This is a genomic window from Pontibacter arcticus (genome assembly GCF_003284895.1).
Classification (GTDB): domain Bacteria; phylum Bacteroidota; class Bacteroidia; order Cytophagales; family Hymenobacteraceae; genus Pontibacter; species Pontibacter arcticus.
The window spans coordinates 693,952-740,602 of record NZ_QMDV01000003.1; the positions used below are offsets into that span (position 1 = coordinate 693,952).

A 46,651-nucleotide genomic window follows, 5' to 3' on the forward strand; every position below is an offset into this window, starting at 1 on the left:
GGTGTGGGCGTGTGTGGGGGCCCAGTCTGCCAGTTCCAACAGCTGTTTTACCTGCTCATCGGGTATTTCTTGCCCGTTCATTTTAGGCGGTTTGGTTGTTCTGCGATGGCGTATTACCTGGCTTATCTGCGAAAAAAGATTATTCATAGGATAAAAATCAAAAGTATAAAGAGCAGTTTTGAAGTATAAATTTTAAGTATAAAAAATGGCTAAACCGCCGAATTATAGTTTCAGCAATTTAGCCATTTTACGAAGTATAAATAAAGCCTATTTCAGTTTCAGATCAACCAGGATCTGCTCTATCTTCTGATTCAGCTTTTGCTCGGTAGCATCAAAATCAGCTTTGGAAGCCAGTGGCTCGTTTACGCTGATGTAGAACTTGATCTTTGGCTCGGTGCCAGATGGGCGCGCTGAAATTTTGCTACCATCTTCGGTTAAATACTGCAGTACGTTGGAGCTTTCCAGGCCTAGTTTGGTTTCTTCGCCTGAAATCAGGTTTTTGCAGGTGCTCAGTTTGAAGTCGCTCACTTCTATAACCGGAGAGCCAGCTATACTTTGTGGCGGGTTGGCACGCATCTCGGCCATCATCTGCTGAATTTCTTCGGCACCGCGCTGTCCTTTTTTCGTGAACGATACCAGTTCTTCTTTGTAGAAGTTATACTTGGTGTACATCTCGGTCATCATCTCGAACAAGCTCTGGCCGTTATCCTTCGCAACAGCTGCCATTTCCGCGATCAGGGCGCAGGCAGAAATGCCGTCTTTGTCGCGCACGAAATCACCGATCATATAACCGTAGCTTTCTTCGCCGCCGCCAATGTATACTTCCTGGCCTTCCAGCTCACGTATCTTCTCAGCGATGTACTTAAAGCCGGTCAGGGTTTCGTAGTGCTTTACACCGTAGCTTTCAGCAATTTCCTTGATAAGGTCGGTGGTAACGATGGTTTTGACGATAAACTCTTTGCCTGTTAGCTTACCGGCTTTTTGCCAGGCCTGCAGCAGGTAGTTTATAAGTATGGCACCCGTCTGGTTACCGTTCAAAAGTATAAATTCGCCTTTCAGGTTTTTTACAGCGATGCCCACACGGTCAGAATCCGGGTCGGTGGCAAGTATAAGATCGGCATCCAGTTCAGCGGCTTTTTTAAGGGCCAGCGTCATGGCTTCTTTTTCTTCGGGGTTCGGGTAAACTACTGTCGGGAAGTTGCCATCCGGTTTTGCCTGCTCTTCCACTACGTGCACGTTGGTAAAGCCAAAACGCGCCAGTACTTCCGGTACCAGCGTTATGCCCGTGCCATGCAGCGGCGTGTACACAATTTTCAGGTCGTGCTGGTTTTTAATAGCCTCCTGCGAGATCGACAGTTTCAGCACTTCGTCCATGTACGCTTCGTCGAGTTCAGCGCCAACCATCGCTACGTTATCGTTGTTAGCTTCAAACTTCACCTCATCAATAGAAGTAATTTTGTTTACTTCCGCGATGATGTTTTTGTCGTGGGGAGCAGTTACCTGCGCGCCATCGTTCCAGTATACTTTGTAGCCGTTATAATCTTTCGGGTTATGCGATGCCGTCACGACCACGCCGCTCTGGCATCCCAAATGGCGGATCGCAAACGAAAGTTGCGGTGTCGGGCGAAGTGCCTCAAACAAGTATACTTTAATGCCGTTGGCCGAGAAAATATCAGCAGAGATGCGGGCAAAAAGATCGGAGTTATTGCGGCTGTCGTGGGCAATGGCCACTTTTACCTGCTCACCGGGAAAGTTCTGCTTCAGGTAATTGCATAAGCCTTGCGTGGCCATTCCTAAAGTATAACGGTTCATGCGGTTGCTGCCTGCGCCCATAATACCGCGCAAACCGCCTGTGCCAAATTCAAGGTTCTTGTAAAAAGCATCAGAAAGGGTTTCGTGTTCGCCGCGTTCCTGCATGCCTGCTATTTCGGCTTTGGTTTCTTCGTCGAAGTTACCGTTCAGCCATACATTTATTTTTTCCTGTATCGTAGGGTCAATCATTGTTTCCATCAAAATTAAAATGGGGTGGAAGTATAAGTCTGTAAAGCGATTAAGTTATTGCCGCTTAAGATGCTCTTAAATAAATCACACCAGCCTTTTCTGTACGCGGGGCACAGTGTAAGAGCTGGTGTGATGAAATTTTATATCAAAATAAAGCTGGTTTGGCTACAATTACGAGCCGCTATACTTTATTTTTGGTTTAAAGGTTACCGCGAAGTGCCTGTTCCCGCTCAATTGCTTCGAATAAAGCCTTGAAATTGCCTTTGCCAAACGATTTGGCGCCTTTACGCTGGATAATTTCATAGAACACAGTTGGTCTGTCTTCCACTGGCTTCGTGAAGATCTGCAGCAAATAACCTTCGTCGTCGCAGTCTACAAGGATGTTCAGTTTTTTGAGGTCTTCCATATCTTCGTCGATGTGGCCGATGCGCCCGATCAGATCCGTATAATACGTTTCCGGCACATGCAGGAACTCCACACCACGGCGGCGCAACTCTGCTACAGTTGATAAAATATCATACGTAGCCACGGCAATGTGCTGCACACCAGCACCACGGTAAAACTCGAGGTACTCATCGATCTGCGATTTTTTCTTGCCTTCGGCCGGCTCATTTATCGGGAATTTAATGTAGCCGTTTCCGTTCGATACTACTTTAGACATCAGGGCAGTATACTCGGTGCTGATGTCTTCGTCATCAAAGGTAAGCAGCAGTTTAAAGCCCATCACGTCTTCGTAAAACTTCACCCATTCATTCATCAGGCCAAGCTCCACGTTACCAACGCAATGGTCTACATACTTCAGGCCAACCGGCTCTGTTACCAACTCGGAAGTACGTGCCACATAACCAGGCATAAACACACCAGAATAGTTATGGCGCTCTACAAATGTATGGATGGTATCACCGTACGTTCTGATGGACGCTGTTTTTACTTCACCAAATTCGTCGGTTAGGGTTTGCGGTTCGATGGCAGGCTGGGCACCGCGCGCTACAGTTTCACGGAAAGACTTTTCGGCATCGTCTACCCAAAGCGCCAACACCTTTACACCATCGCCGTGCAGGTGCACATGCTGTGCAATTTCAGATTCAGGGCTGATACCGGTAGTAAGTACCAGGCGTATTTTTTCCTGCTGCAGCACATAAGATGCCCGGTCGCGCACACCAGTTTCGGGGCCGGCATAGGCTACCAGCTTAAAGCCGAAGGCTGTCTGGTAAAAGTGTGCTGCCTGCTTGGCGTTGCCTACATAGAACTCAATGTAATCGGTGCCGTTTAGAGGTAAAATATCTGTAACTATTGTTTCGGAAGGTAAGGTGTTGGTATTCATAGTCAGATGAATTTTATTAAGTGTTACGTAAAAATACACCTTTTAATTGTTTATCAAAAGCGATCCGGTTTCCTGTAAATTAACAACCCGAATGCTTGCAATTGCTGCAGCATGTTTTCAACTTTGTAAAAAAAGCAAGATAAGATGAACGCAAACGACCTGAATAAAGCTATAGTTGCCATCCTCGAGAAAAAGCAACAACTGAACGGCATGGATTATAACGACGAACGTTATGATGACCTGGAAGAAGCGTTGCACGACCTGGAAGATGATTTTAACGAAACGTACGGCGACGAAATGGAAGATGTACTGGAAGATGTGCACGCCAAATTAAAGTCTGATGCGGAGTTGTTACTGCCAACTGCTTACCTGGCCAGCGCGCTCGATGTAGAAGAAATTGACCTGGATGAAGATGTGCGCGAAGGTGTTTGGGTAGAGTCTGATTCGTTCCCGGGTGTGGAGATGCGTTTGGTGCTGGTGGCTAACCCGCCTCGTTTTCTGCTGGTGCTAGCCGACCAGGAACGCGTACTCTGGACTGCCGAATAAGTATAACCAAGTATAAAGTATAAAAAGAAAGGCCGCTGTTACTTACAGCGGCCTTTCTTTTTATACTTGGAACTGTTTAGAGTTTTAAACAAATAAATTACTGCTGCCCTTGCTGCGTGTTTTCACCAGCAAGCGCCTGTTGGTGAACGTATAGTTGTTGATGAAAACACGCAACAACGGCAGGTTCAGATACTATAATTGAAAACCCTAAACAGCTTCTTAGTAACCGATCTTTTCGCGTACTCTTTTTAACACCTGGCTGCCAATGGCCTTTGCTTTTTCTGCGCCTTCGTGTAGTTTCTTGTCTATTTCGGGCAGGTTGGTGATGTAGTAATTAAACAGTTCGCGCTCTTTTGCATACTTGGTTATGATAAGCTCGTAAAGGGCTTGCTTGGCGTGGCCGTAACCGTAGCCGCCATTTTCGTAGTTGCGGCGCATGGCTTCAATTTCTTCAGCTGAGGCCAGTAAACTATACAGTTTAAAAGTAGTATCGTCGTCCGGGTTCTTCGGTTCTTCCAGCGGCGTGCTGTCGGTAACGATGCTCATGATGGTTTTGCGCAACGGTTTATCCGCCTCAAAAATATCGATGATGTTACCATACGATTTGCTCATTTTCTCGCCGTTAATGCCGGGCACGGTCATCACAGCTTCGTCGGTTTTTGCTTCCGGTAATACAAACGTCTCGCCGTAGATGTGGTTAAACGAGCTGGCAATATCACGCGTGATTTCGAGATGCTGCACCTGGTCTTTGCCTACGGGTACTAAATTGGCATCATACAAAAGTATATCCGCCGCCATTAAAACCGGGTAAGTAAACAAGCCGGCATTTACATCGGCCAGTCCGCGCCGACTCGATTTATCTTTAAACGAGTGTGCGTTTGCCAGCATCGGGAAAGGAGCGAAGCAGCTCAGGTACCAGCTCAGTTCGGTTACCATCGGCACATCCGACTGGCGGTAAAATATATGGCGATCGGTATCGAAGCCAAAGGCCAGCCAGGCAGCCGCAACTGCGTAGGTGTTATTGCGCAACAATGCTGCATCGCGCACGGTGGTAAGCGAGTGCATGTCTGCGATGAAGTATAAAGATTCCTGATCAGATGTTCTGGAAAGCTCCACCGCTGGAATTATAGCGCCCAACAGGTTGCCTAAGTGTGGTCGGCCGGTGCTTTGGATGCCGGTAAGGTATCGTGCCATAGGATAGAAAGATACTAGGTTGAGGTCGCAATTTAAGTAAAAACAGGAGAAAAACGGCTGCAGCCCATAATTAAGCTGTTACGCTATTGGGATGCGGTTGCGGCTTAAGGGCTTTCAGGTTAGAAAGTATAATAGCTGCCAGAATAAGGGCAACGCCCAGCCATTGCACCGCCCATACTTCTTCGCCCAGCACCAGGCTCGACATCAGCACGGCAACAGGCAACTCAGCAGCACTCAGGATAGCGCTCAGGCCCAAACCTGTTTTAGGAATGCCATACGCATAGCACAACGGCGGAATAACTGTTCCAAAAACCGACAGCACCATTCCCCATTTAAACAGCCCGGATGTTAAAGCACCATTCACCAGAAAGACCGGCGGGAAAATCGTGAAAATCAGGATGCAGGCACCCGTTAATAGCAGCGCACTTTTAGTTACCGGGTGCAGGTTATTGCCGGCAGACCCGTTAATCATCAAAAAGAAAGTATAAGAGAGTGCGGCCAGTAGGCCAAATCCGATTCCGGCCAGGTCGAAGTCAGGTAACTCACCAGAAAAGAGCCTCCCGGCCAGGCAGGTGCCGAACAGAATTAGGGCTACGGTGGCAAGCTGCAGCGGTTTCGGGGCTTTGCGTTTTATGATCGCTTCCAGGAGCAAACTCATCCAGGTAAACTGCATCAGCAAAAGTATGGCAATAGAGGCCGGTACGGTTTGCACGCATTTGTAATAAAATATACTTACCAGGCCGGTTGAGATACCCATAGCGGCCAGTTTTACTTTTTCCTGTAAGGTGGCACCGCTTCTTTTAGCTCCGGCCAGGTAACGCACCAGCACGATCAGCCAAAGTATAACAAACCCGAAAAATACCTGGCTGCCGGTTACATCGCCCAGCGTAAAGCCTTCTTTGTAGGCCAGTTTAACAAACGTAGAAAGTATCCCGAAGCTGGAAGCTCCCAGAAATACCAAAGCAATACCTCTGAACATGATGTTCTGTTAAAAATTAAATAAAAAAGGAAAAGGATGCTGGCCCCGCAATAGGGCATAAGGCGTTATTATAGGTCGTGGAGAACGTACCCGGTTATAAATATTTGTGTATGAGCTAAATGGTTGGCCATAACTGATAAGGTGCCGCAAAGGTACAAAATTTACAGTGTAAAACTTGCCCGGTTTATACTTTAAAAACCACCTTCCGGGTTTTGCCGCTTACTTGCTCAGGCACAGTAGGTAACAAAGCAGAAGTAAATTTCTGTAAAAAAGGATAGATGTGGCAGTAAAAGTATATTCTTTATTTTGTGCTACGGAAAGGGTTATAAGTATAAAACTTTAGGCTGCTAACTAAGTATATTGCAATATTGTTTTTAGGCCGTATGGCTAGATCTCTGGGGCAAGGCTTGTTTTGTTCAGTTTAAAAAATTTCCAGTACACCTAAATATATGTAACTTTGCTTGCCTATAACACTACAAACGCAATGGAGGCCATACAAGAAACTAATTTCTCCTTTCCAGCCCAGACAGGCTTTTACAGAGGTAAAGTGCGTGACGTATACTTTTTCGAGGATAAGATCGCGATTGTAGCTACCGACCGTATTTCCGCTTTTGATGTGGTGCTGCCCCGCCCGATTCCTTACAAAGGACAGGTGCTGAACCAGATCGCGGGCCTGAACCTGAAGGCGACCGCTGATATTGTGCCGAACTGGGTACTTGCCACGCCGGATGCAAATGTTACGATTGGTTACCATTGCGAGCCTTACAAAGTGGAAATGGTGATCCGGGGATACCTGGCCGGCCATGCCTGGCGCGAGTATAAAGCCGGAAAACGTACGGTTTGCGGCGTTAGCTTACCGGAAGGTTTACAGGAAAACGATAAATTACCTTCGCCTATTATTACGCCCACTACGAAAGCCGACGAAGGCCACGACGAAGACATTTCGCGGGAAAACATTATCGCAAACGGTATTGTTTCCGAAAAAGAATATGAACAACTGGAGGCGTACACCAGAGCACTTTTTGAGCGTGGCACTCAATTTGCAAAAGAGCGTGGACTGATACTGGTAGATACCAAGTATGAATTCGGGCAGTACAAAGGTGAGATTTATTTGATCGATGAAATCCATACACCGGACTCGTCTCGTTATTTTTACCTCGAAGGGTATCAGGAGCGCCAGAATTCAGGGGAGCCACAGAAGCAGTTATCAAAGGAATTTGTGCGCCAGTGGCTGATAGAAGGAGGCTTTCAGGGCAAGGAAGGACAGGCAATACCTGAAATGTCCGATGAAGTAGTAGCCGGAATTTCAGACCGTTATATTGAGCTTTATGAAGCTTTTACAGGCCAAGCCTTTGTAAAAGAAGACTATACAGAAGTGCAGGAACGCATTAAGCGTTGTGTGGAAGAAAACATTTTTAGCGCCAAAGATTACCATAATTAAAGTATAATTTGGTAGATTCGCATTATAAATCCTTATTGGTAGATCTATGAAGTACACGATTGATAAGAAAGAAAACTATACAATTATCACGATTGATGAAAAGAAGCTTGACACTTCTATCGCACCGGACCTGAAATCGGAATTCGTGAAATTGAATGCTGAAGGGATCACCAACCTGATTCTTGACCTGAATAACGTTAAATATACTGATTCATCAGGGCTTAGCTCTATCCTGATCGCAAACCGTTTGTGCAATTCTTCTGGTGGCTTGCTTATACTTACCGGCCTGCAGGACCACGTAATGAAACTGATCACGATCTCTAAATTAGAGTCTGTTCTGAACATTCTGCCATCCGTAGAAGAAGCGATTGACCGTGTGTTTTTGCACGAGATCGAGCAGGACTTAACTAACAAAGAAGACTAAGTTTACCGCCTGCCGTGGATTTCGAACTCAGAATTTTGGGTAGTTCGTCGGCCACGCCATCGGCAAACAGACACCATACCGCGCAAATTTTAACGATCGGAAACCAGTACCATCTGATCGATTGCGGGGAAGGAACGCAGATGCAGTTGATGCTATACAAGATAAAGCATCAGCGCATCTGCAATATCTATATCAGCCACCTGCACGGCGACCACTATTTTGGGTTAGTGGGTTTGCTCTCTACCATGCACCTGCAGGGCCGCCAATTACCACTCCGCCTGTTCGGGCCGCCCGGCCTATCCGAAATCCTGACTTTGCAACTACGCTACTCCGGTACTAACCTGAGTTTCCCGATCCACTTTCAGGAACTGGATACGACCCAATACTTCAAAATTTATGAAGACAAGCAGCTAACGGTACATACCATTCCGATGGAGCACCGCGTGCCTTGCTGCGGTTTTTTGTTCCGGGAAAAGCCAAAGCCACGCCCGCTTATCAAAGAAAAATTACCCAAGTCCCTAACGCCACCACAATTGGTCAGGTTGAAATGGGGAGAAGATATTAAAGACGAACAGGGCGCTATACTTGTAGCTAACAAAGAAGTAACAAACGAGCCGAAACGGAGCCGCAGTTACGCCTATTGCTCAGATAGCAGGTATAAACCTGCCATTCTCCCTTACCTGCACCACATAGACCTGCTCTACCACGAAGCCACCTTTGCAAATGACTTGTGCGAGCGGGCAGAATATACATTTCATAGCACGGCGCGGCAAGCCGCACAAATTGCGTTGGCAGCAAACGTAAGGCAACTCATTATTGGTCATTTCTCGGTACGCTACAAAGACCTGAACCCTTTGCTGGAGGAAGCCCAGGCGGTGTTCCCCAAAACAGACCTGGCCATCGAAGGCAGTATTTTCTGTATCCGGGAATAAGCATAAGGCTTGGTATAAAGTTGTGCTGCCATAATAGCTATATTTGATAGTTATAGCTATTTACTTATTAAAACGATCAACATGACGTTTCCGAAGGAGCAGGAACAAAAACGGGCAAACCTTTTTCTGATCTTAAGTGGTATTTTTATCGCCAATGCCTTGCTGGCAGAACTGATCGGCGTTAAAATATTTTCAGGAGAAGCTTTGTTTAATTTGCCTGGCGCGCAACTGCCCTTGCTGGGAAACTCAAAACTGGATTTTAACCTGACTGCCGGTGTTATTATCTGGCCAGCCGTTTTCATCACCACAGATATCATAAATGAATACTTTGGGAAGGCTGGTGTAAAGCGGGTAAGTATACTTACAGTGGTGCTCATCCTGTATGCTTTTGTCGTGATTACAGCTGTTAGCGGTTTGCCGCCAGCGCCTTTCTGGGTGGAGCTTAACAGCACCGATGCCCAAGGCCGCCCATTCGATATTGATTTTGCTTTTAATTCGATTTACCGCCAGGGCCTGGGTATTATCATTGGCTCTGTGGTTGCTTTTCTGGTCGGGCAATTTTTAGATGCCTATGTTTTCCATTGGCTGCGAAAGTATACAGGTAGTAAAAAGATATGGCTACGGGCCACCGGCTCTACCTTGGTGTCACAGCTGGTCGATAGCTTTGTAGTACTTTTTGTTGCTTTTTTCCTGTTTGGCAACTGGCCGATTGAATTGGTGTTATCCGTGGCGGTAATAAATTACCTGTACAAGTTTGTAGTGGCGGTGCTGTTAACGCCTTTGCTCTATGTAGCACATTACCTGATCGATAAGTACCTGGGTCACCACGCAGCAGAACAACTCACAGAAGCCGCCGCTCAGAATTCTGAGACTGAGTAAGACCTTTAGCGCCTTTTGTACCTGCTTTTTAGCTGCTTCCTGATTTATGTTGCAAATTGTACTTTACTTATAGTGACTTTTGCTGACAGGAGGGGTTTATTTATACTTTAAAGCACGTGGATTTCGCATTTTGCAGTTTTCAGAACACACAAGTTTCAGTTATTTGTAGCTGTGTTTTTGGTGTACTGAAAACCGCAGTATGATTTTTTTATTTAAAATTTGTAGCTTTTAAAAAAGCTGCCCGTATATTTGCATCATCAAGTCATCAACCCTTATCGGGTCATGATTTATAAAGAAGCGTGAAGAGACAGGCTCTGTGAAGCGCTAGCAACCTAACCAAAGCGGTTAAGGTGCTAATTCCTGATTCCGGAAATAAACCGGAAGAATATAAACTGATACGAGCATGATCAAGGGAACAAATTCACCAACGTACAACCGTATTTATACTTTTCCGGCAGTTAACGCACTGCCTCAGGAAACGTGCTTTAAGTTTGCTGCAATTACCGGCAGGTACACCCCAATGTGCCAAATGCTGTGCTGTTGTTGCTAATTCTGTAGTTACCCCTCTTTTTTAATTCAGGCTCATTTTCAGATCAACGTCTGAGGGCAAGGTATAAGCTGCCTTTGCTGTTTTGCCTGCATTTATATGGCCGATTTATACTTTTCCACTTCATAATATACAATCATCATGTCACAAAAACTTCATTTTGAAACGCTGCAATTGCATGCAGGCCAGGACATTGACCCGACTACACGCTCCAGAACAGTTCCTATTTACCAGACGTCCTCTTATGTTTTTAAAGATGCTGAACATGGCGCCAACCTCTTCGCCCTGAAAGAATTCGGGAATATTTATACCCGCATCATGAACCCCACGACCGATGTATTTGAAAAACGCGTGGCAGCCCTGGAAGGCGGCGTAGCAGCCGTGGCAGTTGCATCAGGTATGGCGGCACAATTTATCGCGCTGAACAATATACTGGAGGCCGGCGATAATTTTATTTCAACCAGTTTCCTGTATGGCGGTACTTATAATCAGTTTAAAGTATCCTTTAAAAAACTGGGAATAGAAGCCCGCTTTGCCGAAAACGACGAAGTACAGAGCTATGAAAAGCTGATTGACGACCGAACAAAAGCCATTTATGTAGAAACGATCGGCAACCCGCGTTTTAATATTCCTGATTTTGAGGCCATCGCTGCGCTTGCTGCCAGGTATGAAATTCCGTTGGTAGTGGATAATACGTTTGGTGCGGGAGGTTACCTGTTCAGGCCACTGGAGCATGGGGCAAATGTAGTGGTAGCTTCTGCCACCAAATGGATTGGCGGGCACGGAACCAGCATTGGCGGTATAATTGTAGACGGTGGTAATTTTAACTGGGGCAACGGTAAATTTCAGCAGTTCTCAGAACCATCCGAAGGGTATCATGGCCTGAATTTCTGGGAAGTTTTTGGTGCTGATGGTCCGTTCGGGAATATTGCTTTTGCTATCCGGGCGCGTGTAGAGGGCCTCCGTGATTTTGGTCCGGCACTTAGTCCGTTTAACGCTTTCCAGTTAATTCAGGGCTTGGAAACGCTTTCGCTTCGGGTAGACCGTACGGTGCAAAATGCATTGGAGTTGGCACAGTGGCTGGAACAACACGAGCAGGTAGAAGCAGTAAATTACCCAGGGCTGGCATCAAGCAAGTATCATCAATTGGCTGCTAAATACCTGAAGCGTGGCTATGGTGGCGTTCTGTCTTTCAAACTGAAAGGAGACAGAAAGCAGACAGAACAGTTTGTAAACAGCCTCGAACTGATCAGCCATGTGGCTAACGTAGGCGATGCCAAAACATTGATCATACATCCGGCGTCAACCACCCACCAACAGTTAAGCGATGCCGAGCAATTAAGTGCCGGTGTTGAACCAACGCTGTTACGACTGTCGGCTGGTATCGAACATATAGCAGATATAAAAGCTGACCTGGAACAGGCGTTTGCAAAAGTACGTGAACTGGAGGCCGAACTCACACTACAAAATTAAGAATCGTAATGCCTGAACATTTTGTGTTTCATTACCAGCAAGCACTGCAACTGGAATCGGGAGAGCAATTACCCGGTTTCCAGCTGGCCTATACTACTTATGGTACCCCAAACCAAGATAACAGCAATGTAATCTGGGTGTGCCATGCCTTAACAGGTAGCTCCGATTTTACAGAGTGGTGGGGCGGGTTATTCGGGGAAGGGAAGCTCTTTGACCCGGAAAACTGGTTTATAGTTTGCGCGAACACGCTGGGCGGCTGTTACGGATCTACCGGACCTTTATCGATTAACCCGAATACCCTGAAACCATACTTTCATACTTTTCCGCAACTCACAAACCGCGATGTAGTGGCTGCTTTTGATCTGCTGCGTGTGCACCTGGGTATCGGGCAGATTCATACCTTAATTGGTGGTTCACTAGGCGGGCAGCAGGCGCTGGAGTGGGCGATATACCGACCGGAAGTAATGCAGCGACTGGTGCATGTAGCATCTAATGCGCGCCATTCTGCCTGGGGAATTGCTTTCAACGAAACGCAGCGGATGGCGATTCGGCAGGACCCCAGCTGGGAATTGCCGACAGCAGATGCCGGGATGCAAGGTCTGAAAACGGCCCGCGCCATTGCCATGTTATCGTACCGGCACTACAAAAGCTACGATGCAACACAACAGGAGCCAGGGTGCGACAAAACCGATAACTACAACGCATCCTCTTACCAGGTATACCAGGGCGAGAAATTAAGCGGACGTTTCAATGCTTACACCTACTGGTTGTTATCAAAGGCCATGGATTCGCACCACATAGGGCGAGGCAGAGGGAGTGTAGCCATAGCGCTGCAAAAATTAAAAGCCCGGACACTTTTTGTAGGTGTAGATACGGACCTCCTCTTTCCGGTGCAGGAACAGCGTGCACTCCATGAGCAAGTGTCCGGTTCAGCTTTCAGCCTCCTGCATTCCGATTATGGTCACGATGGTTTTTTAGTTGAGGAAGCACAACTGGCAGCAGCCATTCAGAAATTTTACGAACAAGAACTCAAACCGGCCTTCACCTATGAGCGACAAGTATAATAAAAAAAGAATCGGAATATGGGGGTTTGGCTGTGTGGGGCAAGGCCTTTATGATGTGCTGCAACATAACCGGCATACAGCGCTGGAGGTGGCCAGCATTTGTGTAAAGCATCCTGAAAAGAAGAGGACGTTGCCAGCTTCAATGTTCACCTTTAACCCACAGCAGCTGCTCGAAGATGCAAGTATAGATCTGCTGACTGAGCTAATAAGTGATCCGGAAGAAGCTTACTTACTTGTAAAGCAGGCATTGTTAGCGGGCAAATCGGTTATTTCGGCCAACAAAAAAATGATCGCGCAACACTTGCCCGAGTTGATAGAACTCCAGCAAAAGTATGGCGGCCGTTTGTTATACGAGGCAGCTGTAGGAGGCAGTATTCCCATTTTAAGAACACTGGAAGCTTATTACGGAAACGAACCCTTGCAGGAAGTATGCGGTATTCTGAATGGCTCTTCCAATTATATTCTGAGCAAATTACATGAGGAAGAAATCAGCTACCAGGATGCGCTGCAGGAAGCACAGGAATTGGGCTTTGCTGAGACAGATCCCAGGCTTGATGTGGGCGGGCACGATGCACTGCACAAGATATGTATCATTGCTGCCCATGGTTTCGGTGCTTTAGTAGATCCTGCAAAGGTAGTCCGGCTGGGTATTGAGCATATAAACACAAATGATGTAAAACTCGCGCAGGCCTTAGGAACCAGAATAAAACTGGTTGCAACAGCCAGGCTTACAGCGAGCGGTAAATTAGCTGTGCAGGTACTACCAGCTTTCGTAAAACCGACCAGCGAATTATACTTTGTTGAGGCTGAATTTAATGGGGTACTGCTGGAAGCAAAGTTTGCCGGAACCCAATTCCTGAAAGGCAGGGGAGCCGGCAGCCACCCGACAGGCTCGGCTGTTTGGGCCGATGTGTCTGCTGCACTGGGCGGTTACAAGTATAACTATGCTAAAATAAAACAACAGCACTTATCAATTGATACAGAAGGGCTCATAACAATATACCTCCGTACCGCTTTGGAGGGAGAATTACCAAAATTACCATGGCTTGAGGTGACATCCTTTGGAGTAAATAGTAAAGTGATTCAGTTGGTAGGCACGCTTCGGTATACAGATTTACTCCTGCATCAAAGAGATTTAGAAAAAGCTGGTGCCTTTATCGTAGAGGTGCCGCAATCGCTTGATAGCAATGATTTTATACGCGCTTCTAAGTTACAGGAACTGGAAATTGTTAACTGAAATGGTATTTAGATATAAAATAATTTCAATATAATTTATGATTATATAAATTAAAAGTGGCTAAAAATAGGTTAGTGCTGAAAATTGTTCTTTTCTGTGGTAAACAGCATTTACTTTTAAGTTAGTGTGCACGTACAAGTAGTATCCTCAGAAGATTTAACTGTACTGCCATGAGAAATATTCTACACTTACTGCCTATACTTTTTCTCTTTACCCTACTATCCTGCCGCGACGAATCTGTTACACCTATCCGTAACGTACGCTTCGACCCTAATCTGCTAAACAAAATAACGGATGGTACACCTTGTGAGAGTTATACTTATAATACAGCCGAAGGGAAACGTATGTTAGGGAATGTCCATACGCAGCAGCTACTCGTGGTTTTTACTGAAACTACATCCGAAAAGCAAAAAGAACAGGCGTTGTTAAAGTATGAATTTGTAAAGCAGCCCGAAGGCAGGCTTGGCCGGGAAGCAGGTTTGGTGCATACCGTAAACTTAAAACCGGGGTTAGGTTGCAAGCAGGTAGAGCAGGCCATTCAACTTCTTGCTGCCGATAGCCGGATTGCCTATGCAGCGCCTTACTTTATTTCAGGATCTGATGTGATCGGGCTGTCTAATGAAGCGATGGTTACTGTTACGCCTGGCAACTCTGATCTTCTGAAAAGTTATGTTGCCGGTTTTAATGCAAAAATAACACAGCCACTTGCCGATAATCTATACCTTGTTCAGGTAGATAAGAACTCTAAAGGGAATACGCTGGCTTTAGTTGCATACTTGCAGGGCAAAGCAGGTATAGCGCTGGCAGAACCCGATTTTATACTTTCGTTGCCTGGCGCTGATAAGCCAATACCCCCGCGCAGAGTAGCCGGGTCACAACAAAGACGCTAAAATCATACTTTATAAAAAAGCGGGGCTGCATGATTTTGCAGCCCCGCTTTCTGTTTTAAAATAAGCTATACGTTAGTAATAAATAACTTCAGCTTTTTCGCGGAGGTTATAACCGGAGGCCATTACCTCGCCGTAAGCGCCAGCGGTTCTGATCGCGATCAGGTCGCCACGATTTGTTTCAGGCAGCATCAGCGCTTTTCCAAAGCAATCCGAAGATTCGCAGATCGGCCCTACCACATCGTAGCGTTCTTCGGGCAAGTTGCTGCTCAGGTTTTCTATTTTATGATATGATTGATAAAGCGCAGGACGGATAAGCTCGGTCATGCCGGCATCTAGTATGGCAAAGTTTGTAGAAATGCCTTTTTTGATGTACAACACCTTGGAAACCAGTGTGCCGCATTGTGCAACCAGCGCGCGGCCTAACTCAAAATGTACCTGCTGGCCCGGGCGTAATTTTAAAAACTGGTTGAACAAGCCGAAATACGCAGCAAAGTCAGGTACCAGGTTTTGGTCCGGGTTATAGTAATCTACGCCCAGTCCGCCGCCCACGTTGATGTGCTCCAGCACAATTTTTCTGGCCTCAAACCAATCCTGAAACTCATTTACGCGTGTACACAAATTGCTGAAAACAGACAGATCCGTTATCTGAGAGCCGATATGGAAGTGGATGCCGATCAGTTGTATAGCCGGAAGTTTTTGCAGTAATTCCAACACACTTTCCAGTTCCCAGGCATTAATTCCAAACTTATTTTCTTCAAGGCCGGTGGTAATGTATTTGTGTGTGTTCGCGTTTACGTTCGGGTTAATTCGGAGTGCAATGCGGGCAGTCTTGTTTTGGGCAGAAGCCAGTTCGTTTAACACTTCCAGCTCGTGGCTCGACTCGCAATTAAAACAGAAAATATCCTGCTCCAGGGCATAATTTATTTCTGCATCAGATTTACCTACGCCCGCAAAAACCACATGGTGCGCCGGAAAACCGTTCTCGATAGCTCGCTTTACTTCGTTGCCACTCACGCAATCGGCACCAAAGCCAGCGCTGCGCATAGCATCCAGAACGGGCGCATTGGCATTGGCTTTTAAAGCGTAATGTACGTGGAAATTATACTTGCCGGCTTCGTGGCGGGCGGCTTCCAAGGTTTGGTGTAATACAGTAAGATCGTAAGCGTAAAAAGGAGTAGCCTGGTTTTGCAGTTCCTCTACTTTAAGATTAAGCATGTGCCGTATTCCTTTCAAAAATTCCGTCGTTCAGTTTAGTTAGTGCGGTTACTTTGTCTGATGCATTGATGAGCATGCTCATGTTATTTTCGCTTCCGCCATACGAGATCATGCGCAGCGGAATATCCTTCAGGGCATCAAATATCTTAAGCGAAGCACCAGTTCTCTCGGCCATAAAATCACCCACCACGCAGATAATGGTTTGGTTATGATCTACTTCTACCTGGCCAAATGTCTTTAATTCAGAAACAATGGCCTCCAGGTTTTTAGGGTTATCGATGGTAAGCGATACCGCAACTTCGGAAGTCGTGATCATATCGATAGGCGTTTTGTAACGCTCAAAAACTTCGAAAACGCTGCGCAGAAAACCGTAGGCCAATAACATTCTGCCCGATTTTATCTTGATTGCTGTAATACCGTCTTTTGCCGCTACTGCCTTTATAGAACCTCCCTGGCTTTCCGCAGAAATAAGGGTCCCTTTTGCCTCGGGCTGCATGGTATTGAGCAGGCGAACCGGCACATTTTTTTGCTTGGCTGGCAACACGCTGCTCGGGTGCAGAATTTTAGCTCCGAAGTAAGCCAGCTCAGCTGCCTCATCAAAAGACAATTGGGCAATCGGGTAGGTATTTTTAACGATGCGGGGATCGTTGTTGTGCATCCCATCAATATCTGTCCAGATCTGGATTTCGGAAGCATTGGCTGCCGCCCCGATCAGGGACGCAGAATAATCAGACCCGCCGCGTTTCAGGTTATCGATATCACCGAAAGCATTGTGGCAAATATAGCCCTGCGTAATAAACAGGTTGGTGCCGGTATACTTTTCCAGTTCAGCGGCCAGGTTTTTTTCGATGTAAGTTACATCCGGTTCCTCGTTTTCATCAATCTTCATGAAATTGAGCGCCGGCAACAACACCGAATTTATACTTTGCTCTTCCAGGAAAAACTGAAATAAAGCGGTAGAAAGCAGCTCACCCTGTGCTAATACAGCACGCTCTTCGTGTACTGTAAAAAGATCCTGGGTGAAGGCGCGCAGGTACTCAAAATGGTGGTTAAGGAGTTCGTTTGCCTGTTTCTGTTTATTTTCGGAGGTGTAGAGCTGTGCTACCACCTGTTTATAGGTATCATGGAGCGCATCAATCTGCGCATTCGCTTCTTCATTCAGGTTCAGGTATAGCTTCTCAGCTATCTGAACCAAGGCGTTTGTAGTACCCGACATAGCGGACAGTACCACAATTTTAGGTTCGTCGTTGTGAATCAGGTTCGCAACTTCACGCATTCTCTCAGCAGACCCTACGGAGGTGCCGCCAAACTTCAGGATTTTCATTAAGTATAATTAAAAGAGCTACGTACTAAGCTGCGAAATTAATAAAAACTGTAGAGTATCAGGTGTTAAACATCTTGTTAGCTGCTGATAATTTAAAATAAAAGAGACGTGGATCTATCAAGTAAAACCCAGAAAGAGTATCTGGTATAGTATCAAACAGCTCGGGCCGGTTATATAACCCGCCCGAGCTGTTTGATACTTATTATTTTAATTAGCGATTCTTTATAATTTTTGTAGCTGCTTTTATACTTCCGCTCACTACTTTCAGCATATACATGCCATTGGCTAATTTTTGCAGCGGCAGTTCCAATTGGTTTTCCCCTTTTTCCAGTTCAATTGTTTTGCGTATTACCTCCCGGCCCTGTAAGTCGAGGAGGATCAGTTGTGCGCTTTCCTGTTGCTGTGCTACAAGGGATATGGAAATTTGGCTGATAAATGGGTTTGGATATACCTTCATTACCAGGTCAGAGGCCGTATTGCCTTCAGTTTCCAAAGTAATGACATTACTGTATGCGATGCTCCCATCTGAGTCTACCTGTTTAAGTCTGTAATAAGCTGTGCCTACGAGTGGTGATTTATCTGTGAAGCTGTATTTGTTAGATACGTTGCTATTGCCTTTACCTGCAACAGTCCCGAGCTTTTCAAATGCTTTACTGTCGCTGCTGCGTTCTACTTCAAATCTGTCGTTGTCCTTCTCGGATGCGGTCAGCCACTGCAGTTCTACTTTACCTTTTCCTGCACTGGCTCTGAAGTAAACTAACTCTACAGGAAGAGGAGTAATTGTAGGGGAATTACCACGAATGCGTATTAAAATATTTACTGTGCTAATGCCACCTGACCTATCTGTCAGGCTAATTGTAAGTGGATATATGCCTTCGACTAATGTTGTACTGTTACTGACAGTAATAGTACCGTTCTGTGCTAAAAATGTGCCTGATGGCATGATGCCCTGCGTGTTGGTTGCAGCTACAATACCTCCATCAGAATCAGTAGCTTCGGCAAGTATATTACCGTTTACATACTCATTTTTATATTTAGGCACAGTAATAGTGTAAGCGGCCGGGCAGTTTATAATAACCGTAACTTCAGATTGTGTAGAAGCAGAATTACCACCACAAGTGGATTGTGCCGTCCAGCGCAATACGTAGGTTCCTGTTACAAGTCCCTGAACAGTTGCATTAGGATTGCTTACAGAGCTAAACGTAACTGTAGAAGGGCCACTAACCTGGCTCCAAGTCCCATTATCAGGTGCTACATTATTGCCCTGCAGAACAGCAGTGCTGCCACATGATGTAAAATTTGGACCTGCATTAGCTGTTATCGGTGCGTTGGTTACTGTTACTGTAGCTGTATTCAATAGTGTAAGCGTCCCGCAAACGTTGCCTGTCAGCCTACGCACAGTTGCATAAAATATTGCCGTTCCTGCTGTGGTCAGATTACCTGTAGTTAATCCTATAGTAGCACCTGATCCACGGAATGAGCCAAGCAGAGCATCAGTAGCCGGACTATTGGTTGTTCCTAATCTGCGATATATACTATACTCAAAATCATTATTTGGTTCTGTCGCAACATTGATAGTAGTAGCCCCGCCAACACAAGCTTTGTTATTGGTAGGGAAAACTGCATTGGTGATAGAAGGACTTGATATAGTAGTAGAAACCTGAGATGGCAAAGTTAAACTGCAAGGAGAAGTTCCTGTTCTGAACGTTACCCGTAGTCCATAAGTAGAGTTGGTTGTTACAGTACCAGTTGTTAACAAGATAGCATTGGTTGCACCTTGTACAGCACTACCCACCAACTGATTGGTTGCTTGGTCTACCAACTGATAATTATAACTGGAGTTGGTTCCATTCAGTGAAAAGCTCGCTGCTGTATTAGCGCAAACAGCCTGGCTGATAGATACAAAGCTAAGTCCCGTAGTAATAGGCTGTGGCCTCACAGTTATATTTGACGTGCTGGTTGATACAGCATCACAATTAATGCCACTGATTCTCCTTGCTCTGTAAGTTATAGTTTGGTTCTGGTCGGTAGTGGTTGTGTTAACTAAGGGGCCAGAAATCAATGTAATTGGCCCTCCGGTTCCTATGACCGAGCTTCCAGATTCCGTACCGTTAACTAAAACTCTGTAAGAAACGCCATACTCTGATCCTGACAAATTAAAGCTGATACTGTTGCTACCGCAAATTGTAGTTGCTGAAATTGCAGATATAGTATATGAGACTATAGGTGCAAGACAAGATACAAGGACCGGCGTTATTTTATCACTTTCACATGTGTTTCCTGAGATCTTAAAGTTAGCTGTTACAGAAGCTCCTGCAAAAATTTCCAGAGATGAAAACCCACTTGCTGTCCAGATGCCGTTTGATGCTGTCAGTACAGGAGAGAAAGGAGTACCTTCGATGTAAACAGTTATCAAGGAGCCAACCGGTGCGGTTCCGGAAATGGTGGTTTGGCCTTCGTTAATAGGAGAGGTTATGGTTAATACACCCGTTGGGCCTGGAGCTGATGTAACAGGAAAAGAGTTTACACTTCGGACTTTACCCACAGCTTTTGCTCTTGCTGTAACTTGTGTTCCTGCGGTGATACCGCCTCCCGCAGCTGAAGTTAAATTAACTAACCAAGTCCCTGTAGCTGATACTATTGCTGTCAGAGCGGTACTGGTGCCACTCTGAGTGATAAGTGTGCCATTACGTTCACCAACAGTACCGCCTGTATAAAACTGAATTACTGTTCCTGCAGGCTCAGTTGATGTGCCGGATAAGCTGGTAATTCTGCCACAGCCGGCTGGGTTAATTGTAGGAGATAGAGTTGTTTGCTGTACTGTTAAAAAGTTAGATGGAGAAGAGTATGTATTTGTACATGAAGAACTTCCTCCACCAGTTAATGTAAGACTAGTTCTCACATTGAGCACTTCACCTGGTTTCAGGTCAGCCACAAAAGTAGGTGAAAGATTAATAGTCCATGAATTAGTAGTTGAGGTAAAAGCTACTCCTTCAGTAGTGGCAACTCCATTTTTGAAAAGTATAATTGAACCTGTAGTTGTTGTGCCATTTAAACTTAAAGTACCTGTAATGCTTACTGTATTAGTAGGCACTTCATATAGTACGGTTCCACTTGTAATATTCTGTGAGACATTGTTATAAGTTACATTAGTGATAGAAATAAGTTGGTTGTTAGCAGCGCCTGCCTGCCCATTGTTGTAGCATAATTGATTTGATCTTAAAGATGTACAACCTTGAGGAATGGAGAAGTTTGAATTATAGGGTGTTGTGATAGCATAAAAATTTGTTTCTGGTAAACTGGCTGAGGCAACATAATTTGAGGTCCATGTAAAAGTGCCATCAGCATTTGCAGTACCTGGTGTGAAATCTACAGTTGCAATTGGGGAGGTACCAGATATAGGAAAAATCTGTATTCTTTGTGGTAAATTACTTGTTGTAGTGCCTTGGAAAGCCCGAGTATTTCCAGAAGATACAGTACGTTGTAATCTAAGAGCTGAAGTAGAAGTACAAATACCGGAAGTAACTGTTACTACGTTCGAAGCTGCCGAGACAGACTTCCCTACAGGGGTAACTCTGGCTGTTATTACATCACCAGCTACTAATAATGTACTTGATATGCCACTTATTGTCCAAGCGCCGGTGCTGCTAACGGTTGGGCAGGTAGGCTGGCCTGTGCCACCACAAATAGCTATCCCATTACGCAAAACCGTAACAACGGAACCTACTGCCTCTACAGAAGTTCCGGAAATGGAAGTGCTGCTGGCAGTAATCGGGCCACTTACCACAGGCGCTGTTGCTCCTATGGCAGCAAACCCTGTTGTTTGTATGTTGGTAAGGCTCGTTGGCGGGAAGCCATTGATAAGTGCCCGCCAAGCGCTTGGTGCGTCATAATTATAAGCCTGAAAGTTAACGCCTCCTACATCGGAAACAGTACCTGTAAAGCCACTTTGGGCACTGGTAATTGTAATTCCACTCATCCGCAAAGGCGTAGCTTCAGTTATACCTCCCTGAAAAGCTGAAAGCGGAACATAGAAATCATAAAAATAATCTGTATTGTTACCGTTAAGAGATCCGGCAATAGCTCTTTGTGAATATTGATCTACAGAGCCATTAAAGATAGTTGTACTACTTGTAGATGTATGTTTTAAAATCTGAACTGCTGTGTTAGAAGCTAATAACACCTCAAATTCGAAGCCAGGGTTGAAGCCTGTTCCATTAAACGTATTATCCGAATCTATTAGTACACTGTAGCCTTTCGAGGCTGATGAGGCACCTCCCAACCTGATCCGGAAAAGAAAGTTGATGCCATCAAAATAAGCAGAGATAGGCGAACCAGTGGAGGGGGAAGTTACAGGTGAAATCGGAGCAGCCAGATCCGTATGGCCGCCTGTTGAGCCTGTATTAAGATCACCTATTGGCTCTGTAGTTAAAGCTGGAAATTGGCGGTATGGGATTTCGCTAATACCGATGCCTTCGTCTTTTCCGGCAGAAAATCCATTTCTTGAAGCAGAAACGTAGCCATCCAGGTTAGGGTCCAGCACCTTGTTTCCTCCTGCAGTGGCTGTTTTATAAATTAAACCGGGAGTTTGAGCACTCACCTGTAGTAAACCAGCAGTGGTTGTAAAGAAGATAATCAGTAACGTGATAATGTAGTAATAATTTATTTTCATAGGGTTATGCTAAAAGTAATTGTTCATTTTCAGGAGAAGTTCCTTTCATACTTTTTACTTTCATTAATAGTGTACTTAAGCGATAGTATTGTATAAGTTTAATTCAGTGGTAATTACTATTGTTGAGAACGATATAACTAAACTGTAAGCTGGTACTAGGGTTTTAATGTAAAAGTTTAATTCTATAATGGCTTTTTGATAAATGGTTAAGAAAATGCACAAAGTTGCTACTTATGTCAAGCGTGGTATGGAGATAAGGAGTGACTAATAATTGTTCCGGCTAAATTGGCTGTTACAGCTAAAGTGTAGTTATTACCACTGCCTAAGTACTATACTTGCAGCATTCCCTCCAAAGCCGGCAGCATTAACCAGCACCCGGTTTATACTTGCAGGTGCGGTAGCCTGAATGGAAGTCGGGTAGGAAGGCGCCGGGAATTTTTGATGTCGTAGAATATGAAGCGCAAATTCTACACTTAGGCCACCGGAAGCGCCTAATGTATGGCCAGTCAGCCATTTATTTGTCGTTATAGCTGGTGCTTCAGCTCCGAAAACGGCTGCTAAAGCAGCTAGTTCAGCGCTATCGCCGGCGTAGGTTCCGGGCGTATGGGTAATTATCAGCTCTATACCTGGATCTTTTTCTGAAAGCTGGGAAAGCGCGTGCCGCATCGATTTTTGAAAATTTAGCCCTTCTTTCGAGATGCCGGTTTTGCTGCCAATCTGCTCAAAGCCAAGCCCTATCGCTTCCAGAATAACATCTCCTTTTTTCAGTTCGGTTTCTGCAACCAACTCCAGTGCAAAAACAGCGGCTCCTTCGCCTAAAACAAAGGTATTCTGCTTAGCCACGGCGTAGGGCTGGCACGGGAAAGTATGGCTGTCGCGTTTGGAATAAATACCGATGGCTTTCATTTGGGCGATGGTAAAATCGGTGAGCGGAGCTTCGGTGCCGCCAGCCAGAAAGCGGGTTGCCATACCGGCTTTTAACCAGGCCATGCCGTTGGCAAGTGCCATTAAGGCCGTACTGCACGTAATAGAATGGCTGATCTGTGCGCCGCCGGCATTAACGGCATGGGCCACCCAGCTCGACAAATTGCCTAAGGTAGTAGTAGGGGAGGCCGCTGCCGAAAGGTCGTTTTGCTGAAATGCTTCGAAATGTTGCTCAAACAAACCGGCTGCCCCGCGCGAAGAACCAATGTTTACGCCCAGGTCATCGTGCAGTACATGATCTGATCTTAGCCAGCCAGCCTCCTCAGCCGCTTGCCTGGCTGCATAAATGGCCAGGTGCACAGAGCGGTCCAGATTTTTGTAAGCCGGATTAGCCTTTATTAATTGCTGTAAAGTATTCTCTGCATCAACAGAAAGCGCAGCAACCGGCGTTGGCTGGTTCTGGTGAAGTATGGTTTTAAATGCGGGTTGCCCGGAAGTATAACTTTGCGCAGTTGTAACTTCATTAAAGCCCAAAGGCGAAATAGCACCACAGCCTCTTAGTACGATATATTCTTTTCCCATCTCCAAACAGCGGCAAAACTAGCGACAAACGCAGTAGGAACAAGCACTTTCCGGCAAAGACTTTAATCTGAATTTATACTTCGTTGCAGAAGATAAGAAATACTTACTTCAGTGCTGAGATCAGTTGCTGCATACCCAAAATGGTCTGGTATACTTGATCAAGCTGTTCGTTGGTAATACAATAAGGCGGAATGATGTAGATGATATTGCCCAGCGGACGAAGGATAACACCTTGCTCCATCGCAAAATTATAAAGCGTATCGCGCAGGTTGCTGAAGTAAGAAGTAGCGGTGTCTTCAAACTCAATGGCTAAGATGGTGCCTTGCTGGCGTACCTGCTGTACTTTCGGGAGCTGTTTTATACTTGCTGCGAAGGTTGCATGGCGTTGGCTGATGCGGTTTATACTTTCCTGTGTTTCGGGTTGAAGAAGTAAATCCATACTTGCCAGGCCGGCGGCGCAGGCTACCGGGTTTGCGGTATAGCTGTGCCCGTGGAAAAACGTCTTACTCTTATCATCGTGCAGGAAGGCGTCGTAAATCTTTTCGTTGCACGATGTTACACCTAAAGCCATCGTGCCGCCTGTCAATCCTTTTGATAAGCAAACCATGTCGGGTTTTACTTCTACAAAATCGCTGGCAAAGGTACTGCCGGTGCGCCCGAAACCGGTCATCACTTCGTCTGCTATTAAAAGGATGTTATGCTGCTGGCAAACCCGGAGTAAGTTGTTTAGTGCGTCAGGCGTGTACATCACCATACCTGCGGTGCCCAGTACCAATGGTTCGTAAATAAAAGCGGCTATTTCACCGGTTTGGGCAAGCGTTTCGAGTTGATTTATACTTTCATTTTCACGGCCAGGTACTGGTACATCAATAAAATCCACCTCAAACAAGTAGGACCAGAACGGTGCCGTAAAGGTGCTGCGGCTGCTCACAGCCATGGCGCCAAAAGTATCGCCGTGGTAACTATCCCTGAAGGCAACGATCTTCTTTTTAGGCGTGGCTGTGTTTTGCCAGTACTGGATCGCCATTTTAAGTGTCACTTCCACTGCCGTAGAGCCGTTATCCGAATAAAAAATGCGGCTTTGCCCTTCCGGAAGAATGCCAATCAGGCGCTCGGCAAACGTAACTGCCGCCGGGTGTGTGAAACCTGCAAAAATAACATGCTCCAGTGTTCGCAGTTGCTCCGCTACTTTTTCAGCGATATACGGATGGGAATGCCCGTGCAGGTTAACCCACCACGATGACACGGCATCCAGGTAAACCTTGTCCGCTTCATCGAACAATAAAGCGCCTTCGCCCCGAACAATCGGAACCGGGAGCGGAGCGGTTTTCATTTGCGTGTACGGGTGCCAGATTACGTTTTGGTCGCGTTGTGCTAACGATGGGTTTTCAGGGAGCATAGTTATTGGTTGTATTTCCCTGCAAAGAAAAGCTTTTTAAAAGAAAAAAGACAAGCTTATACTTTAAGGCTACTATTTACAGAGCTGTTTCAGGATTTTACGTCCACGACTTTGCATAGCCGGTGAACCTTCGCGCAGATAATATTCGGTTTGTGCCTGCAATTCTTCTTTCACCCAACTAAAAGTATCAGAAAAGAAAAGTAATAGTTCGAGGCAGTTAACGCGGACAGCAACAGGCGTTTTCGGAAAGATCAGCCACTCAAAAATGCTTTCTATAAGTATGGACTGGTCTGGTACAGCGGCCAGGGCGCATTTATGTAACGGAGTTGCCTTGGGTTTGCAGAACTGCAGCACGATGTTTGTGAAATGGCGCTGGCAACTCTGGTTTTTTTGGGTAGGCAAGCGCTTTATAAAAGTATGAAAATAGGGGATAAAAGCCTCCGGGTAACTTAACGAAACGTTCTCCAGCACCCAGGCCGCTCTGAACGCAATGGCCGGTTTTTGCTGCAGAAAGCATAGTTCAACCAGCTCAGGAACAGCATTTTGCTTTCCCACTTTTTGGGAAAGCGCCAGGATGTCTTTTTTTGTTAGCGGCGAAGCAAAAGCATTTACCAGTTCATCTTTAGGCATACTTTAGCAAGTAAATAAGTTGAGATGATACAGCGCCCGCCAGACGTAAAATCGTGAAGTATAAGTTTAAATCAAATGGTAATGTTTAGGTATAAACTACAAATGGCCTTCGAACTGCCTGGCATATTCCAGCACAGCTTCCTGACAGAAATCAGCTTCCTGCCGGATAGAGGGTAACTTACGCAGCCCGGTGTATTTGATAATAAAATCTTCGGAGGTCGGGTTTTCTTCGCCGTTAAAAATGATGCCGGCCACCGGTACTTTGCGGTAACGCAGCACTTCAGCTGTAAGTAAAGTATGGTTTATACTTCCGAGGTAGTTTCTGGAGATCAACACTACTTCCAGGCCCAGTTGTTGCACCAGGTCCAGTACCAGGTAACGCTTGTTCAAAGGCACCATCAAACCCCCGGCACCTTCTACAATCAGGTTGTTGTCGGTTTCGGGTAATGTCAGGCCGTGTACATCAATTTCAATGCCTTCGGCAGCCGCAGCCTTATGAGGCGACGAGGCTTTTTTCAGGCGGTATGCTTCCGGATGGAACACAGATTTGGTATTGGATATCAGGCTTTTAACCGTGTCTGTATCCGTGAAATCGAGTCCGCCTGCCTGCACAGGTTTCCAATAATCAGCTTGCAGTGCTTCGGTAAGTATGGCTGCGGCAACAGTTTTGCCTACGTCCGTTCCGATGCCTGTTACAAAATAACGTTTCATGTACTTCTTGCTATGGCCTGCACGAGGCCGTCTATTTCTTCTTCTGTATTATAAGCATGCACAATGATCCGGAGCCTGCCCGTACCAGTTGGCACAGTGGGCGGAAGCACCGGTCGTGCGTCAAAACCTTCTTTTTGCAAGTCAGCTGCCAGCGATGTCAATTGCTGCTGCTCCTTCGGGAAAACAGAGAGAATGACGCTGTTTTCGGGGGAGCAGGTAACATTGCTTAAGTTATTTAATTTCTGGTACAGTTTATATGCCAGGGCTTTAGTTTTTTTTCTTTCTGCTGAGAAATCCGGCAGCAACTGGTACGCGCACTTTAAACTAACGAGCGCGTGTGTTGGCAAACCTGTTGTATAAATAAATGCCCTGCTATAGTTTATCAAAAAATCGCGTAGCACAGCAGGCCCTACCACAGCAGCACCGTGGCAACCCATTGCTTTGCCATAGGTGATCACCTGCGCAAAAACTTTGTTTTCCAGTCCTAAGGCTGCCGTTAAGCCTTCGCCTTTTTCGCCATACAAACCCACGGCATGGGCTTCGTCTACAATTAAGGCTGCGTTTTTATTTTCACAAAGTATGGCCAGTTCAGCTAAGGGTGCCCTGTCGCCATCCATCGAGTAAACTGACTCCACCACCACATATACCTGCCCGGTTGCCAGTTTTAGTTTCTGTTTGAGGTCTGCTACATCGTTATGCCGGAAACTGTAGCATTTGGCAAAGCTCAACCGTAATCCGTCCTTCATGGATGCATGGCTGGCTTCGTCGTAAAAAACCGTATCGCCCCGCTGCGGCAGCGCTGATAGTAACCCTACATTTGCCGCATACCCGGAGTTAAACAGCAAAGCTGCTTCACTTTTGTGGTAAGCCGCAATCATACTTTCCAGTTCTTCGAAAAGCGGGTTGTTACCGGATAATAAGCGGGAGCCGGTTGCACCCAAAGGCAGCTGTTTATACTTTCCCTCTTCCTGTCTGATGCGCACGCGCAACCGTTCGGAGCGGGCAAGGCCGAGGTAATCGTTCGAGCAAAAGTCTACAAGGCCGACCGTGGTTTTGAGTTGCCGCAGGTTTCCCTGCGCTGCCCGGTCCGCCAGCTTCTGCGCTAATCTTTGCGACAAAGGATTATTTGACAAAGGACAAAAGATTATAGATGAAAAATCTACCTGAATATTTTTGGAAGTCTTTCTTCCTTTGTCAAATAGTCTCTTGTCTAATTTAAAACCGGTTGGCCTTCTTCTTTAAATGATTTTCTTGGGTTGAGGCCGAGTAGTTCGAACATCGCTTTGTCCTGATCGAAATCCGGGTTTGGCGTTGTCAGTAGTTTTTCGCCAGTAAAGATGGAGTTTGCGCCAGCCAAAAAGCAAAGCGCCTGCTCTGTAACGCTCATGCGCTCGCGGCCAGCCGAAAGGCGAACCATCGTTTTAGGCATCAGGATACGGGCCGTGGCAATCATGCGCACCATTTCCCACACGGTAACCAACGGCTGGTTCTCGAGTGGCGTACCTTTAACCGGTACCAACGCATTTACCGGAACAGATTCCGGGTGCTGCACCATCGTAGACAATGTATGGAGCATGCCAATACGGTCTTCGTCTGTTTCGCCGAGGCCGATAATACCACCGGAGCAAACCGAAATCCCTGCTTTACGCACGTTGTCAATCGTATCTAAACGATCATCGTAGGTGCGGGTGGTAATAATATTGCTATAGTTTTCTTCGGATGTATCGAGGTTGTGGTTGTAGGCATACAGGCCGGCTTCTTTCAGCTTTTCAGCCTGGTACTCGTTTACCATGCCCAGTGTGCAGCATACTTCAAGGCCCAGGTCGTTTACGCCTTTCACCATATCCAAAACCTTATCAAAGTCGCGGTTATCGCGCACTTCGCGCCAGGCAGCGCCCATGCAAAAACGGGTAGAACCCCCATCGCGGGCACGCTGTGCAGCCGTTAATACCTGTTCCTGGCTTAGCAGTTTGTGAACTTCCACATCGGTATGGAAACGGGCAGCCTGCGGACAATACGAACAATCTTCCGGGCAACCACCGGTTTTGACCGATAACAAAGTACAAACCTGAACTTCGCCGGTGGCCTGGTATTGCTTGTGTACCTGCGCTGCTTCTACTATTAGTTCAAGTACTGGTTTGTAGTAAATTGCTTTTATTTCGTCCAGACTCCAGTTGTTGCGGAGTTCTGTTTGCTGTCCGTATTGCGTCATGATGCTCATGGTTTAGATTGCGAAGATAAAATGAAGATTTAGGAATAAAAAATGCAACGTATGGGCAGTTTCAGTGGATAAGTTGCTAAGTGGTTCAGCTGATGTATAATCTGTGTAGATAAATTGATTTGTGAATTTGTGGGAAAGTTAAAATTCCCGGGTTGATGTGCGTCCCGGGAATTTTAACGATGGCCCTGCTTAGCTAGCTGCTACCGATTTTTCGAATTTGGGCGCTGTCCGTTTCTTAGAAGCTTGCTCATAGGCATACGCCATTTTCAGCAATTCCGGTTCGGAGTAAGCACCTCCAAAAAACGAAAACCCGATCGGCAGATTTTGCAGCATGCCCATCGGCACCGTGATATGCGGGTACCCCGAAATTGCAGCCGGCGTAGACAAACCGTAACCCGAAAAAGCATCCCCGTTTATCAGATCGATGCACCAGCTTGGGCCATAGGTTGGGCCGGAGATCGCATCCAGCTTATGTTCCTTCATCAGGTTATCGATCAACTGCCGCGATTTGGAGTTGTTTTCCTGCAGCGCGTCTTTGTATTCTTTGCTGTTAAGGTCGCCGAGTGCTTCAGAACTTTCCAGTGTTTCCTGTTTAAAGTAAGGCATCGTTTTCGGCTCGTTGGCTTTGTTGAATGCGATCACATCTTTCAGCGATTTTACTTTGGAATTTGCCTGCGCCAGGTACTTATTCACGCCATCCTTAAACTCATACTGTAGTATTTTGAATTCATTACCGCCCAGCTTCCGGATCGGGCCTACAATTTCTACTTCCACAATAATAGCCCCTTTGCTTTTCAGGAGTTCGATGGTCTCTTTCAGCATCACATCAATACCTTCATGGCCTTGCATAAACGTTTTTTCGATGCCGATGCGCTTGCCTTTCAACCCGTTTATATCCAGGAATTTCGTATAGTCCGGGTGCGTTTTGCCCGCGCTTTCTTTTGTAACGCCATCCGCTGAGTCGGTACCCGCTATGGCGCCTAAAAGTATGGCGGCATCGGTTACGGTTCTGGCAATCGGTCCGGCCGTGTCCTGGGTATGGGAAATCGGGATGATGCCTGTGCGGCTAACCAGACCAACCGTTGGTTTAAAACCTACCAGGTTATTTACCGCCGACGGGCAAACAATAGAACCATCTGTTTCAGTGCCAATGGCCACGGCGCAGAGGTTGGCCGCCACCGCTACACCCGAACCGGAACTGGAACCACACGGCGAACGATCGATCACATAGGCATTACGTGTTTGTCCGCCGCGGCTGCTCCAGCCACTCGATGAGCGCGAAGACCGGAAATTGGCCCACTCACTCAGGTTGGTTTTGCCTAACAATACAGCACCCGCTTCGCGCAGTTTTGCCACAATAAAAGCATCTTTCGACGCAATGTTATCGGCCAGGGCAAGCGAGCCGGCAGAAGTCACCATTTTATCACCCGAATCAATGTTATCTTTTATCATGACCGGGATGCCATGCAGCGGACCACGTATTTTGCCGTCCTTGCGTTCTTTGTCCATTGCTTCGGCTATACGTAGGGCGTCCGGGTTTACTTCGATCACGGAGTTCAGTTTCGGGCCATTTTTATCGATCTCGTTGATGCGGTCTAAGTATAGTTGCGTGATCTGTTTGGAAGTATAGGTTCCGGCTTTCATCTTTTCCTGCAGCTCGGTGATGGTTGCTTCGTTCAGCGGAAAGTCTTTGGTGGTGTCTGAAGTGGCGGTTGTCTGATCGTTTGCTTTTTCGGTAGAGCCGGTTGTACAAGCGCCAAGCGAGAAAGTAGTAAGGGTTATGCCAGCAAGTGAGCTGTTGCGTATAAAGTTTCTCCTGTTCATAATTAGAATATTTACAGGAATATAATCAGAAAGGCAATAACTCCATCGGGGTAGCACAAAAAAAATATTTTAAAACGATCACCGGAGCTATACTTTATACTTTTAAAGTTTGGCCATACTTTACATTGTCCGTTCAGTTAGTTGTACCTTTGCCTTTTATCATTCAGAAACACCAATCGCACAGCCTATGGCTTTTTCAGATCTAGGATTAGCAGAACCTTTGTTAAAAGCGGTAGCCGCCCAAAAGTATAACAACCCATATCCGATACAGGAACAAGCCATTCCGGCCATACTTTCGGGGAAGGATGTGCTGGGCATTGCGCAGACCGGCTCCGGTAAAACGGCAGGTTTCGTGTTGCCTGTACTACAGCAGTTACAAACAAAACAGCCTTCTCGGAACCGTTATATAAAAGTACTGGTACTGGTACCAACCCGCGAGCTGGCTGTGCAGGTAGGCGATGTGTTCAGGACGTTCGGTAGCAATTTGCCGAGGCGTGTGAAATCGCTGGCTGTGTATGGCGGCGTTTCGGTGAACCCACAGATGATGGCGCTGCAAAATACCGAAGTGCTGGTGGCTACGCCCGGCCGCTTACTCGACCTGGTTTCCTCAAACGCTTTATATTTATCTGAAGTAGAAGTGCTGGTGCTGGATGAAGCGGACAAGATGCTGAACCTTGGTTTTGAAGAAGAAATGCAGAAGATCTTTGCGTTGCTTCCTGCCAAACGTCAGAACATACTTTTCTCGGCTACGCTGGCCGGCAGCGTTGAGATCATCAAAGAGAAATTACTGATCAACCCGGTTACAATTGAGATCGAACAGAAAGCCGAAACTACCGATCTGATCACGCAGGTTGCCTACCAGGTGGGTTCGGAGCGAAAAGGCCCTTTGCTGCGCTACCTTATCAAGGAAAAGGATATGCAACAGGTGCTCGTGTTTGTATCCTCTACCAAACGAGCCGATAATGTAACCGAAAAACTGCAGAAAAACGGCATAGAAGCGATGGCGATGCACAGTAAAAAAAGCCAGGGAGCCAGAACCGAAGCATTGCAGAAGTTTAAGGCTGGTAAAGTACGCGTGTTAGTCGCCACCGACCTGGCTTCGCGGGGCATCGATATACAGTTTTTACCTTACGTGATAAACTATGATTTGCCGCGCTCGCCTAAGGATTATGTGCACCGCATCGGGCGCACCGGTCGTGCCGAGTCGGCAGGAGAGGCGCTTTCGCTTATCAGCCCCGAAGATGCGCACCATTTTAAGATCATCCAGAAAAAAATGGGCAAACGCGTATCTATGGTTGAAACGGATGAACTGGAGCTACAAGGGTTTTAAAATTTAATGACGTTATAAAGTAAAGCGCTGCCATTTGTAACTAGGGCAGCGCTTTTTAGTTTAAGAGAAGTTTTGCTGGTCGTCGGCGCTTGGGCCGTAGGTGCCGGGAATCGGAATATCGAGCAGACGCAGGTAAACGCCCAGTTGTGCGCGGTGGTGAATGATCTGGCTAAGCGAATGACGAATTACTTCTGCTCTGGAGCAGGACATGTAGATGGCATCGCCTTCGCGGAGGGTCCATGGTTGCTGCAGTTGGTCTTCGGTGGCATTTGCTAACTGCACTTTACTTTCGGCCAGGTTTTCATCGAAATATGCCAGCAGTTCTTCTGTGCTGTTCACATCACGCGGGTTGTAAGGGTTTTGGGCAAAATCAAGCTCATCGGTGTTCAGGCCCATACCAATCCAGGAAGGCAGATCAGCAATATGGGTAGTGAGCTCTTTGATTTTCATACTTTTTGTGTGCGGCTGCCAGTCAAATTTAGCGGTGGGCACCCGCTCCAGCATACGGCGGGTAATTGTTCCTTCTTCTTCCAGCTCTTTTGCCAGCATGTCGATAAGGTTAAGCGTTTCTGTCATGGTTCATGGTTTTAAGTTGTACATATACAAATAAAATACACCCCACTGACAACCCTATGGCAGTCTGTTTTCAGAAAAATAAATTTTTGTGAAAGTATAAAAACGGAGGGTAAAAATGACTGGCTAATAACACACCGGCAAAGCTTTGAAATAGCTGTTGAGCTCGATGTGGTCTGTTTTGCAGAAGGGGAGGCCGGTGTTTTTGAGGCGAAGGATACGCGATGCCCGGAAGTCGCGGTAGGCCTGGCGTTTGTGGCACCACGCAATTAGGTGCCAGTTAAAGGCATAAAAGATAAGGCCGATGCACTCTACACGGCGCTGACTGGTTTCTTCGTTATTATTTTTATAGTCCAGTTCCACAATTGTTTTGGTAGAAATGGCTTGCTGCAACGCCGACAGGTAATCAAAGTCCTGGGTGATGTAGGTGGGTACCTGCATCAGCACGGTATCTGCCAGTTGTTCTACTTTTTCTTTTTCCGATGTTTTTAAAACGGCTTTTATCTTTTGGAGGGCGCTGGTATAATGCTTCTGGATGGATTTATCGGTTAAACTATATACAATGGATTCCATCAGTAGCAGGGCATTGGCTTCTTCGGAGGTAAAGGAAACAGGCGGCAGAAAATAGCCCTGCATGATGAAATAACCTTTGTGCTGCTCAAAACTGACGGGTATGCCGAGCTCATAAATTGCTTTTATGTCGCGGTAAACCGTGCGGGCGCTGATGCCAAATTTTTCCGCGATCTTATCGGCGGTCACATACTTTTTGGATTGCAGTAAGATGAGGATTCCAAACAGCCTGTCAACTCGGTTCATAGCAAAAGTATGGTTTCATAGTTTGTAGTACAGGTGGCAGCAAAAATCAGAATGTATAGCTTAGCGCGATACGTTGAAAACCAGCTCGCCTATACTTTGGCCCACTATAACTCCGCAACGAAACAAAGCAAAAACCGAAAGCGCTACCCAAAGTATAAGATTCAATGTTTTAGCTTCTTTTTTTGCCAGGTACATTTCCAGCATGCGCTGTGTATAGATAACGATACGGGTAATGCCAATTGTATTCATGTTGCAAGGTTTACGTTGGATGATTTTAGCAGCGCAAGTATAAATATATAGTTTTTTATTTATACAAAAGAAAATTTCTATACTTGCAACGCTCAAATCAGCTTTGTTGCCAGCAGGCCGAGGTAAGTGGCCATTAAGCCCAGAACAATACTTGCCAGCACATAAGCAAAAGCATACAACAGGTTTCCTTGTTTCAGGAGATCAACAGTTTCCAAAGAGAAAGCCGAGAAAGTCGTGAAGCCGCCCAGCACGCCTGTTGCCAGAAAAAGCCGCCACTCAGAAGTTAAAGTGCCTTTGCCCGCCAAACCATATACCACCCCGATCAGCAGACAACCCAGCAGGTTAACCGTTAAAGTACCAACCGGAAACTGCGTTATACTTCTGGAAGTGATTAGCAGCGAAACCAGGTAACGCAGCACGCCTCCGATAAAACTGCCAGCCCCGATTGCGAGTAAGATTTTCATTTGAGTTTCAGTTGGAGGTATTAGGAAGTCCGGTACGTTGGTTTATACTTTGAAAGTATAAATATCAAGCTTCCTAGCGAATACAAACAATATTACGGAGCATTTAAGACCTTTTAGCAAGCGCAGGAAGATAAATGGCCTGGGAGGTTCGCCGGATTTTAATCAAAGATGCCGTTGCTTGCCGTCAGGATAAGTGGTTCGCCGTCGGTTACAACCAGGGTGTGTTCGTGTTGCGCCATATAGCCTCCTTTGTTGCCAACTAGAGTCCAACCGTCGTTAAGTTCTTTGGTGAAGGTGGATGTGGTGGAGATAAATGTTTCGATGGCCACAACCGAATTCTTTTTAAATCGCCTCTGGTCGAACCTGTTTTTGTAGTTAAGCAGTTCGTCGGGTTGTTCGTGCAGGCTTCGGCCAATGCCGTGGCCGCCCAGGTTTTTGATTACTTTATAGCCTCGCTTTTTAGCTTCCGTTTCTATCAGATCGCCGATGTCGGCAATTTTAACACCGCCTTTTATGGTATAAATAGCCTTGCGTAGAATTTCTTTAGACGCATCTACCAGTTTCTGATGCTGATTAATGTCGTTGCCGATCACAAACGAACCGCCGTTGTCGGCCCAGAAACCGTTCAGCTCCGCCGACACATCAATGTTGATCAGGTCGCCTTCTTTCAATACCCGCTTTTCTGACGGAATGCCGTGGCAAAACTCATTATCAACACTAATACACGTATAACCCGGAAAACCATACGTAAGGTAGGGCGCTGACTTTGCTCCAAACCCAGCCAGAATTTTAGCACCGTATTCATCCAGTTCTTTTGTCGTCATTCCGGGTGCGGCGTACTTCCTCATTTCGTGCAGGGCAAAGGCAACCGCTTCGCTCACTTTCTGCATTCCTGCTAATTCTGCTTCCGTTGATATTGACATAGTGTGTGGTTTATACTTGGTGGTTGTTTTTGATTGTTAACGGCTTTGTTTAAATAACGGCGATGCCGTCGGCCGAAGTTTAAAGTCTGTGCTGGGTTAGCAGATGAGTTTATTTTATTTTCCAAATAATCAGCACATTATCAGAAAACATTAAATCATTAGGCGTAAAGCCAATCATTGCTTCTGAAGGTGCTCCGGCTGCAGCTACTTCATACTCTGCTTTGTCTTCGACTTCACGCATTCCTGCATAGTAGTTGTTCCCATAATTGATTTCTTTAATCTTCCCCAAGCGGACGCCAGAAGATTCGGCAATTAGTTTTGCCTTTTCATTTGAGCTTTTGATGGCGAACTGAACCAGCTGGTCCTGTACCTTTTCCCTTAGTTCATCAGAGAGTTTAAAGTTAAAATTTAATGTAAAGTCAGTTTGGCTTTTTGAAAACGTGTTTAATATTTTGGTGATGGTTTCTTTATTATTCAAGAACTCAACCTTCACATTCTGGGTCGCAACATAGCCGCTGTCAACGCTTTCGCCCCTTCGGTAAACTGTGTGCTCGTTTACCTGAAAGTCAGTAGTCTTAATTTCGTCAGCCTTAAAACCAATTGCAGCAATTTGGTTGGACACATCTACTGTCTTTTTGTTTAGCCCAACGATTGCTTCGCTAAAGTTCATATCATGGCTCTTGATACTTATAACCAAGATACCTATGTCAGGCTTAACAGATATTTTAGAACTGCCTACTACTTGGATGGTAGGTACTTCCTTATTCTTCTGACCATAGCTGCTAAAAGCCAATGAGATGAGTAGGAGGATGAGTAAAGGTCTTTGCATATTTATTATTTAATTGACTGGAAACGTACAGGGCTTTGCGGTGGCGTAGCTACAGTAAAGATGTGGTTAGGCACTATTATTTTAGTTAAGTAAGTTAATACTGTCTCCTGTGAGACTTTTTATAATATAATCAAGAGTGTCTTTTTCGATCACTTTATTAAGTACTAAATCAATTAGTTTACCTTTTGCCACTTCGGTCCAGTTTTTCTTTTTAAGCGATTTGCTCAGATCCTTTAATTCTATCAGTTCATCAAAAAGAATTTCATTCCCAACATTAGCTTTTTTTAGTTCTTCAATAATGACATCAATCTTATCTTTAATCTCTTGAATGTCAGAAGGTATACTGTTAGCTTCTTCAGTTAAAACCTGTAGGTTTTTTGATTCATTTTCTAAAACATAAAGTGCAATTGCTAATCCTTTCTCAATCAGACAATTTCTGTCATCACACGTTTTGAGGTGATGATCTTTATCTTCCTGGACGGCTGATTCTAAGTATTGCAAAAACTTTAATTTTTCTTGAGTCAGATAAAATTCTTGTATAGTAGTTTCTACATCTGATTTACAGGATGAAATGGTGACATCATAATGATTTGTCCACCAATAAACACATAGGTCTTCAGCTCTTTCTTTTATTATTTTCTTCATGAGTTTTAATGAAGCCTGACGGACTCGTGTAAACAAGGTACAAGGCCGTCGGCCGAAGTATGATGTTTACACAATGTTGTGGGACGATGTTTTTAATTTTCCCCTACAATGCTTTCCAAGAATTTTTTTACCTCCTTGATTGTCGAGGGCATGAATGTTTGGTCTGCTTCTATTGTAAAATCAATGCTTCCTGTATAGTCACTATTTCTTAAATATCCTTTGATTTCTATCTGTCCTGTTACTGTTGGTGTGAAATGTAAATTCACATTATCTTCTATACTTGAAAACACAAAACTATATTTCAATGTGTCATATAGCTTTAACAAGTCGGTGTACAACTGAGAGAGTTCCCCAACTCTAATAGATGCTCCTATATTTGAAGTTATTCCATTAACATTTAGCTGAAGTGAAACATTATAAAAATCGTTTGCAAATTCACCTTTTTCACCGTTCTCTGGGCTGAAATTGGTGAATATTAAATATTCTGAATTGTTCCCGATTTTAATTTTCATAATTTCATTGCCCCTAACTTCCAGCTAAACGCAGCAACATACGCTTTACCTACCAAATATAGCGGGCTAAACGTAATAAGCAACCATAAAAAAACCGCCTTTACTATCAGAGCAAAGGCGGTTTATACTTTGGTTTATACTTTTATTTGGCTTTTTCTTCCTGCACCACGCCGTTACGGTAAAGTCGGGTCTTAATTACTTTGCCTTCGGGGTTGTGGTATTTCCAGGTGCCGGTTTCGCGGTTGTTCCTGAACTGGCCGGTTACTTCTGTTTTACCATCTTCAAAAAACTGTTTAAAAGGGCCAAACCGAAGGCCGTCTTTGTGGTTCGTTTCGGAGAGCAGCTTGCCCGATGGGTAGAAAGCCTGGCTTACGCCTACTATTTTGCCATTTTCATACTTATACTTTTCTTTTACCTGTCCGTTCTCGTGGTACACGATGCGGTCGCCGGTCAGTTTGCCGGCAGTAAATGTTTCAGAAAGCTGTACTTTTTTACCGGGTGCATCAACGTATACTTTCCAGTTGCCGTGTTTCAGCTTGTTTTTAAATTGCTCTTCGGCTTCGGCATTCCCGGAAGGGTAGTAGCGGGTTATCTTTTTATCGTCGCCGTTGTTGCTGGCCGTAATTTCTTCTTTCAGTTTGCCGTCTTCGTAAAAGTATTGGGCGGTGCCATTTACTTCTCCGTTTTTATAAGTAATGTTGCTACGCAGTTTGCCGCTCTCGAAGTATGATTTAGCCAGGCCATGCATTTTACCGGCCGCAAAACCACCTTCGGTACTCAGTTTGCCACTTCGGAAATAACTCTTAAAAGAACCGTTTTTCTGACCTGCTGCATGGATCACTTCGGTCTGGAGCTGGCCGTTATCAAAGTATGTTTTGTAGGAACCTTCCAGCATACCGTTGCGGTAAGTGGCTTCTGTTTCGAGGTTGCCATTGAGGTAATAGGTTTTGGCCGGGCCGCTTTGTTTGCTGTCTTTATAGGCTATTTCTGATCTCAGCTTGCCGCCTTCGTAATACTCTTTCATGATGCCCTCCGGGAAACCGTTTACAAAAGCCGTCTCCTTCTGAACCGTGCCATCCGCGTTGTACAGCTTAAAATACTTGCTTTGTTGGTCGTTTTCGAAGTAGCCTTCCTGCAGCAATTTTCCATCCGGACGATAGGCCTTAAACGGACCGTGCTTTTTATCCTGCACATAAGTTACCTGCATGCGCTGGTTGCCGTTGGTGTAAAACTCCGTGAAAACGCTGTCTTTTTTACCGGCTACAAACTTGGCAAATACTTCGCGCTCGCCGGTAGGGTAATAGCGGCTGTAGTTGCCCACAATACTCGAATCCGGAAGTATAAAATATTCTTCCTTCAGTTTGGTGTAAAACTCGTCGTGGTAAGTGGTTACTTTTGTTTGGGCAACAGCGGAGATGCTGACAACGCAAAGTATAACCGGTACTAAAATTAATTTATGCATAACATTTGGGGCGATGGATCTGCTAATGTATAAGTTTATACTTTGTGATAAACACAGCGGGTATGGCAAACAGTTTAAAACGGGTTCAACTTGCTGGTATTTTTCAGGCTGATGCTCAAATTTATACTTTAAAGCTGTTTTGAGTTTTCAATTATAGTACCTTCCGTCGCGCCGTTGTTGGTGTTTTCACCGGCAACTTTACTTTCTCAAACAGGTGCTTGCTGGTGAAAACACGCAGCAAGGGCAGCAGCTTTTCTTTATAAAAAACGCAAGAACAGATTATCATGAAAGTATAAACCAGTTGAGCTGCTCAAAATAAAAGAGGCCTTACGAACTAACGCAAGGCCTCCCTCAAACAGTATGCCGAAGGGCAAACTTTATACTTATACGCGCTCGATCACGATAGAAGAAGCACCGCCACCGCCGTTGCAGATACCGGTAACACCAATTTTACCATCATGTTTAGCCAGTACGTTGCAAAGTGTAACCACAATACGCGCACCAGATGCACCCAGCGGGTGACCTAAAGATACCGCACCGCCATATACGTTTACGTTACCGCCTTCCAGTCCAAGTTTCTGGTTGTTGGCAATCGATACTACCGAGAAAGCCTCGTTGATCTCGTAAAAATCAACTTCTTCTGGCGTTACGCCTGCGTTTTTAAGCGCTTTTGGTATAGCCAGTGATGGCGTAGTCGTAAACCAGATCGGGTCCTGCTCTGCATCAGCAAAGCCACGGATCTTTGCAAGTGGCTTCAGGCCAAGTTCTTCTGCTTTTTCTTTGCTCATCAGAAGTAAGGCAGCTGCACCATCATTCAAAGTAGAAGCGTTGGCAGCCGTTACTGTTCCTGCTTTATCGAAAACAGGGCGCAGGCCGGCAATTTTATCAAAGTTTACTTTAGAGTATTCTTCGTCTTCGGTTACAAAGATAGAGTCTTTGCCACGCTGCGGAATTTCTACAGGTACGATCTCTTCTTTAAAATGACCTGCTTTTGATGCTTCTGCTGCTTTTCTGTAAGAATTGGTTGCATATTCATCCTGCATTTCGCGGGTGATGTTCATTTCGCGGGCTGTGTTTTCTGCTGCGTTCCCCATATGGAAATCGTTGTACACATCCCATAAACCATCTCTGATCAAACCATCAGCCATTTGCATATGGCCCATTTTAGCACCCCAACGCGCTTTCTCTACATAATAGGGTACGTTGCTCATGCTCTCCATACCACCAGCCACAATCACATCTTTGTGGCCCAGCATAATAGCCTGCGCCGCAAACATGATGGCTTTAGTACCGGATGCACATACTTTGTTGATGGTTGTACACTCCACGTTATAGCCAAGACCAGCCTTAACAGCAGCCTGTCGTGCAGGTGCCTGGCCCACGTTAGCCGATAGCACGTTGCCCATGATAACTTCCTGAACAAGCTCTTTGTCGATACCGGCTTTTTCTACAGCGCCTTTGATGGCTGCTGCACCTAGTTCCGTAGCCGAAAGGCTGGCTAAAGCGCCGCCAAAACTACCGATCGGAGTACGAACCGCCGAGATAATATATACTTCTTTCGTTTGCATAGTAAATTTAAGATTTCGTTGTGTGAAATTAAGGTGTTTTAGCCTTAAAACCAAACGCTCGTTAGGTAAGTAGCCAATTAGCGGTTTGGTATACTTCCGGACCAGAAAGTAGGCCGTAATTTATACTTTTCAGGAGGTTTGCCTGATAACAGTTGCGTTGTAAGTTTGGTTTACATTTTAAGGCGAACAAACTGAAGTATAGCGATCAGTTGGCAGCAGCCGTTGCTTTTAATTCTTTCACCCGGTCTTCGAAGTATAGATTTTGCTTGCCTTCGCCATCTATGGCAACCGCTTTAAAAATGGCTTCGATCTCAGGTTCATGGTTTTCGCGTTTCCCTTTCCGGGCATCTATGTAAGCAAAGCGCATCCAGATCACCGCTTTTATACTTCCATTTTCGATGTCGAGCATTTTTGCTTCCATCAGAATCTCGTTAGCAGTATACCAGCGTAAGCAGGTCTGTATTTTCACTTCTTCCATCAGTTTCAGCTCGCGCAGGTAAGCAATCTGGTTTGAGCTTACTACCCATACTTTGCCGCTTTGCTTCATGTGGGCGTAAATGTCCAGTTCGTAGTTTTCGCGGAGCTGGTCTTCGCGGGCGTTCAGGAAATAGTCTATATAACGGCTATTGTTCAGGTGCCCGAAGGGGTCGCAATCCTCAAAACGAACGCGGGCTGTGGATTCAAGTAACTTGGGTAAGTTCGATAAGTCAGTTTTCATGGTTTTGTTTCAGGTTTATACTTTGGAATAGCCTGTTCAGCTTTATACTTCATAGAACAAGTGTAAACTTACTTTATACTTACCAGTCGGGTAGGGAAGGGTCGGGCTTTTTGGTTGCTTTTTTAGGCAACTGCTGCAGGTACTGTAGTTCTACGTTCCGCATGGCATCGAGCAGTAATTTTGCTTTGTCCGGCGATAGTTTGGGTTGCTTCCGGAGGTTGCTTTGCGTTTGTGCCTGCGTATCATTTTCTGTTATGCTTTCTGCACCGGCGCGTTTCTGTGGCTGGTTCGGGTCAAAATTGCTGTCGGGGTTCTGGCCCAGTTCATCGCCCGGGTTGCGGCCGCTCTTTTCTTCACGCTCTTTCTCGGCCTGCTGGTTTTCAGAGGTGCCTCCTGGTTGCTTGTCTGTACCATTTTCATCCGCAGCAGGCGTGTCTGTTTCTTCTTCCTCCGTGCCCTGGTCGTCGGGGTTTTTCTTAGGCTGAGGTTGCAACTCATCAGCTGCCGGCGGCGGACCCGCTAAACTATCGCTTTGGTCGTCGTCTTCAGGTTGGTTTTGTGCCGTTTCGTCCTGCGCTTTTTCAGGATGAAGCTCGAGGTACTTTTTCAGCAATTCGTAGTTATAGCGTGCCGTTTCGTTGGATGGCTCTACGATTAATGCTTGCTTATATAAAGCCAGCGCGTATTTATACTTGTGCTGGGTGCTGGCAATGTTACCAAGCTGCAAATGCACTACGGCCCGCAAGTGACTCGACGGATGGTCGGCCAGCAGCTGGTATTCCTGCTGGGCTTTCTCCATTTGCCCGGACCGGTAATAGGCGTGCGCCAGGTTTAACTGCAGTTGGTCGTCTTCTACTTCGAGGTCGTACAGGAGATAATTATACGTGGTGATCGCACTCAGATAATCCGCTCGTTTATAGTCTGCGGCAGCTTGTTTGGCATACTGGTTTATCTTCGTGATGGTATTTAATCCACCCGAAAACAAGCTGATAAGCAAGATGCCGTAAAGTAAAAGCTTCATATCCGGATCAGTTTAACAGCCAGCAAACCATCCAGGGCAATAAGCAACAGGGCCAGCGCGAGCGGGTAAATATACTTATTAGCTGTTACATCAATGGTTTTGCTTTCGCGCAGTTCGCCTTCAATGTTGTTAATTGCACTGATGAGCTTATTAACTTCGCTTACGCGGTTGTTCACTTCAAAATATTCGCCGTCGGTCAGTTCAGCCAGTTCCTGCATGGCCGTAGCGTTCAGCTGTGTTACCACCATCTTGCCTTCACTATCGCGCTTAAACCGGTTGCCCACCGGAATTCGTCCGCCCTCCGGCGTGCCAACTCCCAACGTAAACACACGGATATTCTGTTCTTTCAGTTGTTCGGCCAGTTGCGCTACGTCTTCGCCAAAATTTTCACCATCGCTTATCAGCACCAGCACACGGGCCTTTTGTTCTTCGGTTTCAAGAGCGGGGTTCTGCTGAAATTTATCCAACGTTAATTGTAGTACCGCCTCAAAATTCGTGGTGTGGTGTGGCAGTAGGTCCGTGTGCAGTGTTCTGGTGAAAAGCTGTAAGGCACTCTGGTCGTAGGTAAGCGGGCTATGTATAAAGGCTTCCGAAGAAAAAATCATCAACCCGATTCTGTCAGAGTTAAAGCGCTGGATCAGGCGGAGCAGTTCGTGTTTGGTCTTCTCGAGGCGAGAAGGCTGCACATCCGTCGCGTTCATCGATTGCGACAAGTCCACCGCAATGTATAGATCCTTGCCAATGGTTTTGATCTCTTTTTTCATGGCACCGAACGAGGGGCCAAGTATGGCAATAATGATCAGGGCTACATAGAGATGGCGCAGTACAAATTTGATCCAGATGCCGTGCGGCCGCAGCTTAAAGAAATTGGACACGCGCATTACCCGGAACATAAAACCTGCATACAGCCCTATAAATAAGGTGCCGAACAGGATTTCGAGCAGGGTAATGGATTGGTACCAGGTCATTTCTGAGATTAAAGGAAGCGCTTGTGCTAGCAAATATACTAAAGCTGGCTGTACTTAAACTACTTTGCTGTGCACGTTAATGTAGCTTACGCTTACCTGTGGCTTGCTTTTAAGGGCCTGGAGCAAAAAAATCAGATATTTTTTCAAATTTTTTCTTCTTCCCAATTCTAATACTATCAATCACTTACACGAATGCCAGGTTGTTTTCAAGTATAAATACTGGGTTCAGGCTTTAAAATTTACGTGAGAGTATTGCTCAGTTACGGGTAAAGTTGTAAGTTTGCATACTCTTTAGCAGAAAGAGGCCCGGAGAGGTGGGTGAGTGGCTGAAACCAGCAGTTTGCTAAACTGCCGTACTCGTAAGGGTACCGGGGGTTCGAATCCCCCCCCCTCCGCAAGCGAAAATAAATTTTAAAAAAGTTTTGACTATTTAAAATAATCGCTTACTTTTGCATCGCATTCAGAGATAAACACTGCAAAGTATTACCGGTTCTGAGTGTATAGTTCGGGGTGTAGCGTAGCCCGGTATCGCGCCACATTTGGGATGTGGAGGTCGTAGGTTCGAATCCTGCCACCCCGACAATAAAAATTCGGAAGAGATTCCGAATTTTTTGTTTAAGGAAGTTTTTAAAACTCCATTAAGCGCTGGCCCCGTAGCTCAGCTGGATAGAGCAACTGCCTTCTAAGCAGTAGGTCTTTGGTTCGAATCCAAACGGGGTCACATTAAGCAGAAAGCCAGATAACAAAATGTTATCTGGCTTTCTTGTTTTAGCCCTTTTTCCTATTGTATCCTTTCAGTCTACTTTATAGAATGTTCGTTTGTAAATTCATAAAGCAGCAATTCTTCTTCACTATTTGGTAAGATCACCAGTTTCTTAAATATAAATCCCAGCTTAATCAGGAGTTTTTGGGAAGACACATTCTCTTTAGCTGTAATTGCTTTTAAACTGGCTATTCCAAATTCTTCAATGCCAGCTCGTTTGAGTTCGTGAGCAGCTTCAAAAGCATAACCCATGTGCTCGTATGCTGAAAGAAAGGCAAATCCAATGTCGATCCCTTCTATTCCTTCTCTGTCATATAGTCCGCAGATACCCATTTTTGCATGGTCTGTTTTCCGGATGACAGTGTAAGTTGAATAACCAAGCCTTTTTAATTGGGGGCGAAATTTAATTTGAATATAATTCTTCGCTTCCTCAATCGTATTCACATTTCGGTCTCCTATAAATTTTTTCCATTTAGGAGTGTTCAATAATTCGAAGATAAAAGCTGCATCTTCTTCAGAAGTGGGCTTTAAAATCAACCTTTCTGTTTCAAATGATCTATAGAGGCTCATGTGGGTTGTCTAACAGGTTAAAATAGACTGTAGTTAGCATGCGATTAAATGCTTGTAGTTTTTGCCGGGAGATAAAAAGTTCTCAGCATGTTAAAGTGGCTAATATTAATTAGAATAAAAAATGAGGAGGAGTTTGCATGATTCCCATTATTCAAAAAGCCATTCGAGTGCCTTTTCCTCTTCCAGGAAATGCTCGATCTGAAAGGTTTTATTCGGATACTTAGCAGTGTATTGGGCTTCCTGCAGGCGCAATGTATCCATCAGATCCAGACTCTCTAACGAAGTTAAATAGGCTAGCTTTTTAAATTTGTCTTCAAACAGCGGAAAGATTTCCTTCAGGGTCCAGTTCTGGTCGCAATATTCCATGTACGAGCGCTGGCGTATATCGTACAGGGCAAGGGTGATGTTTTGTGCCAAGGCGTATTCTGTGACCAGGGAGATATACTTTCTAAATTCCTTACTGGTAGGTTGCCGTAACCAGACGCCCTTAATAAATTTTTTAGCCAGATCTACTTCAACAGTAAGAGCGTCATTATGAAAAATTAATTCCAGTTGTAACATAGGTAGCAGCAGGTTTGGGGCGTCAATGAAATTTTTAATAAAGTAACATTAATAATCCGTTTAGCTACGTCCTGAATTCAGATGCCAAGACAGGACAGTACGTCTTCTTTGGTCAGAAAATATATTTTCCACAGCATCTTTCAGGCTTTCTTTATACGTGCCAACAGCTAAGGATTGATTCGTGGAGGTAGAAGCGTAGGAGGCTATAAGCATGCTACAGGACATGCATTGTTGTTGATTTTTATCAAAGCCTTGCCCGTAAATTAAGCCTGATTCGGACAACTCAAAAAACTAATGTTTTGATATGTTCCTTAACCAATATAAGAGGGAAAGATTAGTACCCTGGTTCACTGCTTTACTACTAAAATCCACTCGAATCAGCGCTATTTCAATGTTTCTATAAAACGCCATAGCACAAACCCTTCTTTTTATAAAGCCCTAATTAGGCTGCCTCATCCAGCGGGATTGGTGTCAGGTTTGTGTTATAACGCTTAACGATTAAGAAGCAAGCGTAAGCTTTTGGTTGATATGCCACGAAAGAACGCTTGTTATTTTATGAAAACAGCGTTTCTCAACGTTCCCCAATTTTACCCTTTTCATGCGCAATGTGATCAGCCTGAAGAGTTACACTCCGCTCTCTTCTTTATACCCATACTATTAAGTGCCGGCTTACTGCATTACTATTGTGGCGCTGGCTGAACCAGACAGTTTCACTTCATACTATCGACACCAACATAATAGCTGGCTATTTTTTAATATTAATATAATTTTATAAAAATAGTTATAAATATAATGTTAAGGTATTAAGAGTTTTTACTTAAAAAAGTATTAGTAATGCAGGTAATATTAGTTAAGAGTGTTATAGCAAAATGTTCAATTTGTAATGATGTTTAAACTTTGGTGATAAAGGGCATGTTGTTGGTTGGTTAGCCTAGATTTGTTAAGTGTTTACTCCTGTTTAGGGTCTAAATTGCCTGTATTTTGTACTTAAGTTATAATGTAATAGGAAAGTTACATGAATCTTACTTTTTTTTTAAAAAATGAAATTAATTATATCTCGACGTTGTCTATCAGTTTATAAGCAATAAAACGGAAGCTTATTATTTAAATAGTTATATTATTTTCTAATTAAATTTCTACTTAAGTAATCCGATATTAATTAAAAAAAGCTTATTTGTATTTACATTTTTATTACTGATAACCTAATATTATTCAATTTTCAATAACTTAATAATTACTATTTGTTTAATTTTTTACTACTTATTTTTAAAACAGACTTTTTATGAAACGCACCCAACTTTTAGCCGCCGCCCTCGTTTCGTTTTTTACAATTTCATGTGAGCAGTCCGAAGTGGCCGCTCCAAGCGTTAGCCAGTCCATTGCAGGCGAGGTAAGCCAGCAGCAGCAATCTGTTATCTCTTCAGTAGAGACGTACCGCAAAAACCTGCTGGTAGAAGAGCGCTTTGAAACCCCTGAACTGGCCGATTTCATTTCGGGCAACTACAGTGCCTTCTACAAGATGCAGTCCTCCAGGCTCTACAGCTTTGATGCCTCCGCCGAGAAGGCAAAGAAAGGAACGCGTTCAGGTAAGTTTGAGATGCTCAAGGCCGATGCCGCCGCAGGCGTGATCCGCTCGGAGGCGGCCAGTCGTAATGCTGAAACCAACCGTCACCGCTGGTACGGGCTGAGCCTGTATCTGCCATCCTCGGACTGGAGCACCTCCAATGACTGGGAGATCATCACCCAGTTCTGGAGCCAGCACGATGCGGGCGAGGAGGCACACAACCCACCTATTGAATTGTTTGTCTCCAAGGGCCGCTTAAAGCTGGGTGTGAAGTGGGCCTCTGCCCCGATCCACACGGATGCCACCCGGGACGGAGAATTAAAGTTTGACCTGGGCCTGCTGCCCAAAGACAAGTGGGCGGACTTTGTCTACCACATCAACTACTCCTACAAGGAAGACGGCCTGATTCAGGTATGGATGGATGGCAAACTGGTGGTCAACCACAAAGGCCCCAACAGCTACAACGACCAGAAGATACCTTTCTTCAAATACGGCATCTACAAGCGCAACTGGGACACCGCCACCACCAAGCGCAGGCTCTTTGTGGATGAGGTGCGGGTAGGAAACGAGAATGCCACCTACAACGACGTGGCCCCGACCAGAAAACTTTAATATAGGTTATACTTCAAACAGCACAGGCAGAAGATCACTCTTCTGCCTGTGCTGTTTTTAATGTGGGAAG

General features: G+C 45.4%; 41 protein-coding genes, 3 tRNA genes and 1 riboswitch (1 of these 45 cut by a window edge). Of the genes, 14 read left to right on the top strand and 30 right to left on the bottom strand.

Annotation, left to right across the window (positions count from 1 at the left end; genetic code table 11):
- The 3 genes from DP923_RS12515 to hppD form a co-directional block, all read right to left on the bottom strand.
- Positions 1 to 147, bottom strand: the 5' portion of a protein-coding gene (locus DP923_RS12515; protein ID WP_112306178.1) for a nitroreductase family protein. 438 nt of this gene lie to the left of the window's left edge; only the first 147 of its 585 coding nucleotides appear in the window; its start codon is at positions 145 to 147; its stop codon lies off the left edge, out of view.
- A gap of 120 nt (positions 148 to 267) precedes the next feature.
- Positions 268 to 2,010, bottom strand: a complete 1,743-nt coding sequence (locus DP923_RS12520) for a phospho-sugar mutase (protein WP_165838192.1) — start codon at positions 2,008 to 2,010, stop codon at positions 268 to 270.
- A gap of 190 nt (positions 2,011 to 2,200) precedes the next feature.
- Positions 2,201 to 3,295: a 4-hydroxyphenylpyruvate dioxygenase gene (gene hppD / locus DP923_RS12525; protein WP_112306271.1), complete on the bottom strand. Its 1,095-nt coding sequence runs from the start codon at positions 3,293 to 3,295 to the stop codon at positions 2,201 to 2,203.
- Positions 3,296 to 3,469: 174 nt separating this feature from the next.
- Between hppD and DP923_RS12530 the strand changes: the two genes are divergently transcribed.
- Positions 3,470 to 3,871, top strand: a complete 402-nt coding sequence (locus DP923_RS12530; RefSeq protein ID WP_112306179.1) for a hypothetical protein — start codon at positions 3,470 to 3,472, stop codon at positions 3,869 to 3,871.
- Positions 3,872 to 4,090: 219 nt separating this feature from the next.
- Here the strand turns inward: DP923_RS12530 and trpS are convergent, their stop codons facing one another.
- Positions 4,091 to 5,065, bottom strand: coding sequence for a tryptophan--tRNA ligase (gene trpS / locus DP923_RS12535; RefSeq protein WP_112306180.1), 975 nt, complete (start codon positions 5,063 to 5,065; stop codon positions 4,091 to 4,093).
- 70 nt (positions 5,066 to 5,135) lie between these two features.
- Entirely contained in the window at positions 5,136 to 6,044 is a 909-nt protein-coding gene (locus tag DP923_RS12540) for an EamA family transporter (protein WP_112306181.1), read from the bottom strand.
- A gap of 484 nt (positions 6,045 to 6,528) precedes the next feature.
- On the opposite strand from DP923_RS12540, the gene DP923_RS12545 reads away from it, so the two are divergent.
- From DP923_RS12545 to DP923_RS12580, 8 genes are all read left to right on the top strand, one after another.
- Entirely contained in the window at positions 6,529 to 7,485 is a 957-nt protein-coding gene (locus DP923_RS12545; RefSeq protein WP_112306182.1) for a phosphoribosylaminoimidazolesuccinocarboxamide synthase, read from the top strand.
- Between the two features lie 46 nt (positions 7,486 to 7,531).
- Positions 7,532 to 7,909: an STAS domain-containing protein gene (locus DP923_RS12550; protein ID WP_112306183.1), complete on the top strand. Its 378-nt coding sequence runs from the start codon at positions 7,532 to 7,534 to the stop codon at positions 7,907 to 7,909.
- A gap of 14 nt (positions 7,910 to 7,923) precedes the next feature.
- Positions 7,924 to 8,841 carry a ribonuclease Z gene (locus DP923_RS12555; protein WP_112306184.1) on the top strand — a complete coding sequence of 306 codons (918 nt, stop codon included), beginning with the start codon at positions 7,924 to 7,926 and terminating at the stop codon, positions 8,839 to 8,841.
- 81 nt (positions 8,842 to 8,922) lie between these two features.
- Positions 8,923 to 9,720 (top strand): queuosine precursor transporter, encoded by a 798-nt coding sequence (locus DP923_RS12560; RefSeq protein WP_112306185.1) that lies wholly within the window; start codon positions 8,923 to 8,925, stop codon positions 9,718 to 9,720.
- A gap of 284 nt (positions 9,721 to 10,004) precedes the next feature.
- Positions 10,005 to 10,114, top strand: a riboswitch (SAM riboswitch).
- A 294-nt stretch (positions 10,115 to 10,408) separates the two neighbouring features.
- A complete protein-coding gene (locus DP923_RS12565) occupies positions 10,409 to 11,740 on the top strand; it encodes an O-acetylhomoserine aminocarboxypropyltransferase/cysteine synthase family protein (RefSeq protein WP_112306186.1) in 1,332 nt (443 codons plus the stop codon).
- Positions 11,741 to 11,748: 8 nt separating this feature from the next.
- Positions 11,749 to 12,804, top strand: coding sequence for a homoserine O-acetyltransferase MetX (gene metX, locus DP923_RS12570; protein ID WP_112306187.1), 1,056 nt, complete (start codon positions 11,749 to 11,751; stop codon positions 12,802 to 12,804).
- The gene (locus tag DP923_RS12575; RefSeq protein ID WP_112306188.1) at positions 12,788 to 14,041 is read left to right on the top strand and encodes a homoserine dehydrogenase; all 1,254 of its coding nucleotides are present in this window, start codon (positions 12,788 to 12,790) and stop codon (positions 14,039 to 14,041) included. The genes metX and DP923_RS12575 overlap by 17 nt, the downstream gene beginning before the upstream one ends.
- Positions 14,042 to 14,211: 170 nt before the next feature.
- On the top strand, positions 14,212 to 14,931 hold the full coding sequence (locus tag DP923_RS12580) for a hypothetical protein (protein WP_125047725.1): 720 nt from the start codon (positions 14,212 to 14,214) through the stop codon (positions 14,929 to 14,931).
- Positions 14,932 to 15,003: 72 nt separating this feature from the next.
- Here the strand turns inward: DP923_RS12580 and lysA are convergent, their stop codons facing one another.
- The 10 genes from lysA to DP923_RS12630 form a co-directional block, all read right to left on the bottom strand.
- Positions 15,004 to 16,146, bottom strand: coding sequence for a diaminopimelate decarboxylase (gene lysA / locus DP923_RS12585; RefSeq protein WP_112306190.1), 1,143 nt, complete (start codon positions 16,144 to 16,146; stop codon positions 15,004 to 15,006).
- Complete coding sequence (locus tag DP923_RS12590) at positions 16,139 to 17,470, bottom strand: aspartate kinase (protein WP_112306191.1); 1,332 nt, start codon at positions 17,468 to 17,470, stop codon at positions 16,139 to 16,141. Before DP923_RS12590 ends, lysA begins: the two co-directional genes overlap by 8 nt.
- Before the next feature lie 211 nt (positions 17,471 to 17,681).
- Positions 17,682 to 22,142: a T9SS type A sorting domain-containing protein gene (locus tag DP923_RS16845; protein ID WP_239021024.1), complete on the bottom strand. Its 4,461-nt coding sequence runs from the start codon at positions 22,140 to 22,142 to the stop codon at positions 17,682 to 17,684.
- A gap of 312 nt (positions 22,143 to 22,454) precedes the next feature.
- Positions 22,455 to 23,648, bottom strand: a complete 1,194-nt coding sequence (locus tag DP923_RS12600; RefSeq protein WP_239021025.1) for a beta-ketoacyl synthase N-terminal-like domain-containing protein — start codon at positions 23,646 to 23,648, stop codon at positions 22,455 to 22,457.
- A 103-nt stretch (positions 23,649 to 23,751) separates the two neighbouring features.
- Positions 23,752 to 25,047 carry an adenosylmethionine--8-amino-7-oxononanoate transaminase gene (bioA, locus tag DP923_RS12605; RefSeq protein ID WP_112306193.1) on the bottom strand — a complete coding sequence of 432 codons (1,296 nt, stop codon included), beginning with the start codon at positions 25,045 to 25,047 and terminating at the stop codon, positions 23,752 to 23,754.
- A gap of 72 nt (positions 25,048 to 25,119) precedes the next feature.
- On the bottom strand, positions 25,120 to 25,677 hold the full coding sequence (locus DP923_RS12610) for a hypothetical protein (protein ID WP_112306194.1): 558 nt from the start codon (positions 25,675 to 25,677) through the stop codon (positions 25,120 to 25,122).
- A gap of 96 nt (positions 25,678 to 25,773) precedes the next feature.
- Entirely contained in the window at positions 25,774 to 26,388 is a 615-nt protein-coding gene (gene bioD / locus DP923_RS12615) for a dethiobiotin synthase (RefSeq protein ID WP_112306195.1), read from the bottom strand.
- Positions 26,385 to 27,506, bottom strand: a complete 1,122-nt coding sequence (locus tag DP923_RS12620; RefSeq protein ID WP_239021026.1) for an aminotransferase class I/II-fold pyridoxal phosphate-dependent enzyme — start codon at positions 27,504 to 27,506, stop codon at positions 26,385 to 26,387. Before DP923_RS12620 ends, bioD begins: the two co-directional genes overlap by 4 nt.
- Positions 27,507 to 27,598: 92 nt before the next feature.
- A complete protein-coding gene (gene bioB, locus DP923_RS12625; protein WP_239021027.1) occupies positions 27,599 to 28,609 on the bottom strand; it encodes a biotin synthase BioB in 1,011 nt (336 codons plus the stop codon).
- A 189-nt stretch (positions 28,610 to 28,798) separates the two neighbouring features.
- On the bottom strand, positions 28,799 to 30,433 hold the full coding sequence (locus DP923_RS12630; RefSeq protein WP_112306198.1) for an amidase: 1,635 nt from the start codon (positions 30,431 to 30,433) through the stop codon (positions 28,799 to 28,801).
- Between the two features lie 187 nt (positions 30,434 to 30,620).
- On the opposite strand from DP923_RS12630, the gene DP923_RS12635 reads away from it, so the two are divergent.
- Positions 30,621 to 31,763, top strand: coding sequence for a DEAD/DEAH box helicase (locus DP923_RS12635; RefSeq protein ID WP_112306199.1), 1,143 nt, complete (start codon positions 30,621 to 30,623; stop codon positions 31,761 to 31,763).
- A gap of 60 nt (positions 31,764 to 31,823) precedes the next feature.
- On the opposite strand, the gene DP923_RS12640 is transcribed toward DP923_RS12635, so the two are convergent.
- From DP923_RS12640 to DP923_RS12700, 13 genes are all read right to left on the bottom strand, one after another.
- Positions 31,824 to 32,339, bottom strand: a complete 516-nt coding sequence (locus tag DP923_RS12640) for a DinB family protein (protein WP_112306200.1) — start codon at positions 32,337 to 32,339, stop codon at positions 31,824 to 31,826.
- A gap of 123 nt (positions 32,340 to 32,462) precedes the next feature.
- Positions 32,463 to 33,152, bottom strand: coding sequence for a helix-turn-helix transcriptional regulator (locus DP923_RS12645; RefSeq protein ID WP_112306201.1), 690 nt, complete (start codon positions 33,150 to 33,152; stop codon positions 32,463 to 32,465).
- 60 nt (positions 33,153 to 33,212) lie between these two features.
- Positions 33,213 to 33,401 (bottom strand): hypothetical protein, encoded by a 189-nt coding sequence (locus DP923_RS12650; RefSeq protein WP_112306202.1) that lies wholly within the window; start codon positions 33,399 to 33,401, stop codon positions 33,213 to 33,215.
- Positions 33,402 to 33,493: 92 nt separating this feature from the next.
- Positions 33,494 to 33,865, bottom strand: coding sequence for a fluoride efflux transporter CrcB (crcB, locus tag DP923_RS12655; RefSeq protein WP_112306203.1), 372 nt, complete (start codon positions 33,863 to 33,865; stop codon positions 33,494 to 33,496).
- Between the two features lie 158 nt (positions 33,866 to 34,023).
- A complete protein-coding gene (gene map, locus DP923_RS12660; protein ID WP_112306204.1) occupies positions 34,024 to 34,788 on the bottom strand; it encodes a type I methionyl aminopeptidase in 765 nt (254 codons plus the stop codon).
- 109 nt (positions 34,789 to 34,897) lie between these two features.
- Complete coding sequence (locus tag DP923_RS12665) at positions 34,898 to 35,617, bottom strand: SIMPL domain-containing protein (protein ID WP_112306205.1); 720 nt, start codon at positions 35,615 to 35,617, stop codon at positions 34,898 to 34,900.
- An 81-nt stretch (positions 35,618 to 35,698) separates the two neighbouring features.
- Positions 35,699 to 36,262, bottom strand: a complete 564-nt coding sequence (locus tag DP923_RS12670) for a hypothetical protein (RefSeq protein ID WP_112306206.1) — start codon at positions 36,260 to 36,262, stop codon at positions 35,699 to 35,701.
- Positions 36,263 to 36,354: 92 nt separating this feature from the next.
- Positions 36,355 to 36,774: a WapI family immunity protein gene (locus DP923_RS12675; protein ID WP_112306207.1), complete on the bottom strand. Its 420-nt coding sequence runs from the start codon at positions 36,772 to 36,774 to the stop codon at positions 36,355 to 36,357.
- A 142-nt stretch (positions 36,775 to 36,916) separates the two neighbouring features.
- On the bottom strand, positions 36,917 to 38,236 hold the full coding sequence (locus DP923_RS12680; RefSeq protein ID WP_112306208.1) for a toxin-antitoxin system YwqK family antitoxin: 1,320 nt from the start codon (positions 38,234 to 38,236) through the stop codon (positions 36,917 to 36,919).
- A gap of 383 nt (positions 38,237 to 38,619) precedes the next feature.
- Positions 38,620 to 39,804, bottom strand: coding sequence for an acetyl-CoA C-acyltransferase (locus DP923_RS12685; protein ID WP_112306209.1), 1,185 nt, complete (start codon positions 39,802 to 39,804; stop codon positions 38,620 to 38,622).
- 205 nt (positions 39,805 to 40,009) lie between these two features.
- Positions 40,010 to 40,522: an acyl-CoA thioesterase gene (locus DP923_RS12690; RefSeq protein ID WP_112306210.1), complete on the bottom strand. Its 513-nt coding sequence runs from the start codon at positions 40,520 to 40,522 to the stop codon at positions 40,010 to 40,012.
- Between the two features lie 79 nt (positions 40,523 to 40,601).
- Positions 40,602 to 41,543, bottom strand: a complete 942-nt coding sequence (locus DP923_RS12695; RefSeq protein WP_112306211.1) for an aerotolerance protein — start codon at positions 41,541 to 41,543, stop codon at positions 40,602 to 40,604.
- Entirely contained in the window at positions 41,540 to 42,511 is a 972-nt protein-coding gene (locus DP923_RS12700; RefSeq protein WP_112306212.1) for a VWA domain-containing protein, read from the bottom strand. Before DP923_RS12700 ends, DP923_RS12695 begins: the two co-directional genes overlap by 4 nt.
- Before the next feature lie 308 nt (positions 42,512 to 42,819).
- Between DP923_RS12700 and DP923_RS12705 the strand changes: the two genes are divergently transcribed.
- The 3 genes from DP923_RS12705 (at position 42,820) to DP923_RS12715 (ending at position 43,232) form a co-directional block, all read left to right on the top strand.
- Positions 42,820 to 42,906, top strand: a tRNA-Ser gene (locus DP923_RS12705).
- Between the two features lie 111 nt (positions 42,907 to 43,017).
- Positions 43,018 to 43,091 (top strand) — tRNA-Pro (locus DP923_RS12710).
- A gap of 67 nt (positions 43,092 to 43,158) precedes the next feature.
- Positions 43,159 to 43,232: transfer RNA gene (locus DP923_RS12715), tRNA-Arg, on the top strand.
- Between the two features lie 78 nt (positions 43,233 to 43,310).
- Here the strand turns inward: DP923_RS12715 and DP923_RS12720 are convergent.
- Positions 43,311 to 43,844 (bottom strand): GNAT family N-acetyltransferase, encoded by a 534-nt coding sequence (locus DP923_RS12720; protein ID WP_112306213.1) that lies wholly within the window; start codon positions 43,842 to 43,844, stop codon positions 43,311 to 43,313.
- 147 nt (positions 43,845 to 43,991) lie between these two features.
- Positions 43,992 to 44,405 carry a hypothetical protein gene (locus tag DP923_RS12725; protein ID WP_112306214.1) on the bottom strand — a complete coding sequence of 138 codons (414 nt, stop codon included), beginning with the start codon at positions 44,403 to 44,405 and terminating at the stop codon, positions 43,992 to 43,994.
- 1,282 nt (positions 44,406 to 45,687) lie between these two features.
- On the opposite strand from DP923_RS12725, the gene DP923_RS12730 reads away from it, so the two are divergent.
- The gene (locus DP923_RS12730; RefSeq protein ID WP_112304832.1) at positions 45,688 to 46,581 is read left to right on the top strand and encodes a polysaccharide lyase; all 894 of its coding nucleotides are present in this window, start codon (positions 45,688 to 45,690) and stop codon (positions 46,579 to 46,581) included.
- The last annotated feature ends 70 nt before the right edge of the window (positions 46,582 to 46,651 follow it).

Bases quoted from the DNA above. Each gene is read 5' to 3' on its own strand.
- DP923_RS12520 (WP_165838192.1), bottom strand. From the start codon at position 2,010: ATGGAAACAATGATTGACCCTACGATACAGGAAAAAATAAATGTATGG.
- DP923_RS12530 (WP_112306179.1), top strand. From the start codon at position 3,470: ATGAACGCAAACGACCTGAATAAAGCTATAGTTGCCATCCTCGAGAAA.
- trpS (WP_112306180.1), bottom strand. From the start codon at position 5,065: ATGGCACGATACCTTACCGGCATCCAAAGCACCGGCCGACCACACTTA.
- DP923_RS12540 (WP_112306181.1), bottom strand. From the start codon at position 6,044: ATGTTCAGAGGTATTGCTTTGGTATTTCTGGGAGCTTCCAGCTTCGGG.
- DP923_RS12545 (WP_112306182.1), top strand. From the start codon at position 6,529: ATGGAGGCCATACAAGAAACTAATTTCTCCTTTCCAGCCCAGACAGGC.
- DP923_RS12550 (WP_112306183.1), top strand. From the start codon at position 7,532: ATGAAGTACACGATTGATAAGAAAGAAAACTATACAATTATCACGATT.
- DP923_RS12560 (WP_112306185.1), top strand. From the start codon at position 8,923: ATGACGTTTCCGAAGGAGCAGGAACAAAAACGGGCAAACCTTTTTCTG.
- DP923_RS12565 (WP_112306186.1), top strand. From the start codon at position 10,409: ATGTCACAAAAACTTCATTTTGAAACGCTGCAATTGCATGCAGGCCAG.
- metX (WP_112306187.1), top strand. From the start codon at position 11,749: ATGCCTGAACATTTTGTGTTTCATTACCAGCAAGCACTGCAACTGGAA.
- DP923_RS12575 (WP_112306188.1), top strand. From the start codon at position 12,788: ATGAGCGACAAGTATAATAAAAAAAGAATCGGAATATGGGGGTTTGGC.
- DP923_RS12580 (WP_125047725.1), top strand. From the start codon at position 14,212: ATGAGAAATATTCTACACTTACTGCCTATACTTTTTCTCTTTACCCTA.
- lysA (WP_112306190.1), bottom strand. From the start codon at position 16,146: ATGCTTAATCTTAAAGTAGAGGAACTGCAAAACCAGGCTACTCCTTTT.
- DP923_RS12590 (WP_112306191.1), bottom strand. From the start codon at position 17,470: ATGAAAATCCTGAAGTTTGGCGGCACCTCCGTAGGGTCTGCTGAGAGA.
- DP923_RS16845 (WP_239021024.1), bottom strand. From the start codon at position 22,142: ATGAAAATAAATTATTACTACATTATCACGTTACTGATTATCTTCTTT.
- DP923_RS12600 (WP_239021025.1), bottom strand. From the start codon at position 23,648: ATGGGAAAAGAATATATCGTACTAAGAGGCTGTGGTGCTATTTCGCCT.
- bioA (WP_112306193.1), bottom strand. From the start codon at position 25,047: ATGCTCCCTGAAAACCCATCGTTAGCACAACGCGACCAAAACGTAATC.
- DP923_RS12610 (WP_112306194.1), bottom strand. From the start codon at position 25,677: ATGCCTAAAGATGAACTGGTAAATGCTTTTGCTTCGCCGCTAACAAAA.
- bioD (WP_112306195.1), bottom strand. From the start codon at position 26,388: ATGAAACGTTATTTTGTAACAGGCATCGGAACGGACGTAGGCAAAACT.
- bioB (WP_239021027.1), bottom strand. From the start codon at position 28,609: ATGAGCATCATGACGCAATACGGACAGCAAACAGAACTCCGCAACAAC.
- DP923_RS12630 (WP_112306198.1), bottom strand. From the start codon at position 30,433: ATGAACAGGAGAAACTTTATACGCAACAGCTCACTTGCTGGCATAACC.
- DP923_RS12635 (WP_112306199.1), top strand. From the start codon at position 30,621: ATGGCTTTTTCAGATCTAGGATTAGCAGAACCTTTGTTAAAAGCGGTA.
- DP923_RS12640 (WP_112306200.1), bottom strand. From the start codon at position 32,339: ATGACAGAAACGCTTAACCTTATCGACATGCTGGCAAAAGAGCTGGAA.
- DP923_RS12645 (WP_112306201.1), bottom strand. From the start codon at position 33,152: ATGAACCGAGTTGACAGGCTGTTTGGAATCCTCATCTTACTGCAATCC.
- DP923_RS12650 (WP_112306202.1), bottom strand. From the start codon at position 33,401: ATGAATACAATTGGCATTACCCGTATCGTTATCTATACACAGCGCATG.
- crcB (WP_112306203.1), bottom strand. From the start codon at position 33,865: ATGAAAATCTTACTCGCAATCGGGGCTGGCAGTTTTATCGGAGGCGTG.
- map (WP_112306204.1), bottom strand. From the start codon at position 34,788: ATGTCAATATCAACGGAAGCAGAATTAGCAGGAATGCAGAAAGTGAGC.
- DP923_RS12665 (WP_112306205.1), bottom strand. From the start codon at position 35,617: ATGCAAAGACCTTTACTCATCCTCCTACTCATCTCATTGGCTTTTAGC.
- DP923_RS12670 (WP_112306206.1), bottom strand. From the start codon at position 36,262: ATGAAGAAAATAATAAAAGAAAGAGCTGAAGACCTATGTGTTTATTGG.
- DP923_RS12675 (WP_112306207.1), bottom strand. From the start codon at position 36,774: ATGAAAATTAAAATCGGGAACAATTCAGAATATTTAATATTCACCAAT.
- DP923_RS12680 (WP_112306208.1), bottom strand. From the start codon at position 38,236: ATGCATAAATTAATTTTAGTACCGGTTATACTTTGCGTTGTCAGCATC.
- DP923_RS12685 (WP_112306209.1), bottom strand. From the start codon at position 39,804: ATGCAAACGAAAGAAGTATATATTATCTCGGCGGTTCGTACTCCGATC.
- DP923_RS12690 (WP_112306210.1), bottom strand. From the start codon at position 40,522: ATGAAAACTGACTTATCGAACTTACCCAAGTTACTTGAATCCACAGCC.
- DP923_RS12695 (WP_112306211.1), bottom strand. From the start codon at position 41,543: ATGAAGCTTTTACTTTACGGCATCTTGCTTATCAGCTTGTTTTCGGGT.
- DP923_RS12700 (WP_112306212.1), bottom strand. From the start codon at position 42,511: ATGACCTGGTACCAATCCATTACCCTGCTCGAAATCCTGTTCGGCACC.
- DP923_RS12720 (WP_112306213.1), bottom strand. From the start codon at position 43,844: ATGAGCCTCTATAGATCATTTGAAACAGAAAGGTTGATTTTAAAGCCC.
- DP923_RS12725 (WP_112306214.1), bottom strand. From the start codon at position 44,405: ATGTTACAACTGGAATTAATTTTTCATAATGACGCTCTTACTGTTGAA.
- DP923_RS12730 (WP_112304832.1), top strand. From the start codon at position 45,688: ATGAAACGCACCCAACTTTTAGCCGCCGCCCTCGTTTCGTTTTTTACA.